General features: G+C 42.6%; 49 protein-coding genes (2 of these 49 only partly in view). 13 read left to right on the forward strand and 36 right to left on the reverse strand.

Features of this window, described 5'->3' with window-relative positions:
* Window positions 1–2,382 carry the end of an Ig-like domain-containing protein gene (locus tag TPSD3_RS03090; RefSeq protein ID WP_086487117.1) on the forward strand. Its footprint begins 3,090 nt before the window's first position, so only the last 2,382 of its 5,472 coding nucleotides appear in the window; the start codon falls outside the window, past its left edge; the stop codon is at window positions 2,380–2,382.
* A 75-nt stretch (window positions 2,383–2,457) separates the two neighbouring features.
* Here the strand turns inward: TPSD3_RS03090 and TPSD3_RS03095 are convergent, their stop codons facing one another.
* Complete coding sequence (locus TPSD3_RS03095; RefSeq protein ID WP_086487118.1) at window positions 2,458–3,354, reverse strand: LysR substrate-binding domain-containing protein; 897 nt, start codon at window positions 3,352–3,354, stop codon at window positions 2,458–2,460.
* 173 nt (window positions 3,355–3,527) lie between these two features.
* Here TPSD3_RS03095 and TPSD3_RS03100 point away from each other — a divergent pair, with 173 nt between their 5' ends.
* Together TPSD3_RS03100 and gorA are read left to right on the forward strand one after the other, a co-directional pair.
* Window positions 3,528–4,274, forward strand: coding sequence for a glutathione peroxidase (locus TPSD3_RS03100; protein WP_086487119.1), 747 nt, complete (start codon window positions 3,528–3,530; stop codon window positions 4,272–4,274).
* A gap of 213 nt (window positions 4,275–4,487) precedes the next feature.
* A complete protein-coding gene (gorA, locus tag TPSD3_RS03105) occupies window positions 4,488–5,867 on the forward strand; it encodes a glutathione-disulfide reductase (RefSeq protein ID WP_086487120.1) in 1,380 nt (459 codons plus the stop codon).
* Between the two features lie 103 nt (window positions 5,868–5,970).
* On the opposite strand, the gene TPSD3_RS03110 is transcribed toward gorA, so the two are convergent.
* The 5 genes from TPSD3_RS03110 to TPSD3_RS03130 all read right to left on the reverse strand — a co-directional run bounded on the left by TPSD3_RS03110 (window position 5,971) and on the right by TPSD3_RS03130 (window position 13,718).
* Window positions 5,971–6,315 carry an ArsR/SmtB family transcription factor gene (locus tag TPSD3_RS03110; protein WP_176329707.1) on the reverse strand — a complete coding sequence of 115 codons (345 nt, stop codon included), beginning with the start codon at window positions 6,313–6,315 and terminating at the stop codon, window positions 5,971–5,973.
* A 125-nt stretch (window positions 6,316–6,440) separates the two neighbouring features.
* On the reverse strand, window positions 6,441–8,270 hold the full coding sequence (locus TPSD3_RS03115; protein WP_086487122.1) for an AAA family ATPase: 1,830 nt from the start codon (window positions 8,268–8,270) through the stop codon (window positions 6,441–6,443).
* Window positions 8,271–8,307: 37 nt separating this feature from the next.
* The gene (locus TPSD3_RS03120) at window positions 8,308–10,086 is read right to left on the reverse strand and encodes an AAA family ATPase (protein WP_086487123.1); all 1,779 of its coding nucleotides are present in this window, start codon (window positions 10,084–10,086) and stop codon (window positions 8,308–8,310) included.
* Between the two features lie 37 nt (window positions 10,087–10,123).
* Window positions 10,124–11,902, reverse strand: coding sequence for an AAA family ATPase (locus TPSD3_RS03125; protein ID WP_086487124.1), 1,779 nt, complete (start codon window positions 11,900–11,902; stop codon window positions 10,124–10,126).
* Window positions 11,903–11,939: 37 nt separating this feature from the next.
* Window positions 11,940–13,718 carry an AAA family ATPase gene (locus tag TPSD3_RS03130; RefSeq protein WP_086487125.1) on the reverse strand — a complete coding sequence of 593 codons (1,779 nt, stop codon included), beginning with the start codon at window positions 13,716–13,718 and terminating at the stop codon, window positions 11,940–11,942.
* Between the two features lie 93 nt (window positions 13,719–13,811).
* Between TPSD3_RS03130 and TPSD3_RS03135 the strand changes: the two genes are divergently transcribed.
* Window positions 13,812–17,354 carry a CHAT domain-containing protein gene (locus tag TPSD3_RS03135; protein ID WP_086487126.1) on the forward strand — a complete coding sequence of 1,181 codons (3,543 nt, stop codon included), beginning with the start codon at window positions 13,812–13,814 and terminating at the stop codon, window positions 17,352–17,354.
* 394 nt (window positions 17,355–17,748) lie between these two features.
* Here the strand turns inward: TPSD3_RS03135 and cybH are convergent, their stop codons facing one another.
* The 19 genes from cybH to TPSD3_RS03230 all read right to left on the reverse strand — a co-directional run bounded on the left by cybH (window position 17,749) and on the right by TPSD3_RS03230 (window position 34,037).
* Window positions 17,749–18,456 (reverse strand): Ni/Fe-hydrogenase, b-type cytochrome subunit, encoded by a 708-nt coding sequence (gene cybH / locus TPSD3_RS03140; protein WP_086487127.1) that lies wholly within the window; start codon window positions 18,454–18,456, stop codon window positions 17,749–17,751.
* 9 nt (window positions 18,457–18,465) lie between these two features.
* Window positions 18,466–20,259: a nickel-dependent hydrogenase large subunit gene (locus tag TPSD3_RS03145; RefSeq protein WP_086487128.1), complete on the reverse strand. Its 1,794-nt coding sequence runs from the start codon at window positions 20,257–20,259 to the stop codon at window positions 18,466–18,468.
* On the reverse strand, window positions 20,256–21,419 hold the full coding sequence (locus TPSD3_RS03150) for a hydrogenase small subunit (RefSeq protein WP_086487129.1): 1,164 nt from the start codon (window positions 21,417–21,419) through the stop codon (window positions 20,256–20,258). Before TPSD3_RS03150 ends, TPSD3_RS03145 begins: the two co-directional genes overlap by 4 nt.
* A gap of 306 nt (window positions 21,420–21,725) precedes the next feature.
* Window positions 21,726–22,493: a 4Fe4S-binding leucine-rich repeat protein gene (locus TPSD3_RS03155; protein WP_086487130.1), complete on the reverse strand. Its 768-nt coding sequence runs from the start codon at window positions 22,491–22,493 to the stop codon at window positions 21,726–21,728.
* A gap of 120 nt (window positions 22,494–22,613) precedes the next feature.
* Window positions 22,614–23,132 (reverse strand): flavodoxin, encoded by a 519-nt coding sequence (locus TPSD3_RS03160; protein ID WP_086487131.1) that lies wholly within the window; start codon window positions 23,130–23,132, stop codon window positions 22,614–22,616.
* A 107-nt stretch (window positions 23,133–23,239) separates the two neighbouring features.
* On the reverse strand, window positions 23,240–23,509 hold the full coding sequence (locus tag TPSD3_RS03165) for a hypothetical protein (protein ID WP_086487132.1): 270 nt from the start codon (window positions 23,507–23,509) through the stop codon (window positions 23,240–23,242).
* Window positions 23,506–24,225, reverse strand: coding sequence for a nitrogen fixation protein NifX (gene nifX / locus TPSD3_RS03170; RefSeq protein ID WP_086487133.1), 720 nt, complete (start codon window positions 24,223–24,225; stop codon window positions 23,506–23,508). Before nifX ends, TPSD3_RS03165 begins: the two co-directional genes overlap by 4 nt.
* Window positions 24,222–24,422 (reverse strand): 4Fe-4S dicluster domain-containing protein, encoded by a 201-nt coding sequence (locus tag TPSD3_RS03175; protein WP_086487134.1) that lies wholly within the window; start codon window positions 24,420–24,422, stop codon window positions 24,222–24,224. Before TPSD3_RS03175 ends, nifX begins: the two co-directional genes overlap by 4 nt.
* 9 nt (window positions 24,423–24,431) lie before the next feature.
* Window positions 24,432–24,644: a putative nitrogen fixation protein NifT gene (gene nifT / locus TPSD3_RS03180; protein ID WP_086487135.1), complete on the reverse strand. Its 213-nt coding sequence runs from the start codon at window positions 24,642–24,644 to the stop codon at window positions 24,432–24,434.
* Window positions 24,645–24,749: 105 nt separating this feature from the next.
* On the reverse strand, window positions 24,750–26,321 hold the full coding sequence (gene nifK / locus TPSD3_RS03185) for a nitrogenase molybdenum-iron protein subunit beta (protein ID WP_086487136.1): 1,572 nt from the start codon (window positions 26,319–26,321) through the stop codon (window positions 24,750–24,752).
* Between the two features lie 152 nt (window positions 26,322–26,473).
* Window positions 26,474–27,955, reverse strand: coding sequence for a nitrogenase molybdenum-iron protein alpha chain (nifD, locus tag TPSD3_RS03190; RefSeq protein ID WP_086487137.1), 1,482 nt, complete (start codon window positions 27,953–27,955; stop codon window positions 26,474–26,476).
* Between the two features lie 106 nt (window positions 27,956–28,061).
* Window positions 28,062–28,928 carry a nitrogenase iron protein gene (gene nifH, locus TPSD3_RS03195; RefSeq protein ID WP_086487138.1) on the reverse strand — a complete coding sequence of 289 codons (867 nt, stop codon included), beginning with the start codon at window positions 28,926–28,928 and terminating at the stop codon, window positions 28,062–28,064.
* Between the two features lie 242 nt (window positions 28,929–29,170).
* A complete protein-coding gene (locus TPSD3_RS03200; RefSeq protein WP_086487139.1) occupies window positions 29,171–29,761 on the reverse strand; it encodes a DNA-3-methyladenine glycosylase I in 591 nt (196 codons plus the stop codon).
* The gene (minE, locus tag TPSD3_RS03205) at window positions 29,758–30,030 is read right to left on the reverse strand and encodes a cell division topological specificity factor MinE (RefSeq protein WP_086487140.1); all 273 of its coding nucleotides are present in this window, start codon (window positions 30,028–30,030) and stop codon (window positions 29,758–29,760) included. The genes TPSD3_RS03200 and minE overlap by 4 nt, the downstream gene beginning before the upstream one ends.
* 1 nt (window position 30,031) lies before the next feature.
* Window positions 30,032–30,838: a septum site-determining protein MinD gene (gene minD / locus TPSD3_RS03210; protein WP_086487141.1), complete on the reverse strand. Its 807-nt coding sequence runs from the start codon at window positions 30,836–30,838 to the stop codon at window positions 30,032–30,034.
* 18 nt (window positions 30,839–30,856) lie between these two features.
* Window positions 30,857–31,615 (reverse strand): septum site-determining protein MinC, encoded by a 759-nt coding sequence (gene minC / locus TPSD3_RS03215; protein WP_086487142.1) that lies wholly within the window; start codon window positions 31,613–31,615, stop codon window positions 30,857–30,859.
* Between the two features lie 47 nt (window positions 31,616–31,662).
* Complete coding sequence (locus TPSD3_RS03220) at window positions 31,663–32,745, reverse strand: AI-2E family transporter (RefSeq protein ID WP_086487143.1); 1,083 nt, start codon at window positions 32,743–32,745, stop codon at window positions 31,663–31,665.
* A 5-nt stretch (window positions 32,746–32,750) separates the two neighbouring features.
* Window positions 32,751–33,107, reverse strand: a complete 357-nt coding sequence (locus tag TPSD3_RS03225; protein ID WP_086487144.1) for a hypothetical protein — start codon at window positions 33,105–33,107, stop codon at window positions 32,751–32,753.
* A 27-nt stretch (window positions 33,108–33,134) separates the two neighbouring features.
* Window positions 33,135–34,037, reverse strand: coding sequence for a LysR family transcriptional regulator (locus TPSD3_RS03230; RefSeq protein ID WP_086487145.1), 903 nt, complete (start codon window positions 34,035–34,037; stop codon window positions 33,135–33,137).
* Window positions 34,038–34,398: 361 nt separating this feature from the next.
* Between TPSD3_RS03230 and TPSD3_RS03235 the strand changes: the two genes are divergently transcribed.
* From TPSD3_RS03235 to TPSD3_RS03265, 6 genes are all read left to right on the forward strand, one after another.
* Window positions 34,399–34,707 carry a hypothetical protein gene (locus TPSD3_RS03235; protein ID WP_176329708.1) on the forward strand — a complete coding sequence of 103 codons (309 nt, stop codon included), beginning with the start codon at window positions 34,399–34,401 and terminating at the stop codon, window positions 34,705–34,707.
* A gap of 532 nt (window positions 34,708–35,239) precedes the next feature.
* Window positions 35,240–35,740: a lytic transglycosylase domain-containing protein gene (locus TPSD3_RS03245; RefSeq protein WP_086487148.1), complete on the forward strand. Its 501-nt coding sequence runs from the start codon at window positions 35,240–35,242 to the stop codon at window positions 35,738–35,740.
* Window positions 35,741–35,998: 258 nt separating this feature from the next.
* Window positions 35,999–36,967: a substrate-binding domain-containing protein gene (locus TPSD3_RS03250; protein ID WP_086487149.1), complete on the forward strand. Its 969-nt coding sequence runs from the start codon at window positions 35,999–36,001 to the stop codon at window positions 36,965–36,967.
* Window positions 36,968–39,172: a bifunctional diguanylate cyclase/phosphodiesterase gene (locus TPSD3_RS03255; RefSeq protein ID WP_086487150.1), complete on the forward strand. Its 2,205-nt coding sequence runs from the start codon at window positions 36,968–36,970 to the stop codon at window positions 39,170–39,172. It begins immediately after the preceding gene.
* A 9-nt stretch (window positions 39,173–39,181) separates the two neighbouring features.
* Window positions 39,182–39,838 (forward strand): EAL domain-containing protein, encoded by a 657-nt coding sequence (locus tag TPSD3_RS03260; RefSeq protein WP_086487151.1) that lies wholly within the window; start codon window positions 39,182–39,184, stop codon window positions 39,836–39,838.
* A gap of 47 nt (window positions 39,839–39,885) precedes the next feature.
* On the forward strand, window positions 39,886–41,193 hold the full coding sequence (locus TPSD3_RS03265) for an amidase (RefSeq protein WP_086487152.1): 1,308 nt from the start codon (window positions 39,886–39,888) through the stop codon (window positions 41,191–41,193).
* A gap of 219 nt (window positions 41,194–41,412) precedes the next feature.
* On the opposite strand, the gene TPSD3_RS03270 is transcribed toward TPSD3_RS03265, so the two are convergent.
* Together TPSD3_RS03270 and TPSD3_RS03275 are read right to left on the reverse strand one after the other, a co-directional pair.
* Window positions 41,413–42,225: a dienelactone hydrolase family protein gene (locus TPSD3_RS03270; protein WP_086487153.1), complete on the reverse strand. Its 813-nt coding sequence runs from the start codon at window positions 42,223–42,225 to the stop codon at window positions 41,413–41,415.
* A gap of 39 nt (window positions 42,226–42,264) precedes the next feature.
* Complete coding sequence (locus TPSD3_RS03275; protein ID WP_245391512.1) at window positions 42,265–43,080, reverse strand: inositol monophosphatase family protein; 816 nt, start codon at window positions 43,078–43,080, stop codon at window positions 42,265–42,267.
* Between the two features lie 105 nt (window positions 43,081–43,185).
* Between TPSD3_RS03275 and TPSD3_RS03280 the strand changes: the two genes are divergently transcribed.
* Together TPSD3_RS03280 and TPSD3_RS03285 are read left to right on the forward strand one after the other, a co-directional pair.
* Window positions 43,186–44,277 (forward strand): WD40 repeat domain-containing protein, encoded by a 1,092-nt coding sequence (locus TPSD3_RS03280; protein WP_086487154.1) that lies wholly within the window; start codon window positions 43,186–43,188, stop codon window positions 44,275–44,277.
* 60 nt (window positions 44,278–44,337) lie between these two features.
* A complete protein-coding gene (locus TPSD3_RS03285) occupies window positions 44,338–45,174 on the forward strand; it encodes a hydrogenase expression/formation protein (RefSeq protein WP_086487155.1) in 837 nt (278 codons plus the stop codon).
* Here TPSD3_RS03285 and TPSD3_RS03290 read toward each other — a convergent pair.
* From TPSD3_RS03290 to TPSD3_RS18105, 9 genes are all read right to left on the reverse strand, one after another.
* On the reverse strand, window positions 45,171–45,950 hold the full coding sequence (locus TPSD3_RS03290) for a TatD family hydrolase (RefSeq protein ID WP_086487156.1): 780 nt from the start codon (window positions 45,948–45,950) through the stop codon (window positions 45,171–45,173). The two genes, TPSD3_RS03285 and TPSD3_RS03290, sit on opposite strands and share 4 nt — an antisense overlap.
* A gap of 61 nt (window positions 45,951–46,011) precedes the next feature.
* Window positions 46,012–49,185, reverse strand: a complete 3,174-nt coding sequence (locus TPSD3_RS03295; protein WP_086487157.1) for an efflux RND transporter permease subunit — start codon at window positions 49,183–49,185, stop codon at window positions 46,012–46,014.
* Window positions 49,186–49,291: 106 nt separating this feature from the next.
* Window positions 49,292–49,534, reverse strand: a complete 243-nt coding sequence (locus TPSD3_RS03300; protein WP_086487158.1) for a hypothetical protein — start codon at window positions 49,532–49,534, stop codon at window positions 49,292–49,294.
* A 26-nt stretch (window positions 49,535–49,560) separates the two neighbouring features.
* Window positions 49,561–51,183: a hypothetical protein gene (locus TPSD3_RS03305; RefSeq protein ID WP_086487159.1), complete on the reverse strand. Its 1,623-nt coding sequence runs from the start codon at window positions 51,181–51,183 to the stop codon at window positions 49,561–49,563.
* A 77-nt stretch (window positions 51,184–51,260) separates the two neighbouring features.
* Window positions 51,261–54,374 (reverse strand): CHAT domain-containing protein, encoded by a 3,114-nt coding sequence (locus tag TPSD3_RS03310; protein ID WP_086487160.1) that lies wholly within the window; start codon window positions 54,372–54,374, stop codon window positions 51,261–51,263.
* A gap of 136 nt (window positions 54,375–54,510) precedes the next feature.
* Window positions 54,511–55,542, reverse strand: a complete 1,032-nt coding sequence (locus TPSD3_RS03315) for an IS630 family transposase (protein ID WP_086487161.1) — start codon at window positions 55,540–55,542, stop codon at window positions 54,511–54,513.
* Window positions 55,526–55,858, reverse strand: a complete 333-nt coding sequence (locus tag TPSD3_RS03320) for a hypothetical protein (RefSeq protein WP_086487162.1) — start codon at window positions 55,856–55,858, stop codon at window positions 55,526–55,528. Before TPSD3_RS03320 ends, TPSD3_RS03315 begins: the two co-directional genes overlap by 17 nt.
* An 82-nt stretch (window positions 55,859–55,940) precedes the next feature.
* The gene (locus TPSD3_RS03325; RefSeq protein ID WP_217884358.1) at window positions 55,941–56,900 is read right to left on the reverse strand and encodes an Rpn family recombination-promoting nuclease/putative transposase; all 960 of its coding nucleotides are present in this window, start codon (window positions 56,898–56,900) and stop codon (window positions 55,941–55,943) included.
* Window positions 56,901–56,907: 7 nt separating this feature from the next.
* Entirely contained in the window at window positions 56,908–57,042 is a 135-nt protein-coding gene (locus tag TPSD3_RS18105) for a hypothetical protein (RefSeq protein WP_280938407.1), read from the reverse strand.
* 300 nt (window positions 57,043–57,342) lie between these two features.
* On the opposite strand from TPSD3_RS18105, the gene TPSD3_RS03330 reads away from it, so the two are divergent.
* A protein-coding gene (locus TPSD3_RS03330; RefSeq protein ID WP_140048468.1) for a hypothetical protein crosses the window boundary here: on the forward strand, window positions 57,343–57,671 show its 5' portion. 112 nt of this gene lie beyond the right edge of the window; only the first 329 of its 441 coding nucleotides appear in the window; the start codon lies at window positions 57,343–57,345; its stop codon lies off the right edge, out of view.

A 57,671-nucleotide genomic window follows, 5' to 3' on the forward strand; every position in this document is an offset into this window, starting at 1 on the left:
GTTCCGCTGCCCGAAGCAAAAAGCCGCCCAATTACCATTGAATTTACCGCAGTCACGGGGCGCGAATTGCAGCAATTGGTGTTAAATGTGGTGGATAATCAACAAAATGCAGGCATTGCTAATTTTGCTAAATTATTAACCTTGGCGCGGGCAAGTGATGGTTCTCCGTTGGGAGACATTTCAGTGATATTGCGTGTGACTCCTGCGCCGAATGTGCCGAATGTGGCGGATTCTGTGATTTTTCAAGAAAAAACGGGTTTCCAAGGTAAAACCAGTGTTACTACGGGCGTTTTTGAAACCGGCGTGAGCAATCCCCAAGCGGGAACTTTCCAAGTTCAAGCCTTTGAAGCCTTAGACGGTGGCCGCACAGGAATCACCAGTAATGCCGTACTTGTCACTTTCACCACTCCCGCGGGCGGCGTGCCTGATGTGGAGAGTTTGACCTTGTTGACGGATCGAACCCAAATTAATTCGGCCGATGGTTCAGATACGGGGGCTGTGATTACGGCTTTAGTGCGAGATGTGAACAACAATCCGGTGGCAGGGGCTAATGTGAGTTTTTCTAGCAATTCTGGAGAAATTCGCACAATTCAAATCGCAGGCAGTACCGCATTAGCAGGCATCACGGATGCGTCTGGCCGCGCTCAAGCTCGCTTGACCAGCACCACCAATAAGGACAACCGTACTATTACAGTCACGGCAAAAGTTTCGCGTCCTAATGGCAGTGTGTTAGAGCAAACCATTCCTATTGATGTGGTGGGAACGGTGTTGTCAATTTCAGGCAGCAGTTCTGTGACCATTGGAGATCGTCCTGTCTTTACCATTAGTTTACGGGATTCTGCGAATGTCGGCATTGCCAACCAAACTTTACAAGTCACTGTCACACGCGATGACAATTCACAACCCAGTTTTGTGGGAACGATAGGATCAGGATCGCAAAGCAGCACCGCAACCGTAACAACCAACGCATTGGGACGGGTTGATGTTGAAGTGATCGCTGGTGTGGCAGGGGTGGATAAGATTACGGTTACTCGTCCTAATGTCACCGCCATTACGCCCGCAAGCGCAATTTTGACGGTATCAGGCGACAATTTGACGGTAGTCCCCGCAACAGGAAGTGCAACGTGTCTCAGTATCGGTACGGATGCAGAAAGTGGATCGCCTTCATGTCAAATTCTTTTGAATACATCGCAGCGTTTCAATATTACATGGACATCCAGCGGACAAGCCGTCACTGGAGCGAACGGAGAAATTATCGAAATTTCTGCCACACGGGGTAATTTGAACCGAACCCGAATTGAGCCACCTTTCCTCATACCGGGTGAATCTACTATCAGCTTTAGTATTCAGGCAAACAATACTGGAGCGGCTCGGATTGTGGTGCGTGGGATTCGTCCTGTGGGCATTAGTCCAACGGTGGAGTTCAATGTGGAGTTTGTGGCGGTTAATGCCAATCACATTACAGCCCAAGCCAATCCTCCCGTAATCGGCACAAATCAAGGGGATAGCACAACTCAACAGTCTGAAATTACTGCGGTTGTCCGAGATACCAACGGCAATTTGGTGAAAGGACGTGTCGTCAATTTTAACTTAAATGATATTACTGGCGGACGTTTAACCCGCAGTGCAGTGGAAACCAATAGTTTTGGTGAAGCCACAACGATTTACATTGCAGGCTCTACCAGTAGTGCATCGGGTGGCGTGGTGATTACGGCTTCTGTGGCAGGAAATAATCCCGACAATTCTCCATTGCCGAATCCTGCTGAGGTGAAACTTACCGTCGCACAACGCAGCGTATTCGTCAGTGTGGCATCGGGTAACGTGATTCAAAAAACCGACGGTGGCACGCGCTACGTTTTACCGCATACGGTTTTAGTCACCGATTCCAACGGGACACCTGTAGAAAATTCTGAAGTCACCTTGAGCATTTGGGTAGAAAATTACATCCGTCCTGTTCACAATAGTGTGGGGGTTACTGTGGGCTACGCGCTTTGTAAGAATGAAGATCAAAATCGGAACGGGGTGTTAGACCCCGGCGAAGATGCTGACAGCAGTGGCCGTTTAGAGCCGGGTGGTGTGATTACGGTAGATAATTTGCGTTTGACTACAGATGCGGCTGGGTTTAAGGACTTCAATGTAATGTATGCCATTCAATATGCAACATGGTTGTACAATGTGGAACTGATGGCACGCACCTCCACTGCGGGCAGTGAAGCCACCGCGATTGTACCCGTCAGAACGCCTTGCTTGGCAAAAGAAGAAAAAACCTGTCCTGTCAATAATCCCTTTAGTGGGGTCGAACCGGACAAGTTTGGTGGAATTTGTGCGGCTTGTCGCCAAGAACCTGATGCAGATGGAAATATGGTGGTTGTCTGCGAATAATCCCTAATTTTCCTTAATTCCTAACCCAAAAAACCGCCCTGATTCCATCAAATCAGGGCGGTTTTTTTTCACCATTCAAACCAAATAACTTTTCCCAATCACCTCTCCCAACAAGCCAAACGCCTCAGCGCGTGCGCTGCCTTGTCGCCATGCCAACGCAATCTCACGTTGTCCTTCTTCTTGCAAGGCATAAGTGCGAATTTGCGTCCCCGCCAATAACGGCGAACCTTCAGCCATTTCTGGTAAAAAAGTAATTCCCAAATCCGCATCCACCATGTGAATTAAGGTTAATAAACTACTCACACCAAAACGATTAATTTTATCTAAATTACGAATTTGACACGCCAATAACGCATGATCCCGCAAACAATGCCCGTCTTCTAATAATAAAATACTTTCTGCATTCACCTGCTCTAAATGATAATATACAGGATTAATATGCGTGGTATTGTGATGACAGGCCAAACGAAAACCATCGTTAAATAACACCCGCGTCTCCACATAACGCAATTCATAAGGCAACGCCAATAAAATCACATCTAATTCCCCTTCCATTAATCGCTCATGAAGACGTTGCGTTAAATCCTCACGTAAATAAATATCTAATTTCGGAAAATGAGCGCGAATTTTCGGCAAAATGCGCGGCAATAAAAACGGCGCAATCGTAGGAATAATGCCCAATTCCAAACGCCCAGATAATGGCTCACTGTAACTGTTGGCATAATGTTGTAAATTATCCAAATCACGTAAAACCACTCTGGCTTGCGTGGCCACGGCTTTTCCCACATGCGTAATCGTCACATGTCGCTGGGTTCTGTCAACCAATTGAATCCCTAAAATACCTTCTAACTCCTTAATCGCCATACTAAATGCCGATTGCGACACATAACACGCTTCCGCGGCTTTACCAAAATGTTGATACTGTTCTAAAGCGACAAAATATCTTAACTGCTTCAAACTGGGCGTTGCCATCGCTCCTCCATCAGAAAAATTGAACACTGCGATAAGAATATACCATTTTATTTATCGAATAATCTTATCTATACTGTTTTTCAACATCCAACTTATCCCAATTTATTGATGGTGACAGTTGAAATGTTCAGATTTTCTGATAATCCCTAAAAATCCCAACTCGGAGAAAAACCATGTTGCAGTCCAAAGAAGGCCAAAAAGTTCCCTCAGTCGTGTTTCATGTTCGTCAAAACAGCCAATGGGTTGACATCAGTACGGACGACATTTTTAGCGGTAAAACCGTAATTGTATTTTCATTACCGGGCGCATTTACACCCACGTGTTCCTCTTCGCACGTGCCACGTTTTAACCAATTGGCGCGCACTTTTAAAGCGCATGGCGTGGATGAAATTGTCTGTATTTCTGTTAATGACACCTTTGTTATGAATGAGTGGAAAGTTGACCAAGCTGCGGAAAACATTCGTTTTATTCCCGATGGCAACGGCGAATTCACCGAAGGCATGGGCATGTTGGTGGATAAAAATCACTTGGGATTTGGCAAACGCTCTTGGCGTTACTCCATGTTGGTCAAAAATGGCGTAATCGAGAAAATGTTTATTGAACCCGAAGTAGAAGGCGACCCGTTTGAAGTCTCCGATGCCGATACGATGTTAGAATACATTGCACCGGGCGTAGAAAAACCCTTAGATGTCAGCATCATGACCCGTAAAGGCTGTCCTTTCTGTGCCAGAGCCAAAGCGATGTTAGAAGATGAAGGCATCGAATACGAAGAATTAGAACTGAACCGAGATTACACCGACCGCAGCCTCCGCGCCATTGCCCGCGCTGGCACTGTGCCACAAGTATTTATTAATGGCCAACGCATCGGTGGTTCTACAGATTTAGAAGCGTGGTTAAATGCCCGCGATGCCGCTAAGTAGTCGGTTATTGTAAGTACCTAAACGAAAGTAATCTGGAATATCGGCATTTCTACCGCCCCCTACCCCCTCCTGCTAGGAGGGGGCAAGAGATCAGGTTATCTTGTTATATTTTAACAATAAAAACAATCCGTTATTCCCCCCTCCTAGCAGGAGGGGGGTAGGGGGGCGGTAGAAGAGTGAAAATTCTGAACAGTTTTAGCGGAGGGTTAAAAAATGAATACAAAATTTGACGTGATCATTCTCGGTGGCGGCAGTGGCGGTTTAGCAGTGGCCGAGCGAGCAGTCAGTTACGGACAAAGTGTTGCGGTGATTGACGGATCGGCTTTAGGTGGAACGTGTGTCAATCGCGGATGTGTCCCCAAAAAAGTCATGTGGTACGCAGCGAATTTGGCACATGCCGCACATGATGCCTCAGAATACGGTATTAAAACGCACATTTCAGGCATGGATTGGTCGCGTTTGGTGGCAGGAAGACAACAATATGTCACTGATATTAATCACTATTGGGCGAATTATGTCAAAGAATTAGGCATTACCCACATTCAAGGTTACGCCACATTAAAAAGTCACACCGAAGTGGCTGTAGGCGACCAAATCTACCACGCCAAACATATTGTATTAGCCACAGGCAGCCGTCCGATTGTCCCTCCCGTACCGGGCGCAGAGTTGGGAATTACATCTGATGGATTTTTTGAATTAAACCATTGTCCTAAAAAAGTCGCCATGATCGGTGCGGGCTACATTGGCATTGAATTAACGGGCATTTTGCAAGCCTTCGGCGCACAAGTCACCGTGATCGGTTTGGAGGCGCGACCATTGGAATTATTCGATGAAGGGTTAAGCACAGTTTTAGCAGAAACCCTGACACAACAAGGGGTTGAATTGCGTTTAGGCTTTATGGTGACGGCATTATCTCAGCAAGATTCTGGGATTCGAGTGAGCAGTAAAGATGGGCAGCACTTAGACGGTTTTGATGCAGTGATTTGGGCAGTGGGTCGCCGTCCGAATACGGATAATTTAGGATTGGCTGAGATTGGTATCACGCCTTTGCGCTCAGGAGTCATTGAAACAGACCTGTATCAAAATACAGTTGTGCCGAATATTTACGCCGTAGGTGATATTGCAGGGCGCAGTCCATTAACACCGGTGGCGGTTGCTGCGGGTCGCCGTTTAGCGGATCGTTTATTCGGTGGACAAGCGAATGCTAAAATTGACTACGATTTAATTCCCACAGTGGTATTCGCGCATCCCCCGATTGGCTGTATTGGTTTAAACGAAACCCAAGCCAAAGCCTTAGATACGGTGGTGACTGTGTATGAAACGGCATTTACGCCCATGCGTTATGCCTTGAATAAAAAGGGCAATCGCACATGGATGAAGTTAATTTGTGCGGGAGAGACGGAAAAAGTCGTGGGTTTGCACGTGATGGGAGAAGGGGCTGATGAAATGTTGCAAGGCTTTGCGGTGGCTATCAAAATGGGTGCGACAAAAGCCGATTTTGACCGCACCATTCCTATTCACCCCAGCAGTGCCGAAGAATTTGTCACCTTAAAACGTCCTGATCGGGTTTATTATCCAAAAATTAATCGTTAAACCCACATCGATCCCATTTCTAGCCCCGTAAAACACCACAGATTAATCGACTACACTAAATGCCGTAACACTTTCGAGTGCTGCGGCATTTGACTGAATGGAATTATTCGCTGTCTGTTGAGGTTTGAGAATTTTCTGACGTATCCAGTAGCGTAAAAACCGCTTCGGTCAAATAATACTTCTTTACGGTAGAATAGAAAATATGTTTTCCTTGCCGTCTGCGTTTGACCAAGCCCGCTTCGTACAACAATTTTAATCGTTGCGAAATCGTCGGCAAATCATCCGAAGTAATGCTGGATAAATCAGTCACACATAATTCTTTCTCCGCTAACATGGCTAAAATAGATAAGCGTTGTGGATCAGCCACGGCGTGCAGTAAACTGGCAACACGTGCTAATTTTTCCTTATCATAAGGAATGGATACAGATACATTGGGCGCGTAAGTCATACAAATTCTCCTTGTAGCAGGATGGATAGAAGAGGTTGACTTTGTTTTCACACGCTTTGTACCAATTGTCATAAAGTGAATAAAATCAGGTTATTATCTTTTTCAGTAAAGCTGATTACTGTCATTTAGGCAACACTTATGTCATTTTTTAAGCATTTATTCTTAATACAAACCTCACTTTCTCTCCGCCACACCACCCGTTCAAACCCAATCGCCACCACCGCCGTGGTTTGCAAGCGCAATATGTCTTCTCCATAACGCTCAAATAAAATGGGTTGATAAGTGGCTAATTGCGCAAATGCCGCAGTCAATGCCGCTTGCACTTGCGGTAATTCTTGCAATTCATTGTCCGATAAACTTTGAACTTCTTTACCGTTTAAATTAACGTCACTTAATTTGACAAATTTAAACTCCATTAAATGATCCAGCATCTCATATTGACGCATATCTGGCCGCGCAATTAAAGTAAAATCGGCATATTGTCGTTTTAATTCAGGTTCTGAATCCACAATATATAAACGATCATCAAACAATAACATCATAAATGCGGTTTTAATCGCAAATTCATTGACCCAACGATAATCCCGATTACTAAAAACATTTAACCGCGCTTGAATAAATTCACATAAGGGTTGTAAATCGCCTGTAATAAAGAATTGTTCTTTGGCTTGACGAAAATCACTTAATTGTACATCGGGCAATAATAATTTGCGCAATTTCTCCACATATAAACTGCGAATCACCAAATTAGGCACGCGCAATTGCAACTTACCCAATGCCACGACTTTATCCTGCGTTAGCACACCGAGATAATAAAGCAGTGAGGCTAATTCTTCTTCTTCCTGCTCATGTTTAATTAAATCCTCAACCCCAAAACGATCATGCAATTGCGGCACAATCACCTGTTGACTGTCATCACAAATTCGCTGGATTAATGCAGAGCCATTCGGCAATTGTGCAATATAATTAATACGGTCTCGATCCATGCCTAAATTATGGTCTAATAAATTATCAGGATAACGGCAATATTGTGCCAAATTTTTCAGAAAATAAAGGGCTAAAGTAGGGTTATAAACGGAGGTGAAATCATGCTGATTAAAACAATAACCATTATAAAATTGCCGCATGGTTTTCATGGCCACATTCGTATCTAACACATCTCCTCGCTGCTGACATTCATTAGCCACTTGATATAAGGCGTGTTGAATTTCAGTTTCAGTAAAACCACACAAATCATTAAATTCTGGATTGCGATAAATATTAGTAGCGACATTATAACCGCTACTAATATCAGCCATAATCACAGGCGAAACCCCTGTAATAAAAACCCGATCTAATCCATTACCGGCCGCCGCGGCTTTTACATTTTTAAATAATGATTTTAAAAGACCTTCGCCATACACTAAATCCGCATAACGATCATTATTGCGGATTTTTGAACTCATGACTTCATTGGCAAAATTGTCATATTCGTCGATAAAGAGATAAAGCTTGTGATTTGATGCTTTGACGGCATTGATGAGTGACCAAAAACTTGCAGCGGCATCATCATAGATTTTGATGGGCTGTTTCAATTGGGCTTGATAGGTGGTCGCAAAATCTTCCATCGCCACGTTTAAATAGCGATATAAAACGTCTTTTAATTCGTTGGTTGACCCCATTGGCAATACCGATGAAAAATCCCACGTCATTACCAAATATTGATTATGTTTCTCAGTGGGATTTTTGCCGATGGCTAAATGCCCAAATAACGTATCAAATTCACTCGCCATTGCCAGATCGTAATAATTCGATAACATATTCAGCAATAAACTTTTACCAAATCGACGCGGACGCAAAAATAATAATTGCTTGCCCGCTTCTTCTAATAACGGAATTCGATCCGTGCGATCCACATAAAAATAGCCTTCTTTAATCAGTGCGTTAAAATCGCTTATGCCGTAGGGAAATTTCATTTTTTAATCTCCAAGTTAAAAAATAATTTACCAATATTTACTTTTTTCGCCACACCACCCGTTCAAATCCAATCGCCACCACTGCTGTGGTTTGCAAGCGCAATATGTCTTCTCCATAACGCTCAAATAAAATCGGTTGATAGGTGGCTAATTGCGTAAATGCTGCCGTAAATGCGGCTTGCACTTGCGGTAATTCTTGCAATTCATTGTCCGATAAACTTTGAACTTCTTTGCCGTTTAAATTAACGTCATTTAATTTGACAAATTTAAACTCCATGACATGATCCAACATCTCATATTGACGCATATCTGGCCGCGCAATTAAAGTAAAATCGGCATATTGTCGTTTTAATTCAGGTTCTGAATCCACAATATATAAACGATCATCAAACAATAACATCATAAATGCGGTTTTAATCGCAAATTCATTGACCCAACGATAATCCCGATTACTAAAAACATTTAACCGCGTTTGAATAAATTCACATAAGGGTTGTAAATCGCCTGTAATAAAGAATTGTTCTTTGGCTTGACGAAAATCACTTAATTGTACATCGGGCAATAATAATTTGCGCAATTTCTCCACATATAAACTGCGAATCACCAAATTAGGCACGCGCAATTGCAACTTACCCAATGCCACGACTTTATCCTGCGTTAGCACACCGAGATAATAAAGCAGTGAGGCTAATTCTTCTTCTTCCTGCTCATGTTTAATTAAATCCTCAACCCCAAAACGATCATGCAATTGCGGCACAATCACCTGTTGACTGTCATCACAAATTCGCTGGATTAATGCAGAGCCATTCGGCAATTGTGCAATATAATTAATACGGTCTCGATCCATGCCTAAATTATGGTCTAATAAATTATCAGGATAACGGCAATATTGTGCCAAATTTTTCAGAAAATAAAGGGCTAAAGTAGGGTTATAAACGGAGGTGAAATCATGCTGATTAAAACAATAACCATTATAAAATTGCCGCATGGTTTTCATGGCCACATTCGTATCTAACACATCTCCTCGCTGCTGACATTCATTAGCCACTTGATATAAGGCGTATTGAATTTCAGTTTCAGTAAAACCACACAAATCATTAAATTCTGGATTGCGATAAATATTAGTAGCGACATTATAACCGCTACTAATATCCGCCATGACCACAGGAGAAACACCTGTAATAAAAACGCGATCTAAGCCCTCTCCTGAAGCGGCCGCTTTGATATTCTTAAATAAAGATTTTAATAATCCTTCACCATAAACTAAATCCGCATAACGATCATTTTTATGCACTTTAGAAGCCATGACTTCATTGGCGAAATTATCGTATTCGTCAATGAAAAGATAAAGCTGATGATTAGACAGATTGACCATATTCACTAATGATCCAAATGTTGCCGCGGCATCATCATTAATATCAATAGGTGCTATTAATTGGGATTGATAGCGCAATGCAAAGGCTTTCATGGTGACATTTAAATAACCATAAAGGGCTTGATATAATTCACGAGTCGATCCCATAGGCAATACACGCGAAAAATCCCAGGTCATTACCAAATATTGATTATGTTTCTCAGTGGGATTTTTGCCGATGGCTAAATGCCCAAATAACGTATCAAATTCACTCGCCATTGCCAGATCGTAATAATTCGATAACATATTGAGCAATAAACTTTTACCAAATCGACGCGGACGCAAAAATAATAATTGTTCTCCCGCTTCTTCTAATAACGGAATTTGATCCGTGCGATCCACATAAAAATAGCCTTCTTTAATTAATTTATTAAAATTGCTTATGCCGTAGGGGAATTTCATTTTTTAATCTCCAAGTTAAAAAATAATTTACCAATATTTACTTTTTTCGCCACACCACCCGCTCAAACCCAATCGCCACCACCGCCGTGGTTTGCAAGCGCAATATGTCTTCTCCATAACGCTCAAATAAAATGGGTTGATAAGTGGCTAATTGCGCAAATGCCGCGGTAAATGCCGCTTGCACTTGCGGTAATTCTTGCAATTCATTGTCCGATAAACTTTGAACTTCTTTGCCGTTTAAATTAACGTCATTTAATTTGACAAATTTAAACTCCATGACATGATCCAACATCTCATATTGACGCATATCTGGCCGCGCAATTAAGGTAAAATCAGCATATTGTCGTTTTAATTCAGGTTCTGAATCCACAATATATAAACGATCATCAAACAATAACATCATAAATGCGGTTTTAATCGCAAATTCATTCACCCAACGATAATCCCGATTACTAAAAACATTTAACCGCGCTTGAATAAATTCACATAAGGGTTGTAAATCGCCTGTTTTAAAAAAATTATTTTTCGCTTGACGATAATCATCTGATTGCACATCAGGCAATAATAATTTACGCAATTTCTCCACATATAAACTGCGAATCACCAAATTAGGCACACGCAATTGCAATTCGCCTAAATCCACAACTTTATCTTGCGTCAATACGCCCAAATAATAAAGTAAAGAAGCCAATTCGCTTTGAGTTTGCTCTTGTTCAAGCATATCTTTGACCCCAAAACGATCATGCAATTGCGGCACAATCACCTGTTGACTGTCATCACAAATTCGCTGGATTAATGCAGCTCCATTCGGCAATTGCACAATATAATTAATACGGTCTCGATCCATGCCTAAATTATGGTCTAATAAATTATCAGGATAACGACATTCTTCCTGAAGACTTTTCAAAAAATAAAGGGCTAAAGTAGGATTATAAACGGAGGTAAAATCATGCTGATTAAAACAATAACCATTATAAAATTGCCGCATGGTTTTCATGGCCATATTTGTATCTAAGACATCTCCTCGCTGCTGACATTCATTAGCCACTTGATGTAATGCGTGTTTAATTTCAGTTTCAGTAAAACCACACAAATCATTAAAACGAGGAGAACGATAAATGTTAGTGGCCACATTATAACCACTGCTAATATCCGCCATCACCACAGGAGAAACACCTGTAATAAAAACGCGATCTAAGCCCTCTCCTGAAGCGGCCGCTTTGACATTTTTAAATAAAGATTTTAATAATCCTTCGCCATACACTAAATCCGCATAACGATCATTTTTATGCACTTTAGAAGCCATGACTTCATTGGCGAAATTATCGTATTCGTCAATGAAAAGATAAAGCTGATGATTAGACAGATTGACCATATTCACTAATGATCCAAATGTTGCCGCAGCATCATCATTAATATCAATAGGTGCTATTAATTGGGATTGATAGCGCAATGCAAAGGCTTTCATGGTGACATTTAAATAACCATAAAGGGCTTGATACAATTCACGAGTCGATCCCATAGGCAATACCCGCGAAAAATCCCAAGTCATTACCAAATATTGATTATGTTTCTCAGTTGGATTTTTGCCGATGGCTAAATGCCCAAATAACGTATCAAATTCACTGGCCATTGCCAGATCGTAATAATTCGATAACATATTCAGCAATAAACTTTTACCAAATCGACGCGGACGCAAAAATAATAATTGCTTTCCCGCTTCTTCTAATAACGGAATTCGATCCGTGCGATCCACATAAAAATAGCCTTCTTTAATTAATTTATTAAAATTGCTTATGCCGTAGGGGAATTTCATTTTTTAATCTCCAAGTTAAAAAATAATTTACCAATATTTACTTTTTTCGCCACACCACCCGTTCAAATCCAATCGCCACCACCGCCGTGGTTTGCAAGCGCAATATGTCTTCTCCATAACGCTCAAATAAAATGGGTTGATAAGTGGCTAATTGCGCAAATGCCGCGGTAAATGCCGCTTGCACTTGCGGTAATTCTTGCAATTCATTGTCCGATAAACTTTGAACTTCTTTGCCGTTTAAATTAACGTCATTTAATTTGACAAATTTAAACTCCATGACATGATCCAGCATCTCATATTGACGCATATCTGGCCGCGCAATTAAAGTAAAATCGGCATATTGTCGTTTTAATTCAGGTTCTGAATCCACAATATATAAGCGATCATCAAACAATAACATCATAAATGCGGTTTTAATCGCAAATTCATTCACCCAACGATAATCCCGATTACTAAAAACATTTAACCGCGCTTGAATAAACTCACATAAGGGTTGTAAATCGCCTGTTTTAAAAAAATTATTTTTCGCTTGACGATAATCATCTGATTGCACATCAGGCAATAATAATTTACGCAATTTCTCCACATATAAACTGCGAATCACCAAATTAGGCACGCGCAATTGCAATTCGCCTAAATCCACGACTTTATCTTGCGTCAATACGCCCAAATAATAAAGTAAAGAAGCCAATTCGCTTTGAGTTTGCTCTTGTTCAAGCATATCTTTGACCCCAAAACGATCATGCAATTGCGGCACAATCACCTGTTGACTGTCATCACAAATTCGCTGGATTAATGCAGCTCCATTCGGCAATTGCACAATATAATTAATACGGTCTCGATCCATGCCTAAATTATGGTCTAATAAATTATCAGGATAACGGCATTCTTCCTGAAGACTTTTCAAAAAATAAAGGGCTAAAGTAGGATTATAAACGGAGGTAAAATCATGCTGATTAAAACAATAACCATTATAAAATTGCCGCATGGTTTTCATGGCCATATTTGTATCTAAGACATCTCCTCGCTGCTGACATTCATTAGCCACTTGATATAATGCGTGTTTAATTTCAGTTTCAGTAAAACCACACAAATCATTAAAACGAGGAGAACGATAAATATTAGTGGCCACATTATAACCGCTACTAATATCAGCCATAATCACAGGCGAAACCCCTGTAATAAAAACCCGATCTAATCCATTACCGGCCGCCGCGGCTTTTACATTTTTAAATAATGATTTTAAAAGACCTTCGCCATACACTAAATCCGCATAACGATCATTATTGCGGATTTTTGAACTCATGACTTCATTGGCAAAATTGTCATATTCGTCGATAAAGAGATAAAGCTTGTGATTTGATGCTTTGACGGCATTGATGAGTGACCAAAAACTTGCAGCGGCATCATCATACATTTTGATGGGCTGTTTCAATTGGGCTTGATAGGTGGTCGCAAAATCTTCCATCGCCACGTTTAAATAGCGATATAAAACATCTTTTAATTCATTGGTTGACCCCATTGGCAATACCGAGGAAAAATCCCAAGTCATTACCAAATATTGATTATGTTTCTCAGTTGGATTTTTGCCGATGGCTAAATGCCCAAATAACGTATCAAATTCACTGGCCATTGCCAGATCGTAATAATTCGATAACATATTCAGCAATAAACTTTTACCAAATCGACGCGGACGCAAAAATAATAATTGCTTTCCCGCTTCTTCTAATAACGGAATTCGATCCGTGCGATCCACATAAAAATAGCCTTCTTTAATCAGTGCGTTAAAATCGCTTATGCCGTAGGGAAATTTCATTTTTTTGCACTCTCGTTTGGAAAGGTTTGGGTTTTATTCAGTATATAACAGAGTTATACTAAGACATCAATCTTAATACTGGAAAAAACCAGCATGTCCACCAGCACTTTTTTTCTGAAAAATAACCGACTCACGCTCACTCATGGCGAGATTCGGGAGTCGTTTGATGTTGATAATGTTCAAGTTTTACAAGAATGCAGTACGGAATATTTGGCTTTGGTCGAAGACCGTAAGCAGGATAATCGAGCGGGTTTGTTGGTGATTGGCGAAAAATTAGCCCAGTGGCTGAATAAAACCAGTTGGGTAGAACGATTACGCGATGAAGTTAGAGATCAAGTGTGGGATGCGGTCTTTCAAGTGCCTGCACGTCCAAATGACCATGAAATTGTTTTTTTAAACGCCCCTTGGGAATTGTTGGCTTGGAAAGGAAAGCATTTGGCATTAGATGATTTTACTTGGTTTAATGCCATGCGACGAATTGGAGAAATAAAAGAAAATTTAACCCCCTCACTTTATCGCTTAAATTTAATGTTTATGGCCGCCGCGCCTGAACAAAGTAACCCACTTTCTTATGAGGCTGAAGAATGGGCAATTTTAAATGCCACATCACAGCGCGATATGGATTTGATGGTGGAAGAAACAGGCATGTTGAGCGAATTGGCCAGCGAAGTGGCACGCTATCAGCCTGATGTGGTGCATGTTTCTTGTCATGGTGGATTTGATAAACAAGACAATCCCATTTTGTCCTTAGAAAATGAGGAAGGATATGAACACTCTATTAGTTTCCGCGATTGGCGCACGCAAGCCAGTTTATCTAATGTAGAAAAAGGCATTAAATTGGCTTTTATTTCGGCTTGCCATACGGCAAATCTTTCGCCTAAATTAACCCATAGTTTTGCGACGCAATTAATTCAAATTGGAATGCCTGCGGTTTTGGGTTGGGGAAATAGTGTTGGCGATATTGAAGCAGGTTTTTTTGCAAAGTATTTTTATAAAGATTTAGCCCAAAAACAATCGTTACCTCATGCGCTGGCAAATGCGCGTTATCAATTGTTTATTGAACCACCAGAACAAAAAACCGAAAAACGAGAAAAATATAGCCGCGATTGGCATTTGGCGCGCTTGTTTTTAGGGCAGTATGACATCGGGGCATTGACGGAGAGTGATAGGGCAAAACGTCCTTTACCCGCTGATTTTGGGGAAAAAGCATTTTTGGATACGAAAAAGCAAGTTCCCGTCGCAGGGCGTTCGCAATTTGTCGGACGGCGGCGGGCGTTGCAAGCGATTATTCGGGAGTTTCGTAATCCACAACAGGCAGGCGTATTGATTCACGGCATGGGACGGCAGGGAAAATCGAGCTTGGCCGCACGGATTGCACGGCGATTGTTAGGGCATAAAACCCTTGTGGTGTATGGACATTATGAGGCGGTGGATATTTTGCGGGCGTTTAGAGACGTGGGAAGTGATGGCGCGGATCGTATTATTGAAGAATATACGCCTATTGTCGCTAAAGAACCGCCTAAATTAGCGCAGGCTTTAAGAAAATTGTTGTGTGAACAGGAAAAGCCTTTTTTGTTGGTGATTGATGATTTTGAACAGATTTTAGTCGAACCACGGGAAAAAGATGGTTTTTATACGGTACGCGCTGAGGAACAGCAGGCAATACGCGCATTGTTGCAGGCTTTTCATCAGCATCGCGGCGAAACCGCATCACGATTGATGATCACCAGTCGTTATCGTTTTGAATTATTTGATGAATGTGGCAAAAATTTGGCTGAAACGTTATTGCATTGGCATTTAGCCCCGATGGATTGGATGGAACGGCGTAAACAATTGGATTTACAACAACGTACCTTGTCCGCGCCTCAAGTAAAAGCCTTTTACGACAATGATGAATTGTATGCGTTACAAGATCGGTGTTTGGAATCGGCTAATGGTAATCCAGGATTGCAATTTCAGTTATACACTTTATTGCTTCATGATAAAACTTTGGCCGCACAAACTTTAGATGAAGTGGATAAGTGGTTAGTCGGGGATCAAGCAACAGTTCCTGATGAAAAAACCCGTGATTTATTGGAAGGTTTGGTGTTGGATAAGTTGCATGGTTTGTTGTCTGCTTCTTCGCAGCAATTATTGCAATGGTCGCAAGATTTTGTCATGCCGTTGCCGCTTGAGGCGTTAAAAGGCGTGTCGGGGGAAAATGCGGTGCAAGGTTTATTGACGTTGGGCTTGTGGGACGGGTGGCGTGATGAGGAAACTAAGCAGCCCGCAGCCCTGTTAAATCAATTAGCCAAACGCTTGTGTCAAGATTTAAATGACGAGCAAAAACAAGAAATTGCGCAACAATTACTTAACCCATTATGGACAGTGTGGCAACCCGTTCAACGTTCATATCAAGCCGATTATCAATTAACCCGCTTGGCGGTGCGGGTGGGTGATGCTGCTGTGTTGCAACACGTTGCTGGTAACGGGGTGCGTTGGGTATCAGATTTAACGTGGAAACATGTTGATTTTAGAGAAGGAAAAGAATTAGGACTGAAAAGTATTGTCTGTCTGGAAAATAAAAATATTACACCAGATAATCGTTTATTACGTTACACGGCAGAGAGTTGCCACCGCACGGGCGAAGTCGATAAAGCCTTGCAATTGCATCAACGGCGTTTGGAGATTTTGCCCAAAGACAAAGAATGGGAACGGGCTGTTGCGGCTGGGGGTATCGCCGACATCTTAGAAGCGCGTGGACAACTCGATGAGGCTTTGCGCATTCGTCAAGAAGAACAATTGCCCGTCTATGAACGCCTTGGCGATGTGCGCGAAAAAGCGATGACCATGGGTAAAATCGCCGACATCTTAGAAGCGCGTGGACAACTTGATGAGGCTTTGCGTATTCGTCAAAAAGAAGAATTGCCCGTTTATGAACGTCTTGGTGACGTACATTCAGGAACTGTGATCATGAGTAAAATCGCAGACACCTTACAAAAGCATGGACAACTTGACGATGTTTTACGTATTCATCAAGAAGAGATTTTGCCTGTATTTAAACGCCTTGGTGACGTACATTCAGAAGCTGTGACCAAGGGTAAAATCGCCGACATCTTACAAGTGCGTGGAAAATCCGATGAGGCTTTGCGCATTTTTAAAGAAGAAGTTTTACCTGTATTTGAACAGCTTGGTGATGCGCGATCAAAAGCAATGATCATGGGTAAAATTGCCAATATCTTACGAACACGTGGACAACTCAATGAGGCTTTGTGTATCTATCGGGAAAATATACACATTCGTGAACAACTGGGAGATGTTTGCGGAAAAGCGGTGACTCAAAATAATATGGCAGTCTTATTGATGCAATTTAATCCCCCCCGCCGCGCCGAAGCCAATCAACTGCTCTGTGAAGCACTGCACGCCGCACAACAAATGCGTATCCCTGAAGCGGGGCAAATTCGTCAGATTTTGCAACATTTTGAAATGCAGTGCGAGAATGATGAAGGCATCTCTGTGGAGGAAATGCTGCAAGTGGTATTTAGCGAATTGTCTCGCCTGCCTGAAGAACAACGGGCTGATGCGTTTAATGCGTTTTTGTCTCAATTTCCTGATGAAATAAAAGAAGCGATTTTGCAGATGCTCAAGGGGAATTAAAGAAGTAATCTGGACTAAGTACCTAAAGGAAAATAATCTGGCATATCAATATTTCTACCGCCCCCCAGCCCCCTCCTGCTAGGAGGGGGAGTAAGAGGTTGTTTTTATGGTTAAAATTTAACAAGATAACCTCATCTCTTCTTTTCTTCTTTCCCCCCTCCTAGCAGGAGGGAGGTAGGGGGGCGGTAGAAATGTGAAAATTCTGAACGCTTTTAATACCTTAATATTTTTATTTAACGACTTATCTGCATTTCTACCGACCCCTAACTCCCTTCTGCTATACCAAAAAGATAGGATTCATAGAATCCTTATTTTGTCAGAATCAGAATTTACAGACACAAGAATTTTCAAAATTTATTTTGGTATAGGAGGGGGAATAGACGAAAGAAAAAATCTAATCCCGATCATCTTTAAACATACGATGTCCGCTCATCATGGTGCTAATTAAACTTTGTCGAGACATGACATCTTCACGAATCGCGGCGTAAATATGAATCATCATAAAAATCACCATCGCCCACACGCCCAAATGATGCCAGGTATGCACATCTTGACTTTGCCCGAATAAAGGAATAACCCAACCAAATAACTGGTCTTGCCAACTGCCTAAACCTGTCCCTTCACTGTATAAAGCAAAACCCGTTATCATCATAAATGGCGTGCCTAATGCAATAAAGAAAAACATGGCAAATTGCGCTAATGGATTATGACCAATATATTTTTTAGGTTCGGGTTCTAGGAAAAAATACCAGCGCAATTCAAAAAATAATTCACGCCACCATCGCCCATTCCAAAATGGCAAAATAAACAATTGCCGCGCATGACTATTTCCCACAATAGCCCAATAAATTCTCCCTAAAAAACCAATCGCAAAAATATAACCCGCCGCAAAATGCGCAAAGCGAATATAACCCATTAAAAACTGCTCACTCGCCTCGCCCGGCACCGACGGCAACGGATGCGCAATCAAATAGCCCGTGACCGCAAGTACAACAATCGCCAGCGCGTTTACCCAATGCCACAGCCGCAACGGGGCTTCATACACGTAAACCGCTTGAACTTTCTCAAATTTCTGTTTGGAATCAACACTTAAACTCGACATTATTCCTCCTTATAGCACTTTAACCCGTGCCATTTCTTGACCATCGGGCGCGATCACATGCGTAGAACACGCCAAACAGGGATCAAAACTGTGCAAAGTGCGCAAAATTTCCAACGGCTGATCGGCCACCGCCACTGGTGTATTCAATAAAGCCGCTTCATACGCCCCAATTTGTCCCGTCGGATCACGCGGTGACGCATTCCATGTGGTGGGAACAACCGCTTGATAATTATCGATTTTCCCCTCTTTAATCACCACCCAATGTCCCAACGCACCGCGAGGAGCTTCCCCAATGCCCACGCCTTTGACTTCGCCCCACATTTTCGGGTCCCAGCGGGTCATGTTTGCTGTCGCAGTATCACCTGCTTTAATATTCGCAATCAATTGATTATACGAGCGTTTCATCTGATGCGCTGACCAAGAAGCCTCTAAACCCCGCGCCGCAGTACGCCCTAAAGTCGAAAACAACGCAGAAATCGGTAAACCACCCAAATCAGACAACAATTTATCCACTGGCTCTTTAAATTCAGGCATATTTTTCGCGTAACCAATAATGTAACGCGCCAAGGGGCCAACTTCCATCGCATGACCGCGCCAACGCGGAGCTTTAATCCAAGAATACTTGGCCGATTCGTCTAAGGCTTCGATATGGGTTTTGTGGCCGACGGTTTTCGCGCCTAAAGTGAATTGTGGCTCAGTGACTCCCTGCCATGGGTGTAATCCCTGCATTTCATCACCGTATTTGTACCAAGAATGTGTGACAAACTCTTGAATTTGCTCAGGATCGCGCACATCCACATCGTGTACCGTTGACAAATCCCCGTTAATAATCGCGCCCGGCGGCATTAACATGCTATTGGCACTGTAATCATTGGCGCGGTCGGGAAATTCACCGTAAGACAATACATTCATGCCCGAAATCCCACCACCATACAACCAGTCTTTGTAAAACGACGCAATCGCTTGTAAATCAGGAACATACACTTGATCAATAAACGCAATCGTTTCATCAATAATACGACTGACCATATTCAAGCGTTCCATATTAATCGCGCCCACCGCGCCCGTATTGCTTACGTTAATGGAACACGGCATTCCCCCCACTAACCAATTCGGATGCGGATTTTTCCCGCCAAAAATCGTGTGAATTTTAACAATTTCTTTTTGAAAATCTAAGGCTTCCAAATAATGCGCCACGGCCATTAAATTGGCTTCTGGCGGCAATTTGTAAGCGGGATTGCCCCAGTAACCATTCATAAATGGCCCTAATTGTCCCGATTCAACAAAGGCTTTTAGACGATTTTGAATGTCTCGAAAATAGCCCGGAGAAGACAGCGGCCAACTTGAAATACTTTGCGCCAAGTCAGACGTGGCTTTGGGATCGGCTTTTAACGCACTGACCACATCCACCCAATCTAAGGCGTGCAAATGATAAAAATGCACTAAATGGTCATGCGCATACAAACACAATTGCATTAAGTTACGGATAATATTGGCATTACTGGGAATTTCTATCCCGGCGGCATCTTCCACAGCTCGCACAGAAACCAAAGCATGAGTTCCCGTACACACGCCACAAATCCGCTCACAAAACGCCCACGCATCACGCGGATCGCGTCCTTTCAAAATCACTTCCAACCCGCGCCACATCGTGCCAGAAGACACCGCGTTGCGAATGACATTGTTCTCATCCAGATTCACTTCACAACGCAAATGCCCTTCGATACGGGTCACCGGATCGACCACAACCCGCTGACCGCTGTTGTCTAAAGTAAAACCGTTGGGGGTCTGAATTACGCTCATTCTGCATCACTCCGCTGTGTTTCTTTGCTGGGGCTGGTGGATTCGGTCGTTTCTTTTGTATTCGATGATTTGCGGGCGCGCATGATCGCGCTGGCGGCGATGTGGGCCACGATACCCGCACCGACGACACCCGCGGCGGCTTTACCCACCGCATCGGCATTGGCTTCGACTCCGAATAAATTAACCCCCGTCGGCGCATCGCCCATGTAATGGCTAACATCGGTAATTCTGTCGTAAAACGATCCCTTGTCCCAAAAACCATCCTCAGAACAACCAATACACCCATGACCCGATCCAATCGGGAAAGATACGCCTTCATTCCAACGTACCGTAGAACATGCGTTGTACGTTGTTGGCCCTTTACAGCCCACTTTGTATAAGCAATAACCTTTGCGGGCGTTGTCATCGTCCCACGTTTCTACGAATTGTCCCGCGTCGAAATGCGGACGACGGTAGCATTTATCATGGATGCGTTGTCCGTAAAACATTTTCGGCCGCCCTTGACGATCCAATTCAGGAAAACGATCAAAGGTCAACATATACGTGATAACGCCCGTCATGACTTCTGCAATCGGCGGACAACCCGGAATTTTAATAATCGGTTTATCAAAAATCACTTTATGTACGGGGGTGGCGCGAGTGGGATTGGGACTGGCCGCTTGTACACATCCCCAAGACGCACACGATCCCCACGCAATAATTGCTTTTGCATGAGCCGCCGCGTGTTTCAATTGTTCCACAAAAGGCTTGCCCGCGACAATACAATACATGCCATCTTCGTCTAACGGTGGATTACCTTCGACGGCTAAAATGTAATTTCCTTTGTATTTTTCAATGGTTTCTTCTAAACAGGCTTCGGCTTGATGTCCTGCGGCCGCCATTAATACATCATCATAATCCAGCGATAACATCGACAAAACAACATCTTTGGCCAGTGGATGCGCCGAGCGAATAAACGATTCTGAACAGCAGGTGCATTCTAAACCGTGTAACCAAATAACAGGAGTACGTGGTTTGGTTTCCATTGCATGGGCAATTTTCCCTGCAAATTCAGGTGCTAATCCCAATGCGGCCGCAGTTAGACTACAAAACTTTAAAAAACTACGGCGCGTAATCCCCTGTCGCCGCATGATGCTGTAATAGGTTTCGGTGGTGGACATGATGACCTCTTAGGTGGCTTGTGTATTTCATCGAAAGGCTTAGGATAAGGTAAGCGTGCAGTGTAGGCGATTATTTTAAGGAAAAAATTAAAAAATGTTAATCGCTTCGTCTTTCAACAAAGAAAAAATATATTTAATACGAGCGTTAATAAATCGTGAGTATATTATAATATGATGATATAATTATTTTTAAGCTAACTATTTGATAATAAAGCATAATAGTTGCCTATCTCTCAGAATATCAGCAAAAGCATATCGCGTTATTTTTGACGAAAAAAGAAGGTTAATTGCACTCTTTTAGCGCACTTAGTTTTTTTTAATGACAACGTCCTCATTGGCTTCTAATCGCGCTTGTGCGACGGCGACAACATCAGGTTCTTCATCGCGTAACAGCGGGGGCAAAGCCGACAACGGCACACGACGCGCCGCATAAAAACGCACCACCCAATCCTCATCGTTCAACATCATCACGGCCGATTCGGGATCAATCCGTTCAGCCACAATACGACGCACTTCAGGTTCGGGATCATCGGCCATCAATCCTAAAGTCACTTCGGGTAGACGCTCGGCCACCGTTTGTCGCACTAAACGATCTTTATCGTAGATCATCCGAAATAACCGACCTTTGGGTAAACGGCGCGCCACATAATTTCTCACCATGTAATCGCTGTCGGTGGCCATTTTTTCCAACTGTTCTGGCGGTAAACGATCCGCAACAGTAATGCGAACTTCTCGATCTTCGTCATTCAACAATTGTAATAAACCTTCTAACGGCACTCGCGCTGCCACTGCACGTCGTACTGTTTCATCAGGATCGTCTAACAACTCAAATAACAAGTGTTGCGGCAGATAACGTGCGGTAATCGCCCGCATTTCCCAAAAAGGATCGTGGCGATAAAAAGGAGCTAAATCAGGGTTATAACGAAAAAAGCGGTCAATTTGCCGTCCACTTTGCACCCGCACACAGCGATCACCCGGTTGACAACGGGCTTGATCTAAACGGTCACGGTGTGGGCAGGGACGACAATCAGCCATCGGGGTTTGATCGGAGAGGGATAAAGCAGACTCTGTCATGGGTAGGCATCTTTTTTTAAGAAAAACCAGCGCGTGCCAGCACGGTAGGGGAATGGATCAGCGAAATGAGGCAGGTTTGGAGACAATAAAAAATTTTCCCCAAACCCACCGCGCCATCAATTATAAACCTAAATCACCACTGACTTGCGATAACCAGGTTTTAACCCGCTCATCTGTCATATCAGATTGGTTGTCGTTATCGATAGCCAAGCAAATAAATTCATCGCCATCAACCGCTTTGGACGCGCTAAAGTCATAACCCTCAGTCGGCCAACGACCGACCAATGTTGCGCCCATCTTGCTGAATTTCTTATGCACAATCGCCATACCGTCTAAGAACTCGTGACCATAACCCGCTTGATCGCCCAGACCGTACAACGCAATAGTTTTACCGCTTAAATCAGCCCCTTGATTTTCCAATGCGCTGAGAAAATCCCGCACACTGTTTTCTAACTCGCCATCGCCCAAAGTCGGCATTCCAAAAATAATCTTATCGAATTTCAAGAATTCTTCTAATGCGCTTTCTTTCGTCACATTAAACAACTCGATAGCATCGTCTGCGAATTGTTTTTTCATCAATTTAGCCACTTTACGGGTATTGCCTGTGTCCGTGCCGAAAAATAAACCGACTTGTGCCATGGATTATCTCCTTTATTTCGCTTGATTAAATGTGATGGTTAAAATAAAACAATGAACTCTAAATTGAGCGAGTTATTTTTGGGCTAATAAGAAAGTGTTATTTATAACTACTCCTCATCAACCACTTCCGCCAACACCACGCCAGATGCAATCTCATGATCCCGTGTCAAAGTGACACAATGATCGCGGGTATCCACTAAATAAACATTAAAACCCGACCGCGTCAACACCGGCGAAGCCGAATGAATATCATCATCCATACAATACGTAAACATCACGCCCGCATGTTGAGTGCGTAATTGCTGCAATGTCGCCTCAGACAAACCATGCTGCTCCACATAATCCGCCACCGCATCCAACATTGAATTGGCGATCATGCTTGATCCTCTTCTACGGCATCCACACTAAAACGACGACGTTCTTCTGGCGACGCGCCCATCACTTTAGCCAACCACGGTGGAGGCGATCCCGCTAAGACCGTTTTTAATTGACTTAACAAATCAGCAATTGCGCCACCTTGGGGTACTTTAATGGGATGAATACCCATTTTAACCACTTTCGCCGCCGCAGGCCCGCCAATCGACCCCACATATAACACATTGCAATCGTTGATTAATTCACTACGAAACGCATTTTTATCTTCAGCTTCGGCATCGCCTGCCGTAGAACGAATGGCGATCAAACGCGCTTCTTGACTCGACACCTGATACACCAAAAACCGCGCACAAGAACCAAAATGACCATCCAACTGCTCTTCTGTATTCGATGCACACGCCACCCGAATCGACGCAGGCATGTCCCCTTCGACATAAGACACCACAGAAGGTAAACCATCTGCCTCATCAGACAAACCGTCTTTTAACTGATGTAAAGCGGCTTTTAAGGCTTCGGCGGGTAATTGACTCAATGCGCCATCAGAAGCCGTTTTCAACGCTTTAACCGTCAATTTCACCAATTTTTGTTCTGTTAAAGGATGGCCGACACAATCAAGCAACACATCGATCAAACGGCGTGGCGGCGTATCAGGTAATTCCCGCGCAGCCAGACCAATACGCAAAGCCAATTCACGAGAAATAGGCGCAGTTTGAGTCATAAAATCGCTCCTACAATGCAGTCATCGACAGGACAAACCGACACACAAAGCGGTTCATCAGCATGACCGTTGCACTCATTACAACGATCCGTCGCAATGTCAACAACTAAACGATGGATAAAAATGGCCTTCTCCGGACACACCGGCACACAATCGCCACAGGCGGTACATAAATCCACTTCAATACGCAACGCCATTATGGACAATTATAACCGTTTCACACGGAGAGTAATGGGTAATTTAGGCGCAACATCCAATGGCTCTAAATAATATTTAGAACCATCTGACAATTCAATCTCTCCGCCCCATTTATCCTCGGCTTCAAATTCAATATGAGTAATGGTTTCTTCTAAATCTTTTTTAGCCACATAAAAACTGAGTTGGCCATTATCATTACGTCGGAGCATTACGCTGGGCATGGGAAATTCCTTAAAATTAAGCAGAAACTAAAAAAGGGAGCAGGGTGTTTTTAGACAACCCAGCCCCCTTTCATAACGACATACCGCGTACAGTATGATGACGATTTAGCGGACTAAGTCGTAGTTAAAGTCCGTCGTTCCCATGCCGCGAGTTTCTTCGTCTAAGCGCGCCAGAATCTCGTTGACAATCGTGGTCAATATATACATTGCACCTTCATAACCCATAGTAGTCATACGGTGTAAATGATGACGGTCGAAAATGGGGAAACCAATGCGAATCAAAGGCACTTCAAATTCTTTACCTTTGTGTAAGGTATCGCGTTGGATAAACTTACCATAAGAATTACCAATCATGAAATCGGGCTTATTGGTGAACACCAGCGAGCGCATGTGCCACAAATCTTTACCGATATACACTTCACAACTGCTGCCTACGGGAGTTTCGTCGAGAATCTTACGCATGGATTTGGCCCAACGTTTGTTGGCGTTGTTGCACAGAATATGAATCGGTTCTGCGCCCATTTCCAACAAGAACTTAGCCAAGCCCATCACGAAATCAGGATCACCCCACAACGCGAACTTCTTACCATGCAACCAGGTGTGCGAGTCAGTCATCATGTCAACCAAACGTCCGCGTTCTTTTTCCAAAGAAGCAGGAATTGGCTTACCGGTCAACTCAGAGACTTTCATCAAAAATTCATCCGTCCACTCCAATCCCATGGGGATATTGATGTCGCTAACGGGGTGTTTCCACGTATTTTTGATGTATTTTTCGCTTTTCTCCAAATGCCAAGGTTGCAATAACAGCGTATCAATGGCGTTAGGTGCGTCTTTTATCTCGGCTAAAGTCGTACCGCCTGCATACATACGGAACTCACCATCAGCCGGAGTATCCAATACTTCCGTCGGATCACACAACATGCTGTGCGCGACACCCATCTCGTCTAACATACGGTGAATCACGCGATAGTTACCCAAATAGGTTTCAAAGCCCGGCACCACGTTGATCTTGCCATTGCTGCCGACGACTTTGTCTTCCATGTAATTGAGCGTGAAATAACGCGCAATCCCTTCAAACATATTGTCCCAACCCGTCGTGTGGCTGCCCACAAAACTAGGAGTGTGCGCAAATGGGGTAGGGAACTCTTGCGCTAAACGACCGTCTTTCTTGGCGTTATTGATGAACGCATTCAAGTCATCACCAATCACCTCTGCCATACAAGTCGTAGAAACCGCGATCATGTCGGGTTTATACAATGCTTTGGCATTTTCCAAGCCGTCAAACATGTTCTTTTGACCACCAAACACCGCCGCGTCTTCCGTCATGGAGTCAGACACACAAGCCACTGGCTCTTTAAAATGACGGTTAAAGTAAGTGCGGAAATAAGCCACACAACCTTGTGAACCATGCACATAAGGCAATGTTTTCTCAAAACCTAACGCACACAACACCGCACCCAAAGGTTGACACGCTTTAGCAGGATTAACGGTTAAGGCTTCGCGTTTGAAATTCAGCTCTTTGTACTCTTCCGTGGTTGTCCATTGAAAGACTTCCTCGATCTTCTCGGCACTGTGGGCTTCTTCAAAGTTGGCTTTTTTGGCTGCCAAAGTTTCTTTATACTCTGGCTCGCGGAACAAAGGGTAACAGGGCTTGATGTTATCAGTCGTTTGAGGCATGATGATTGCTCCTAGCGCACTACTCATCTGTAGATGTCGCTATAAAGACGTTGAATCTGAATGGTTAGGCACGTTGGCGCGTTGACTAACCGTTTTTTGCACAGGCGACAGTGAGGATAATGACACTGTCGCCTGTTTTATTGATTTGACTCTTACGCTTGCGCGCTGAGTCGTTGCTCACTTTCTTCTTTCACTTTCCAAGGTGCTTTCAGTTTAGCCCAGCAAGGATTGTTCAACGTCATGTCCATATCGCGGGCGAAAATGGCAAAACCATCGTAACCGTGATAAGGGCCAGAATAATCCCATGAGTGCATTTGACGGAAAGGAATGCCCATTTTTTGGAAAATGTACTTCTCTTTAATGCCAGAGCCGATCAAATCAGGCTTAATCGCTTTCACGAACTCTTCAAATTCGTAGCCAGTGACATCATCATACAGCAACGTGGCATCGCCCATTTCCTTGATGGTACGGTCATAGTCGTCGTTATGCGCAAATTCATAACCCGCGCCCACCACTTCCATGCCTAAGTCTTCATACGCACCAATAGTATGACGTGGACGCAAACCACCCACATATAACATCACGCGCTTGCCTTCCAAACGAGGACGGTATTTAGCAATAACCCCATCCATCAATGGCTTGTATTTAGCAATAACGCGCTCTGCACCTTGTTTGATCTTGTCATCAAAGAAGCTGGCAATTCTACGCAAAGATTCTTCAATCTTGCTGGGGCCAAAGAAGTTATACTCCATCCAAGGAATCCCATACTTCTCTTCCATGTGACGAGAAATGTAGTTCATTGAACGATAGCAATGCAACAGATTCAATTTGACTTTAGGAGTCAATTCCATTTCAGAAATGGTACCATCACCAGACCATTGCGCGACTACACGCAAGCCCATTTCTTCCAACAACGTCCGAGAAGCCCATGCGTCCCCACCGATATTGTAGTCACCGATAATGGCGACATCATAGGGGGTGCTTTGGAAACTGTGATCATCATCCCGTGCGCCCAAAGTCCAATCACGAATCGCGTCGTTGGCAATGTGGTGTCCTAAAGACTGAGACACACCACGGAATCCCTCACAACGCACCGGCACAATAGGCTTGTTGATCACTTTGGCTTTCTTTTTAGAGACCGCTTCAATGTCATCACCAATCAAACCAATCGGACACTCAGACTGCACAGAAATCCCTTTGTTTAAGGGAAATAACATTTCAATTTCGTCTAAAAGCTTATCCAGCTTTTTGTCGCCGCCGAAAACGATGTCTTTTTCTTGGAAATCAGAGGTAAAGTTCATCGTACCGAAAGTATTAACGCCCGTCGTGCCTACGTAGTAGTTACGACGACCCGCACGAGAATATTGTCCACAACCCACGGGGCCATGAGAAATGTGGATCATGTCTTTGATCGGGCCCCAGACCACGCCTTTAGAACCCGCATAGGCACATCCGCGAATGGTCATGACACCGGGTAATGATTTTTTGTTGGACGTGATGCACTTATTGGATTTTTCCAATGAAGTATCATTGGCGGCCAAGTGCTTGTTGCGGTCTTTTTTGGCCTTCTCAGGGTAAACTTCTAACACCTCTTGAATGAGGGCTTCAGTTGCTTCGCGTGTCATTTCTGCCATGACTGTCTCCTGTACTTGTCGCCACTAATCTGTGGACTCACTCGCTAAAGGGGGAATTTTGACGGGCTTCCCCATCAGAAAATGATGGGGAGGGCGGGCGTGACGTTTACGCTTCTTCGGCTTTTTTACCGATGATGCTTTCGTCTTCTTGATCCATAATACCGAATTCCATTAACACTTCTTCCAATTCATCCATCGTTAATGGAGTAGGAATGACTAAGCGTTTGTTCTCAATCACTTTTTGCGCTAAAGCACGATATTCATCGGCTTGTTTCGCTTTGGGATTGTACTCAATAACAGTCATACGACGGATTTCAGCGTGCTGTACGGCGTTATCACGAGGAACGAAGTGAATCATGTGGGTATTCATGCGAGCGGCTAAGGCTTCGATCAGTTCGTCTTCGCGGTCGGTGTTACGGCTGTTACAAATCAAACCGGCTAAACGCACACCACCGGAATTGGCATATTTCACAATTCCTTTAGCGATGTTATTGGCAGCGTACATGGCCATCATTTCGCCAGAAACTACGATATAAATTTCTTGGGCTTTATTTTCACGAATGGGCATGGCGAAACCACCACAAACTACGTCGCCCAACACGTCATAAAACACAAAGTCTAATTCGTCGTCGTAAGCACCTTCTTCTTCTAAGAAGTTGATGGCAGTGATTACACCACGACCTGCACAGCCTACACCGGGTTCAGGGCCACCTGACTCAACGCAACGCACGTCGCCGTAGCCAACTTGCATGACATCTTCGAGTTCTAAATCTTCAACGGTACCCGCTTCGGCAGCCAAGTGCATAACCGTATTTTGCGCTTTGGAGTGCAGAATCAGACGGGTGGAGTCCGCTTTCGGGTCACAGCCGACGATCATGACTTTTTTACCCGCTTCTGCTAATGCAGCGACCAGATTTTGTGTTGTGGTCGATTTGCCGATACCACCTTTACCGTAAATTGCACATTGACGCATATCAGTTCTCCTTAGAAGTGTGAGAATAGGACTTAACTTGTCGCACGCTATTTATATCAAACAGCGTGCCAAGTTTATTTTTACGGATAACAATATGATTTTAAAGGAGAAAATAAGCGTGTAAGGGTTATTTTTCGTGGTAGGATATGCGACAAAGTCAGGGAGGCTTTGTTTGTTTTGTGCGATTGGTTACAACAAAACAAGAGGGTTTTTGTAAGGATTGGGGGGAATTGACGTTACGATTAGGCTTGGGAAGGGGGTCTTTTATCGCAGGATAACTCCCGAAAACGAAAACAATCCACCGTGTGATCATTCACCATGCCCACCGCCTGCATATAGGCATAACAAATGCGCGGGCCGACAAATTTAAATCCACGTCGGCTTAAATCTCGACTAAATGCCGTTGCCTCCGCACTGACTGCGGGAACATCAGCGACAGACTGGCGAGTGGGTTGTTGCGGTTTACCCCCCACAAACGGCCATAAATACGCATCAAAACTGCCGTATTCTTCTTGAATCCGCAAAAAAGCCGCCGCATTCGTGAAAATAGATTGCAACTTTAACCGATGCCGAATTAAACCGGCGTGATTTACCAAATTCAACTGCGCCGCCACCGGCCAAGTCACCAAACGCGCCGGTTCAAAATTATCCAATGCAGCGCGATAATTTTCGCGGCGCGCCAACACAGTACGCCAACTTAATCCCGCCTGCGCTCCTTCTAAAATGAGAAATTCAAACAAAGCACGATCCTCATGCAACGGCACTCCCCATTCCGTATCATGATAAACGCGCTCTAATTCGCTGGCTTCAGCCCACGCACAACGGCAAATCATTTGGGTTGTCGATCCTCCATTTCGGGCAGAGCAATATTCAGTTCTAATACTTCATAATGCCCATCTTTTTCTACACTAATTTTAATTTGATCATCCTCAATCTGCACATATTTGCGCACTACCGCCAATAATTCTTGTTGCAATTTGGGCAAAAATTCCAAATTAGAATGGCGCAATCCCCGCTCATGCGCCACGATAATTTGCAATCGTTCTTTGGCGACGGTTGCTGATTTTTTCTTGGATGCGCGGAAATAATCGAAAAAACTCATATTAGTTTCCAAATAGGCGAGAAAATAAACCTCTTTTCTCTGAGAATAAACGCATGGGGCGGTCTTCTCCTAAAAATCTCGCCACCACATCCAAATACGCTTGTCCGGCATCGCTGTCGCTTTCCAATGTCACGGGAACGCCCGCATTAGAAGCCTGCAAAACAACACTTGATTCAGGAATAATGCCAATGAGCGGAATGGCCAAAATTTCCTGTACATCTTGCGCGCTTAACATTTCTCCAGACTGGACTCGCCGCTGCACATAACGAGTTAATAATAAATGTTCTCGAATGGGTGTTGCGCCTTCAATGGCACGACGGGTTTTACTCGACAATAGACCAATAATTCGATCCGAATCCCGCACCGAAGACACCTCAGGATTCGTGACAATTAAGGCTTCATCCGCAAAATACATGGCCATCAATGCCCCATGTTCAATGCCCGCCGGCGAATCACAGATAATAAATTCAAAACGCTGTTTTAATTCGTTTAAAACCCGCTCCACGCCAGATAAGGTTAAGGCTTCTTTATCGCGGGTTTGCGAGGCGGGCAACACATATAATTGTTCGACTCGTTTATCTTTAATTAAGGCTTGATTTAAATTGCCTTCATTATTAATCACATTGACAAAATCATAAACCACCCGCCGTTCACAACCCATAATCAAGTCTAAATTGCGTAAACCTACATCAAAATCAATCACCACAGTGGGATGTCCGCGCAAGGCCAAGCCCGTGGCAAAAGCCGCGCTGGTGGTGGTTTTACCCACGCCTCCTTTACCCGAAGTGACAACAATAATTTTAGACAAATGAATATCTCCTAAAAATTAGCGCAAAGCGGTCTCTAGTGGTTGTATCACGAGACGTTGCTGATCCAATGCGATTTGTACTGCCTTACCGCGTAAAGGTTCGGGCAGTTCCTCGTTAATCTGATAATGACCGGCGATAGCCACCAGTTCTGCGTCCAGATGCTGACAGAAAATTCTCGCCTCTTTGTCGCCATTGACCCCGGCCAAAGCACGACCACGTAGCCGACCGTACACATGAATATGACGATGTGCCAAAATCTCTGCGCCGGGACTGACCGAAGCCAGAATAATCAAATCCCCTTGCAAGGCCACAATTTGCTGCCCAGAGCGCACCGGTTGGGTAATAATCTTGGTCGCGCCAATACTGGCGGGTGCGAGATCAGGGGCGATCAATTCTTCTTGGGGAATGGTGGGAGGAGCGGATGTCGTTTCTGCTACACGTCCTCGTTCTGGCCGCGACGGGTTGGGCAAAATTCCCAAATTGAGATCGATGGCCATTTGCTGTTGTGCGGGGCTGGCGTTGCGCACGGCGACGGGAATTAAACGCTGTTGCCGAATCACGTGCAGCAAAGCCACCAAATCCAACGACTGATCGGCAATCGCCAGCAAATCCAACACCAACGGAGCTTGTCCTAATAATTGGGGAGCTTGGGCAACTTTATGGGCTAATTGCGCCGTAATCTGTTCTAAATCTGTCGATAAAACGCGCAACACCATCAGTGTGAACAAACTGCCTTTCAACTCAATGGCAGGCGACGAAGAAAAATGATCAACCATGACAACACATTGACGATAAACCTAAAAAATAAAGTGCAAAAATGAAATTATAGAATAATGGGTGGCGGCAATTGATGATGCAACTCAGAACGCGGCCAAGCATTAATTAAAGCCTTCACCAAAGCGGCTAATGGAATGGCAAAAAATACGCCCCAAAATCCCCACAATCCACCGAAAACCAACACCGCCACAATAATGGCTACAGGATGTAAATTAATGGCTTCAGAGAATAATAATGGCACTAAAATATTACCATCAAGTGCTTGAATAATAAAATAAATACTCACGATCCAAAAAAATTCAGACCCCCATCCCCATTGAAAAAAAGCCACAATAATCACAGGAAAAGTGACCGCCACCGCACCCACATACGGCACAATCACCGATAAACCCACCAACACCGCCAGCAAAGACGCATAATTTAAATTTAACCAATAAAAAGCAATATAAGTGACAATGCCGACAATAAATGTTTCATAAAACTTTCCGCGGACATAATTACCAATCTGCAAATCCATTTCTTCCCAAACTCGCTGTGCAACTGCCCGTTCTTTGGGTAAGAAACCCACTAACCAGTCCAATATCTTTTCTTTATCAATCAAAAAGAAAAATACCATTAATGGCACTAAAATTAAATAGATAATTAAAGTCACAATCACAGGAATCGACGCTAAAGAATAAGATAACACCAATTGTCCCAAAGTGCGTGCGCTGGAGCGAATGGTGTTCATTAAACTTTGAATTTGTTCTCCTGAAATAAAATTGGGATAATCATCGGGTAATTCCATTAATTTATTCTGCCAGCCGCCGATCATATTGGGTAATTCTTGAAAAAATTGACTGATCTGATAAGACAATAACGGCAATAAAAATAACAGAAGAAATGTCAATAAAGCAATAAATGCCATAAAAACAATCAACACCGCCAATCGTCTGGGAAAATGCCAATGTACCAAGTTTTTCACCACACCTTCCAACAAATAAGCGATAATAATACTCGCCAACAAGGGGGCCAACATTCTCCCCATCGTCATAATAATCGCCACCGTAGCCAATAAAAAAACCAGTAAAAAAACCGCCTGGGGATCAGAAAAATAACGGTGAAACCATTGATTAACCACTCTGAGCATAATCTTTAATCCGCCTGAATAAATAGTTCATAACGACGCTGAAATAAAACCTCTAATTCATCAATTACATCAGAGGCAGAACGACCTTGCAACACATGTTGACTCAACAATTGAGAAGCCTCATTGAGCAAGGCAGATTTGTCTAGCATGGGGTAAGTTTGTGACAATCGTTTGATTGCTTTTACCACAGACTCTTGCGCGGGACGGGGGATAGCTAATGGCGTGGGCGATGGCGCGGGACAAGGAACAGCGGCCGCCGTTCGGGCGTGCAGAAATTCAGCAAACGCCAGCAGCATGGCTTGTTCTGCTGCTGGCAGCGCGCTGGCCAGGTGATGGAGGCGAGTTAAATCTGGCACATTCATGACGGGTTAATAATTCGCCTAATCCCATTATTCGGGGTGAGTTTGGCAGTAATGGCGGGCAAAATTCAGCAATTCTTCCATTGTGCGTAAACGAAACTTTTGTTTTTGATGTACGAAAGAAAAGGGACGTTCTAGTTTTGGTTCTAATTCTACCGATTTCAACGTGCCTAATTGCAATTCTTTTTGAATCGTGGCACGGGATAAAATAGAAACGCCCATGCCGGAAGTCACAGCCCCTTTGATGGCTTCGGAACTGCCCAGTTCCATGATAATATTTAAATCAAACAGAGACAATTGCGCCGCTGCAAAATATTCCGTGATCACCTCTCGTGTCCCCGATCCTTCTTCTCGGAAAATAAAAGGATAACGCGCCAATTCATCCACCGTCACCGATTCTTTAGCCGCCAAAGGATGGCGTACGGGAACAATGCCCACGAGTTGATCCATGCGGCACAATTCTACCGCTAAACTCTTGTTATGTACGGGAGCTTCTACCACCCCTAAATCAATTAAATTATTCTCCACCATAGAGACAATTTCATCGGTATTAGCCACGCGCAAACGAATAATCACTTCAGGGTAGCGGTTTTTAAAATCGCCCAGCAAAGCCGGCAACATATACTCCGCAATGGTGGTACTCGCGCCAATTAACAAAATACCACTCACATCCCCTGTCATTTCTTTCACCGCATTATCCATTTGTGAGTATAAATCAAAAATGCGCTCTGCATAATCATAAACCAATTGGCCGATTTCTGTTAGCGTGATGCGATTGTGGGTGCGGTCAAAAAGTCGAGTGTTAAAATGTTCTTCTAATTGTCGCACTTGAAATGTGACTGCGGGTTGCGTCATGTGCAAGGCTTCCGCGGCTTTGGTAAAACTCAGCAGGCGAGCCACGGTATGAAACACTTGTAAGCGTCGATCCGCCATAAAATCTCCTCTCTTGGTTAGATCACATCACGTCTGTGTGTTGAACGATGGGCAACAGATAACTTCTACGAGCTATCGGTATTCCGACGGGGTGATTATCCACCTTCTCCCTCTGCGCCGCTATAACACCATTTAATAAAATACTAATAAACGACTATTATAGAGCAAAATCAAGCCACACGGGCAACAGGCATCGTCTTGTAATTAAAAATTTTTTAGAAAGGATAGTTTTTTTTGGGAAGGAACAAGAATAGAATAAGAATGAAAGACAAAACACAACCGTTCTAATCGAACTCACCCCACCTATTACACAATGTATCGCACAAGGTTCAACATGAAGCCCATGCAAAAAATACGAATAATGCTCTTTTTTTCGTTATTAACGGGGATTTTTTCAACAATAAGCTGTAGCAAGGCGATTTATGGCGTTCCAGCAGCACAATGGCACACCATGACCGAAGCAGAACGACAAGCGGCAATCGCGGCTTTTAACCGCGATGAAGCCATTTATGCCCAAACCCGACAACGTGCCGAACAAGCCAAAGAAGAAGCCAAACGCGCCCGCAAAGAAGCCGAATTTTGGCAACGTCACTGCCGCAACACCAAAGAAAATACCCCCGAAGAGATAAAAATTCATTGTAAAAAAATCACACGACAAAAAATGATGTGAAACATGGGAAGTTGAGAGCCGAAATAATGGCTGCCATCGCGTGATATGGCTTGCTGTTTTGCCTAAAATGTTTTACTATCACCCCATCACGTTTAACGTATACCCATAATAATACCCCCGCGCTGATGTCCATCACACACTTTTCTGCGTTCTAGCTCGTCTCCCCCATCGAGACCAAACCAAATCCAATCACTGCCCTTACTGTCCTGCAACAAAGACAGCGCGTGAGCGTGTCTGAACACCTCTCCTGCTGTCGGCCGTTTATCTGCAAAAAAACAACACTCATTGGTAAAAACCACAACATTCGCACACCTTGTTTTTATCCGCTCTTGTCGGTAAATAGCGACAGAAGTCCTTTTTTTTTCATTTATCCCTGATAAAACCCACTTTTTTTCCCATTTGTTGTATTAACACAACAGCACTGACTGCTTGTTTAACAAGGAAATTAAAAAAATAACAACAAAAAACTTGAAATATGTTGCGAAAATGACAATAATAGTACTAACTACACTATATCTTGAGGTACTTTATCATGAAAAATCAATTAAAAACAATGCGTTATGTTGTTATTACCCTGTTAGCGACACTGTTGTTTTTTAGTCACGCCCTTGTGGCAAAAGAAGAACTGAAGCAACTCGCCGACCGCGCCGCAAAAACCCACGGCATTGATCCCCACCTGTTCCGCTCGTTAATTCACCAAGAGTCCCGCTGGAAACCCCAAGCCGTTTCACCCGATGGCGCAGTGGGATTGACGCAATTAAAACCCGAAACCGCTAAAGCCACTTGTGGCTTGAACTTTTCTGAGTTGAAAAACCCTGAGAAAAACCTTAACTGCGGCGCAAAATACCTGTCCCAGCAACTGGATCGCTTCAACAACGACGTAGAACGCGCCTTATGCGCCTTTAACGCAGGGCCAAACATTACCGCTCGCCTAGGCCGCTGTCCCAACTATCCCGTCACGCGGCATTATGTAAAAACCATCATGGGACTGTGGGAAGCCAAACGAGTCGCTTCAGCACGCTCATTTAATTGAGTGGAATATTTCAGATTCAGACTGAAATATTTTGAGGCGTTTTGAATACCACTTTTTCTGATTGCACTAAAAAAGGTATTCAAAACGAAAGAAAATAGGGTCAAGTTTACGCTGTAATAAAATACAGCGGAACTTGACCCTTTTTTATGCTTGAAATGAGACACTCTATCGTCGAAAATTAAGGCGATAGATTGCCCTTTTTCACTTTCCTTCACTTTTACCGCTCAAGTAAAATTCAGCTTTTTCAAGGATAACCTTATGTTTAATAACCAATTAATACAAATTTTAATTATTCTTACAATAGGATTTATTTCTCCTGTCAATAAAGCAGATACCGATTTATCTTTTTTAGCCCAACGGGTGGACGCACAACAACGGCCTTTTCTCATTGGTTTTGCGCAAGATGATTTAAGCAATGATTGGCGAGCGGCACAAGTTCGTGACTTACAAAAAGCCTTAGAACCTTACAAAGAATACATCACTTTACACGTCACCAATGCCCGCGGCCAAACCGCACAACAAATCAAAGATATTGAAGATTTAGCTCAGAAAAACATTGACTTACTCATCACCAGTCCGCGTGATGCCGCGGCCATGACTCCCGTGATCAGCCAAATTTATCAAGCAGGCGTTCCCGTGATTCTGCTCAGTCGCCGTACTCTTAATGACGACTACACCTTGTTCATTGGCGCGAGTAATCGAGATATTGGACGACGCGCCGCCGACTTTTTTGGCCAACAAGAAAAACCATTGAACTTATTGATTTTACAACATATTCCCAGCAGCACGCCCGGCATTCAACGCACTGAAGGATTTTTGGAAATGTTACCGCGTTATCCTCACTTAAATATTGTTGGCATTAAACGCGCAGACTCTCTGCGTGCTTTAGCGATTCAAGCGGTGGAGCAGGCGATAGCCGAAGGCCTGTCATTTAACGCCATCTATGCCCAAAGCGACAGCATGGCCAGTGGAGCGCGGTTGGCTTTGCAACACGCCGACATCGATCCCGCCACGATAATGATCGTCGGTATTGATTACATCAACGAAGCGCGTGCTGCGATTCGTGCAGGCACGCAAACAGCCAGTTTTACCTATCCGACTTTTGGTCAGGCTGGGGCTGAATATGCCCTGAAAATTTTACAACAACAGCCGATTCCCAAAGAGATTATGTTGGAATCGGTTCTGGTGACGAAAGACAACGTCGAACACATTGATCCCATTTTTTAAATGACTGCACTTAAATTAAAACATAAATTACTCTTATTGTGGCTGGGTTCTATTTTATTATCATTATTATTAGTGGGTGGATTATTCAGTTATTTAAGCACTCGTTTTCACACGCTAAATGCACGCCATTATATTGCGCAATCTTTTGCTGATCTGCGTGCGGAGTTTTCTGTAATTGAACAACGATTAGCCAAAAATGCTGAATTGCTGACAGCGCGAGAAGATGTGATTGCTTCTTTATCCCTAATCAATACCTATCAAGATATTGAGCAGTATCAACCCTTAATTTTTGATGTAGAAAAAAATAAACTCAGTCATATTTTAAAACAACAATTGTTAATTGCCAATTTAAACTTAGGTTTTTTCTACGACAGTCAATTGCGTATTAATAGTTTTTGTTGGATTTTTATTGAAGAAGATCATTACTGCGGTTATCTTTCTTATCAGGAAGAAGCGCAGCCGTTGTTATTGGATACGGAAAATAAAACTTTTCTATCTCCTTTTCCCACCGCATTGCAACACACGCAATTAAATCAAGCCACAGAACAAGCGCAATTTACATTAAAGCCTTATGCCCAAGGTTTATTATTTACCCTAACGCAGCCCGTATGGCGCACATTAGGACAACGACAGCGACAGGTGGGCTTTTTGCAATTGGCAGAAAAGTTAAATGTCACCTCAATAGAGCAGTTATTAGGACAAAAAGAAGCGCGATTTGCTTTTGCGTTGTCAGAAGATTTACTGTACGGAGATGTTACTTTAGAAAATTTAGAATTTTACTTTAAAATCGCACCTGATTTAGAACAGGTTGACTTTAAAAATGAACTCGATTGGTGGCAGCCGAATGAAGATTATTTTTTAGGCGTTACGGCGTTACATTTAGGAGAAGAACAACGGGTTATTTTTATTTTTACTTTAGACAAATCAACTTTATATACTCAAATTACGGTGATGCAACAAGCAGTATTGGTGATGCTATTCTTTGCGGGAATATTATTAATTCCCATGGGAACTTTATTATTAAAACATATTATTTCAGATCCTATAGAGCAATTGGTGAGCGGCGTAGAAGCCTTAACCGCAGGAGAATATTTAACTGTTAAACACCATAAAGAATGCGAATTAGGTATTTTAGCCAATTCCTTTAATCAAATGAGCAGCACTTTGCGCCAAAGAGAAGAGCATTTACGCAAATTATCTCAAGCCGTAGAGCAAAGCCCTGTCTCGATTTTAATTACGGATAAAGAAGGCATTATCGAATATGTGAATAGAAAATTTGTCAACATTACGGGCTATACCCAACAAGAAATTTTAGGAAAAAAACCCAGCATTTTAAAATCAGGTTTTGCTTCAGAAAAACAATATGATATTTTATGGCAGACAATTGCTCAAGGTCATGAATGGCAAGGCGAATTTTATAATCGTAAAAAGAATGGCGAATTTTTCTGGGAATCGGCTTTAATTTCCCCGATTAAAAATAATTCAGGACAAATTACCCATTATTTAGGTATTAAAGAAGACATTACCGTTCGCAAACAATATGAAGACCAATTATTACATCAAGCCAATTTCGATTATCTGACTAATTTGCCCAATCGGTTATTGGCATTTGAGCGATTAAAACAAGCATTAAGCAAATCGCAAGAAAAAGGTTATTTAGTTGGTGTATTATTTATTGATTTAGATCAATTTAAGCAAGTCAATGACAGTTTAGGTCACAGTGTCGGTGATGAGTTATTAATTGCTGTGAGTCATCGTTTATCCCAATGCTTAAAAGAACAGGATACTTTGGCACGATTGGGCGGCGATGAATTCTTGGTCATTCTGCCGCAATTAAACCATCGTAATCAAGCCGAAGTGGTGGCACAACAATTGATGATGGTGCTGAATGAACCTTTTAATTTATCTAATCGGGATATTTTTATTGCAGCCAGTATAGGCATCACCTTATCGCCTAATGATGGCACAGAACCCAATACTTTATTACGCAATGCCGATGCGGCAATGTATTGGTCTAAAGAAGATGGAAGAAACACTTATCATTTCTTTACGCCAGAAATTAATCAACAGGCTTTAAAACGCTTAGAAATAGAATCACAATTGCGTTATGCGTTGGAGCGGGGCGAATTATCGCTGCATTATCAAGCGCAAATGAATGTGAAAAATCAACATGTGATTGGTGCAGAAGCTTTATTGCGCTGGTAAAATCCCGTATTGGGACAAGTTTCTCCCATACAATTCATTTCTATTGCTGAAACCACAGGCTTAATTAATACCATTGGGGCTTGGGCATTGCGCACCGCTTGCCAACAAGCCAAATTATGGCAAACACAAACCCGAATTCCTTTAAGAGTCGCGGTTAATGTGTCTCCTTATCAATTTCGTGACGGCCATTTATTAGAAACGGTGGCGCAAGCCTTAGAAGACACTCATTTAGCTCCTGATTTTTTAGAATTAGAATTAACCGAAAGTTTGTTAATGAGCAACGCCAAAGAAGTGAAAGAAACTTTACAAGGTTTAAAACAATTAGGCGTTCATTTGGCGTTAGATGATTTTGGCACGGGTTATTCTTCATTAAGCTATCTTAAACATTTCCCATTTGATATTTTAAAAATCGACCGATCTTTTATTAAAGATTTAACCTTAAAAAATGAAGACGCATCTTTAACCACTGCAATTATTATGATGGCGCATAGTTTGGGTTTAACGGTGATTGCTGAGGGGGTAGAAACGCAAGAACAATTGGCTTTTTTACATTTTCAAGGATGCGATTGTGTACAAGGTTATTATTTAAGCAAACCATTACCCGCTGAACAATTTATGCAGTTTATTCAATCGCGTCGTTTTACTAAAAATGGGATTCGATTGTAGCAAAATCAAACCCTCTCAATTTCTGAAAAAATAGGACTGTTTTTCTTATGCCATTATTTGCCAATTTAACGCATCTTATTTCCAGAATTCATCAAGGCCAATTAAGCGTAGAAACCTTATTAACCCAATATTTAACCACCATTTCAGAACGTGAAAATGATATTCATGCTTTTGTCGATTTACAACCTGACTTTGCTTTACAAATCGCCCGCCAATTAGACCAAAAACCATTAATTCAACGCCAAAAACCTCTTTACGGCATTCCTGTAGCCATTAAAGAAATCATTGATGTTGCGGGATTATGTTGTGCTTGGGGCAGCCCGATTCATCAAGGGCGCGTCCCCATGAGCGATGCCCCATTAGTCACACGATTACGCGATGCGGGCGCGATCATCATCGGCACAACCGTATCAACCGAATACGCCATTGCCAATGCTGGCCCCACCCGTCATCCATACGACTTACAACGCACGCCCGGCGGCTCATCCAGCGGCTCGGCGGCTGCGGTGGCCGCGCAAATGGTACCCATCGCCATTGGATCACAAACCATCGGATCGGTGATACGTCCTGCCACCTATTGCGGCGTTTACGGCTTAAAACCGACTCGCGGCGCGATCAGTCGCGTAGGCGTAATGCCCTTGTCGCCTGCGCTGGATCATATCGGTATTCTCGCCAGCCAACCCGAAGCGATTACCTTGGCGTGTCAGGCGTTATTTGGTTTTGATCCGCGTGACAGTGGCAGTTGTGACATTGCGCCGCCGCGGTTGGAAAATACTCAATTACCCAAAAAAGCAATTTATTTCAATAATTTACTCGCGGATCGTATTGAATCTCCCAGTCAATTAGCCCTACAACGCGCCACTCGTATTTTTCAAGAACACGACATTCCTGTCATTGAAAAGGAATTACCCGCGGCTTTTGCGTCGCATATCGATTGTATTCATACGCTGTTATGTCGAGACATGGCGATGATTCACGGCGAAGATCGACGGCGTGCCGGGCAGCAAATGAGTGAACGTTTACGCGGTTTGATTGATCGTGGATTACAAATATCAGACGAAGCCTACCGCGCCGCGCAGCAGCAAGCGGATGATTATCAAGACTATTTATGTCATTTATTACAAGATGATCAGATTTTTTTAGCGGCAGCGGCTGACAGTATTGCGCCCATGTGGGCATCGGATCATACGGGAGTGCCTTTTTTACAAGGTTTGTGGACATTGACGGGATTACCCACGTTAGCCGTGCCTTGTGGACGAGTCACTGGATTACCTGTTGGCGTACAATTAATTGCCAAACCCTGTGCAGAACATGTGATATTAAATGCAGCTCGATTAATTGCTAATCATTTGTAATGTTAATTTGTCTGAATCAGAATTTACAGACACAAAAATTTTCAAAATTGATTCTTGCCCGTCATTTATTTTTCGTAGATTTTTTATTCTTTAATTCTGAAAATCCTGAAATTCTGTAAATTCTGATTCAGACAAAAAAAACGCAATTCTCAGCTTATAAAATAAACTAAAAATTGCGTCTTTCAACTGCTTAAAAAATCTTTAAAAAATTTCTATTATTTATTCGTTAGGTGCGGTAAATAAACCCGTTAAAAACTCTTGTAATTTTTCCCAAGAATCTTCATCCGCAGCTTTATCATAAGCCAATGGCAAATCGAATTTTTTCGCCAATTCATCTGCATCTGGATTAGTAAAGCTGTGCTGCACATCGGGGTAATTAACAAAAGTAAAATCGACTTCAGCCGCAGTCATTTCTTGCTTAAACGCTTCCACCACATCCGCAGGAATTAAACGGTCTGCTTCGCCATGAAACACAATGACTTTGGCTTGTACTTCTCCCGCTTTCGCAGGATTATCCGTACCTAAACTGCCATGAAAACTGGCGACCCCCGCTAATGTCGCGCCGCGCCGTGCCATTTCCAACACCACCGCGCCACCAAAACAGTAACCAATGGCGGCAATTGCATCTTTGTCCACCGCACTGTGTTGTTGTAAAACATCAACAGCCGCATGAAAACGCGCCGCTAATGCCGCTTTATCGGCCATGGCGGCTTTCATAAATTCGCCCGCTTCTTTGGGATGATCAGCCGTCTTACCATCGCCATACATATCAACGGCTAAGGCGACGTAACCCGCTTTCGCCAACAGCGTCGCCCGCTCGCGGGCATAGGCGTTGTGTCCCCACCATTCATGTACGACTAAAATGGCTGGCCGCGGTGTCGTCACTGCATCATCATAAGCCATAAAACCTTTTAAGGTTAAATCGCCTGCTGAATAACTGACTTCTTCTCCCTTAATCTCCGCTTGAATGGATACACTAAATAACAGTAATGTCGATGCCAATAAACTACCTAATTGACGCGCTAATTTCATCAACTCTTCCTCCTTAATAAAAGTAAATGTAACAAACAACTATAATTTTAAATCAGCCGTTAAATGTGGCTTAATGGTCTGTAAAATGCCATTTAATATTTTGGGATTGCCAGCCACCAAATTACCCGTTTCAAAATAATGATGACTGCCCCCAAAATCAGTGACCAAACCGCCGGCCTCTTCGATTAATAAGACCCCCGCAGCAATATCCCAAGGCTTTAAACCAATTTCCCAAAAACCATCGACTCGTCCCGCGGCCAAATAAGCCAAATCTAAAGCCGCCGATCCCGCTCGTCGAATATCAGCCACTTGGGCAAATAAGGCTTTAAACATGTTTAAATAAGCCTCTAAATGCTGTTGATATTTAAACGGAAATCCTGTGGCTAATAAGGTATCATTCAGTGAAATCGGCGTACTAACGCGCAGGCGTTGATTATTTAAATAACAGCCCTTGCCCCGCTCGGCATAAAATAATTCATCCCGCAATGGATCATGCACCAAACCCAGTAATAAACGATTGTCTTTTTTTAACGCAATTGACACTGAAAATTGCGGATGTCCATGCAGAAAATTAGTCGTGCCATCTAAAGGATCAATAACCCATTCATATTCACTGTCGCCGTATTTAGCGGCTTGACTGCCACTTTCTTCAGCTAAAAAAGAATGGCTGGGATAAGCGCGACTTAACATATCAATAATGATTCGTTCGGCATGGCGATCCACTTCACTGACAAAATCTTTATCCCCTTTATTTTCAATGTGTAATTCTAAGCGTCTTTTTTGCGCTTTAAGCAATTCTTTACCTGCTTCATGGGCGGCTTTAATTGCGGTATTCAACATGGGATGAAGAGACATAAGTTGATTAACTCCTTTGTATTAAATTAGTTTACATTTTACCTTTAGCGATTAACAGTTTACACTAACCACCTAATAATTGCTGTACTTTTAGGAGTTTTTCTCATGCCAATGCGCTTATTTATTTTTATTTTATTGTACCTGTTTTTTTTAAATACACAAGCATTAGAATTAACCCCTTTGGCACGATTAACGGGTCATGAGGATGGAATCACTAAAGTGACCTTTAATCATCAAGGCACTCAATTGATCACCACAGGCGTAAAAACAGCGCGATTGTGGCAAATTCCAGAAGCCAAATTAATCGCCGTTTTAGCGGGGCATCAAGGCACATTATGGGATGCAGATTTTAGCCCTAATGATGAGCGATTAGTGACGGCTTCTGATGATAAAAACGTGTTTATTTGGCGTGTGAATGAAACGAAATTATTAGGGCGTTTTGATCAGCATAGAGATTGGGTGATTCGGGCGCAATTTAGCCCCTCTGGCGAACAGCTTTTAACCGCTTCGCGTGACAACACGGCGCGCCTTTGGGATTTGCGCACGGGGTCTGCGCTTGCGTTGTTGGTTGGGCATCAACAGGGCGTGGCGGATGCGCGTTTTAGCCCAGATGGTCGCTATGTGGTCACGGTCGGGCGTTTAACGGCGCGGCTTTGGGAGGCGGAGACGGGCAAACCTCATGCGATTTTGCGCGGGCATCGCCAAGCCGTTTATCATGCGAGTTTTAGCCCAGATAATCAATGGCTTGCCACCGTTTCCGAAGATCGAGAGATTCGCTTGTGGGACGTGCGCACAGGCGAATTAAAAGCCACATTAAGCGGGCATGAAAATAGAGTTTATTACGCCGATTTCAGTCCAGACAGCCAATTTTTAGCCACAGCCAGTTATGACAATACCGCTAAATTATGGCGAATTGCAGATAAAACATTAGTCTATTCTTTAAACGGTCATAACGCGCCTTTACGTAAAATTATCTTTAGTCCCGATGGCCGTTTCTTACTCACTGCGAGTATAGACAATACCGCTAAATTATGGTCTGCGGAACAAGGTCAATTAATCGCCACATTGGCTGCCCATCAAGACTGGATCACTGATATTGCCTTTAATCCCGAAGGAACAATGGTGGCTATTGCTTCCGCCGATAATTCAGCCACATTATGGGATATTCGTCCGCTATTTTCTCCTTCAGAAGAATAAAAAGCAATTTTTATTCTCTCATTTTCTCATCTTTTTTCACTATTGTTAGAGCTAAATATTATGCTACCTTTTAACGATTTTACGCCACCGATTGAAGAAACACCATTAGAATATATTGCCATGCCACAAGAAATGGCCACATTTCGTGCGCCATTATTGCCAGAACCAGAGACCATTCACCATTTAAAAGCGGCTCGTGCTTTAATGAATGAATTGGCAATTCAATTAAAAGATTATCGCATTGAGCAATCTACGGTGCAATTATCACTGGATCATTTGGATGCCGAAAATTTAAAATTGGTGGTGCAAACTTTAGCCGAAGGCGAAGTGAAAATTATCGCCAATGGACAGCAATCGGTGCGCTTTCAAGAATCGGTATTGGCGGGTATTTGGTTGGTGCAATGTCTGAATGAACAAGGGCAGATTAAAAGCCATTGGGTGGAAATTGGGGCGATTCCCGAATGGGTGCGGCACATTGCTGATACAGAAATTCCTGCGCAATTAGAGCCGTTTAATTTTCCTGATAATCTCATGAATGCGCCTGCTATTTTAACCGAAATTATCGACAAACAAAGCCATTGCCAACATGGTGATCCTGCGCATATTATTAACTTAACTTTATTGCCGATCAGTGAAACGGATCAAACGTTTTTATTAAATCGTTTAGGCACGGGTTGTTTAACGATTTTATCCAAAGGTTATGGCAATTGTCGCATTAGCAGTGCCAATTTGCGGCGGGTGTGGTGGGTACGTTATTATAATTCTATGGATCAATTAATTCTCAATACACTAGAAATCACATCTATTCCTTCCGTCGCCTGTGCGGCTCAGGAAGATATTGAAGACAGTTATTCCCGCTTAATGACACTGCTGAATGATTATTTAAAATGGGGCTAATAAGGATGTGATGCGGTGGAAAATAAACGGAAGAAATTGTCAGTGGTCGCACTGGCAATGTCTTCAACACTTTCATTGCGCAATTCTGCAATATAATCCGCAACATAGCACACGTAAGCAGGTTGATTGACTTTACCGCGATGGGGAACAGGGGCTAAATAAGGTGCGTCTGTTTCCACTAATAAATGGCTTAATGGCATTTTTTTCGCTACGTCATGTAAAACTTTTGCCGTCTTAAAAGTAACAATACCCGAAAGGGAAATATAAAAGCCTAAATCCATCGCTTTTTGTGCCGTTTCCCAATCTTCCACAAAACAGTGCATCACACCACCAATATGGTCTGCTTTTTCCTGTTTTAAAATAGCCAAGGTATCTTCGTGCGATTCTCGCGTGTGAATAATGAGCGGTTTACCGATTTCTTTAGCCGCGGCAATATGGTTGCGAAACCGTTGTTTTTGCCATGCTAAATCCCCTTTGTGGTGATAATAATCTAATCCCGTTTCACCAATCGCAATCACGCGATCATTATCCGCTAATTGCAATAATTCATCGACGGTCATTTCGGGTGTAGATTCAGTTAAATGCGCCGGATGAACGCCCACAGAAGCAAATACACTATCAAATTGCGTCGCTAATGCCAATACTGTAGAGATATTAGATTCATCAATGGCAACACAAAGAAAATGACTGACTCCTTTTAAATGTGCTGTTTCAATTAAGTTTTCTGGGGTATCTACAGTAATTTGGTCTAAATGACAATGTGAATCAACAAGCATTATCCTAATTCCAGAGTGAATGAATAAGTAAAAACGCCATTTATCTTTTCTTTAAAGAAAATTATTTGGCGTGTGCGTGAGCATGCCCCCAACGTTCTTTGGCTTCCTGCAATAAATCCCATTGTACAGGGACTAAAAACAGCGTCAATACCGTTGCCACAGATAATCCTGTCACGAATGTTGAAGCCATTGCGCCCCAAACCAGCGAATAACTGGGGATGCCTAAAGCCATTGGCAATAAACCTAATGTAGTGGTTAATGTGGTCAATAAAATAGGACGCAAACGAACGTGAATAGCATGAGTAATTGCCTCATTTCTGGAGCTTCCTTCTTGATAATTGCGATTCATAAAATCAATCATAATAATCGAGTTATTGACCACCACGCCCGTTAACCCCACAATCGCAATAAAACTATTGACCGTAAATAAAGATTGGGTTATTACACTGCCAAAAATAACACCAATTAAAGCAAAAACCACTGAAGATAAAATAATCAGCGGCTGTACATAAGATTGGAATTGTGTCGCCAGAATCATATACATGATTAAAATGGCTAAAGCAAAAGCATAAGTCAGCGATAAATAAGAGCGTTGTGTGGCCTCATGTGCGCCGCCAAAAGTCAGTGCAGTACCGGGGTATTGATCTTGATATTGCGCATAAAATTGTTTCACTCGATTGACGACGACTGGGGTGGAAATCGGCGCGCCAGGACGAATATTGGCTAAAACTGTGACCGCTCGCTCGCCTTTATAGCGATTAATAAATGCCGATTCTTGACGAGTTTCTAAATCGACTAATTCCATTAAGCGAATTGCGCCTGAAGAATGCTCTAATACAGGAATATTTAACGCATCTACAGGGCTATTTAAATAATGGCTAGCAATGCCTAATTTAAAATCAATTTCTTCATCTGTGGCGCGATATTTTCCCACATAATAACCATCTAAAACACTGGCAGCAACACTGGCTACGGTACTGTTATCTAGCCCATATTCTTGGGCGCGGTCGGCTTTTACTTTAAATTGCAACACCCGCTGCGCCTGACCGCGATCATTGGCTAAATCGACCAAATAAGGGGATATTTCAGGATCAGTCCGTAAAAACTCTTCTAATCGCTGCGCAAAAGCGTAAATAGCCTCGTGATGCGAACCAACCACGCGAATATTGACATCTTTTCCTGTTGGAGGACCATCTTTTTGCGGTCTGACGCGAATTTGATAATTATCCATTTCAAATTGAGCTTTTAACCGATTGCGAATATCATCTAAATGTTTTAAAGGATCATTAACAGGAAAATCAGCAAATATTTGATCCGCTTTTGCAGGTAATGTGACAATTAATGTCCCCAAATGACTACTAAAACTTTCTCGATAATCTTCATCAATTTTAAATCCCGCTAATCCTTCCACAGAATCAACCATTCCAGAGCCATCTTTTAAAATAAATTGGGCGATTTCTCGCACTTTTTGATCAGTGATATGAATGGGAGTATTGCTTGGGGCTTCCACATCAACAAAATAAACGGAATAATCATCAGGAAAAAATTGAATTTTCACAAACGGATAAACCCCAATGACTGAGCTAATCATCATCGCTAATGCAGCCACAAAAGCAATTAAAATAACCACTAAACTAGAAAAACGAAAACGCAACACAATACGTAATAAATGGGTGCTTAAATGACGAAGAATTCTTATAGGCAAATGATCTTTTTCAACAATGACGATTTCCTTATGATGATCATTTGTCATTCTAGGGCCAAAATCAAGATAGTGAATGGGTAAAATGAATAAACATTCAATTAATGAAGCCACAATCGCATAACTAATGGTCATGGGAATTTGCGCAAAAAATTCCCCCGTTGATCCTGTCATAATGAGCATGGGTAAAAAAGCGGCAACGGTGGTGCTGGTGGCGGCAATCACCGGCAAAGCCACTTCGCTCGTGCCGTTAATAATGGCTTGCGCAATAGATTCGCCGCCTTGCTCAACGTGGCGATAAATATTTTCTACCACCACAATGGCATCGTCCACCACAATTCCTGTCACTAATACGAAGGCAAACAGAGAAATTTCATTTAAAGAATTCCCTGTCATATACATAATTCCAATCGTAACTGTAAAAGCAAATGGAATTCCAATGGTAATTAAACCTGCATTGCGAAATCCCATAAAATACCAAATAATGATGGATACTAATATAATCCCTGATAGCATATTAGAACCAAGGGTAAATAAATGGTCTTTTATTTTTACCGTAGAATCTTGTGTATAAATCACATTAACTTGTTCTGCTTCTAAAACAGGACGAAATTCTTCTAATTGTTTTTTTACTGCCTTTACGATATTTAAAGCATTACCTTGTTCTGATTTAATGACTTGTAATGTGAGGGAATTTTCGCCATTAACTGAGGTAGTAACCAACGGGTCACGGTAATCTAATTGCGCCTGCTCCATGACATCATTAACCCGCACAAAACTACCATCCGCATCTTGACGTAAAATTGTGGCTAACACTTGTTCGCGGTTATTAAATTTTTCATCCACAACGACCGTAAATTGTCCCGAATTGTCGGAGAATTGTCCCGCAGGAATAGCGATATTATTGGCACGTAAAGCATGAGCCACTTGTTGAAAAGTAACGCCTAATGCACGCATTTTTTCTGGGTTTAATAACAGATGAAATTCGCGCACTTGTTCGCCTTTATATTCAACGCGCTGCACACCTTGAATTTGTTCTAATTGTATCTTTAATTGATCAGCCATTAAGGCTAATGCCCGATTAGATCGTTGTCCCATTAAATTGACGGCAATCACAGGGACAAAATCATCAATAGTAATGGAAACAATATTGGGTGGATCAATAGAATCAGGCAATTCATTTAACATGCCCAATATTTTAAAGCGCACTTCGTTGTATAAATGATCATAATCATGATCATCTAAAAACTTTAAATGAATAGAAGAAAAACCACGAGAACTCACAGATTGAATAAACTCAATATCTTGTACCTTTTTCAGGGCATCTTCTAATTTTTGCGTCACCAATATTTCTACATCGCTGGGCGATGCGCCAGGGTAAAATGTTTGAATAATGACTTCCCCAAATTTTACGCTAGGATAACGCTCAACAGGAATGGCCAATAACGCAAATGCGCCCGCAACAATTAATAAAACAAAAATAAGATTGTAAAAAACAACTTGTTTTAAAGAAAATTTGATTAGGCTTTTCATGACAGAAAACAAATATTTTGAATGGGTTATTTTTTAACATAAATTTGCCGTTGCCGAAAGACTCGGGACAACGGCGAATAAAGGAAATAGAGAAAATTCGTCAGGTTTAGCTTTCGCGAGGAGTTTTATGTACGGTTTGATTCTCGCCACTTCCTTTTTTATCTTTATAGGTGCCGAAACCGCCTTTTTTGGTTTGGGATAATAAGCTGCACAATACCAGATAGCGGGGATCATTTTCTCCATAGGCGGTTTTTGCCGCGGTTAATAAACTGCCATCGTCAAGATGATCAGCCAATAATGCCGTTAAATCAGCGATATAGTCAGATAAATTGTCTCGTAAATTACTCATGGTGGGCGACTCCTTTTTGAATGGGTTTATTCGGGACGATGGCGCAATGCCTTGTATTTTTTTCGCGCTAAACGGCGACGATAACTAAAACGCCACCATGCTTTGCCTACAGGGAACAGAATGATCAGCACCAACAGTAAAAATAGGGTCGGACTTTGTAAAATACTGGCCAGAATGTGAACCAAGGTACTGCTATCAAACCAGTGTAGTAAATCTAAGGCGGGTTGATACCAATGGTGGCCGCCGTCCGTCACTTCCGCGCCATGAGACCCCTTAGCCGCACCATGCAGCACGTGACCCATTTCCGCTAAAGCCACTAAGAAAATAATACCATGCCCCAGATGCCCTAATTTTTCGTATAACTCTAATTTTTGCTGCTCTAAAGCCAATTCCCACCGCTCAATAGAGCCGCGTAAATGGGTTAATTTGCCCTCAATGTATTGCTGCTGATTGCGTAAGTTTTCAATTCCATAATCAAACTGATTCAACAACAACGGCCGTGCTGAAGCCGTCGGTTTTCCATCGGAGAATTGCTGTTGTTGCAAGGCAGTTAGGGCTTCATCTTCCCATTGCCAATCAAATCGCCACACATCTGCTCCGTGTTTATTCACAATATGCAAGCGTTCCAATAAAATACGTCGATTAATGTGTAAAGTTTCAATGGCTTGCGGAATCCGTCCCAACTCATAACTGGCGCGGGAAATGAGGCTTTTCATTTCGTGTAGTTCATGTTCGAGTTGTTCACGTGTTTTACAATACAACTCCGCATCGCTGACATTACCGTAATGGGCGTTGACGCGGCGCAGGTGATGATCCAGTTTATGGGCGGCGGTATCGATTTTATTGTACTGCCTATGTTGCGTCATGATGGGATTCAATAGAAACATTAAAGCAGAATAACCTAAATTGTCCTTGCCAAACAGTAAAAATTCTTCTAATTGCGCATTTAATTCTTGATTTTTTTCGGTTGTTATATCATGACGCGCCAAACCATAAATAGAAAACGCAATATAATTGCTGTCTTCTTCCGCTTTTAAGGCAATTAAACAAGGTTCATCATGAACCTTAAAAGACAATTGCCATTTGTCTTTTTCTGCAAAAGAAGCGGTGAACGCTTTTGGTTTAAATTCGGGGTTAAATTCAATAAATGTTACAGGATTTTTCAGTGAAAAATCAGCAGGCGTTAATTCAAATAAAGCTTTATTATCAGGTTCATAATGGCAATCGCCTGTTTTTTCTTTTTTCTCAACATCATAAAGCGGCAACGTCACTGTGTGATCGGCGGCTTTCAATTCGTCATCTATGATCAATACAGCAACAGACAATAATAAAGTTTCACTTTCATTGCCTAATGAAGTGTGTAAAGTCACCGTATCAGCAATTCGACATTTTTCATATTCAGCCGATACTTTGCGCCAACTGTCTAACAGCAATTGCTGCATATCTTGATGGCATTTGGCCGCAGGAATATGTAGGCGAAATAATCGCTTATTGCCGTCAGGATAACCCACCGCTTCTGTGGGTGGCGTGTTTTTATTCACTTGGTCTTCGTTAATGGGTAAATGTTCAGGTTCTTTGATGTGGCGAGAACCCACCGTGCGTTGACGGTCAAACAAAAATAAAAATTGGTAGTTGAGAGATTGGGGCATTGTGTCGTTATCCTGATGCAAACTTTTTAGCTAATTGTAGGGTTTTTTTGAGAGAAAACAAGCGATCATTATCCTTGTCAACCCATCACAATAAATCCTGCCCAATCTCGATAATGGCTTAAAGGATTAGGATGGGATTGGAAGGCGGTAAATTTAGCGGTGCAAGTGATACGGGTGTCGGGATAGGTTTGCTTGAATTGCTCAACAATCGCGGTAAATTCGGCTTGTTTCATGGTGCGCATTTTTTGTTTTGCTTTTTCAACTTGTTGATATAATTCAAGTTCTTTATGATTTGCCTGAATTTCGCATAGACAGTGGGCAAACATAAATGTACTGACTTCGTTGACTGACCACAATGTGCCAATGACTCGATTCGCGCCCGCCGCAGCTAAAGCAGGGCCAATTCCCAAAGGGGCAAGCCAACCCTCTGCGGCATTCCCTGTAACATTTGAAACACAAGCCGACAACACCACTAGCTCACTGTTAAAACGCATGGCTTGAATTAACCAAATCGGTAAGTCAATATTTTCTTTTTTATCCGCACCATTGAGCTGTAAACCGCTTAATCGGGGTTCGCCGTGCACATATTGACCATGGGTAATTAGCCACACTTGACGACTGTTTTTTAATTCGGCTATGGCTTGAAAAATAGGGTAATTCTGTTCTGGGCTGTCTCGTTTAATGAGGTCTTTAGCGATTTGCGTGTGCCAGTGTTGCTCAACCCATAAGGCCTCTGGAACGGCGCAGGGTAAATTGGAATGAGGCGATAAACTGAATAACCAACGCTGTTGGGTGTCGTAATAACGCTCGATTTGATGAAACCAGTGGCTAATGCTAACGGCACGATTCAACCAAGCAGCGCATTGGTCTAAGGCTTCCCACGGTAATTGTCCCAAAGGTGCGGGAAAAATAACGAATAATTGCGTGCATTTTGCCTCTTTTGCGTATTTTTCTAAGGCATTAGCCACCGTTTGTACGGTGTTGCTGTTCATGGTGGCTTGCCAATGCGGGTCTGTGGGATTTTCAGCGGCGTGCCAGTCGTAAAAAGTCTTTCTTTCTTTAGAAACCACCCAATTATTGTCTTGATGATCCATCCAACGATCAGCCACTCCTGTTTCCTCGTCATTGTACCAGTGAATTTGGGCGCAATCTTCAGGCAAATCGTTTAACTTTAAGCCTTCTCGCGTCAAGGTTAAGTATTTTAATGTGCCAGTATTCGGGTCAAAAAATAATTGGACAATGGCTTGATGTGCTTGTAATTTTTGTTGGCATTGGCTTATGGAGACGCGCTGTAACCAGTTTTGAAATTGGGTTATCCACGCTTGCGCTACTGACCAAGGGTCTGCGGGTTTAACGGGGAGATCACTGATTAATCGATTGAAACTGTCTCTTAAAGCATCCCATGCCAATTTGCCTATGGTTTGTTTCCAATCTTGAGGCAAATTATTTTGCGCCACCATTAATCCCATGCGACTGCGTTCTAAAGTGTCCCAAATGGATGCAAGGGAAATCGTGTCTTGTTGACACTGCTCTTTGAGCCGCACAGCCGCCCAGTTGTGTACATATTCGCCCAAACGACTGTGGAGTGGTTCGTAATGCGCCACAAGGTAATGAAGGCGTTGATTTAAAGCGGCAAAAGTGACTGTAATATTTTGTTGTTCTAAAGCCAGCGGGAACAGGTGCGCTAATTCTTGTTCTAGCGTTCTTTTAAGGTAATCGCCTATATCGCCCAATAAACAAGCGGTAAGTATTTCGCGGCGCAAGGTATCTTCATCAGTTTGCGCGTGTAGGGTAAATGTTTGAAAAAAAGGCAGCAATTGCTTGGTTTTTTCTTTGTTTTGTTGCCAAAGCGGGTCTAAAGCAGGGTCGGTTTGTTGAGTGAGTTGTTGTAGGGTTTGGTGTAGCGTGGAGTCAAAGTTTTCGCTGTAGCTGAATTCAGGCGATAAATGCCGTTGAATGAATTGGGCTTTTTTGGGATTAGGATTTAACGGCGAAAGCAACCAATTTTTCAAAATGAATTTGCTGGTTGGAACTAACCAAGATTGCCATGCAGGTGCAGCAAAAAAAGAACGTAAGCGTTCAGGTTGTTGCCAAATTGGCGTGTCCTGCCACTCCTCATCGGGTTTATCCGTGGTTAGGCTAAGTAAGGCTAAAGTTAAAGCAGAGAAATTGTGTAGCGTCCACAATTCATCATCTAAGGAATACTGCTGACAATAATTGTGGTGCAATATTTTAAGTATTTCTTTTTGTAGATTATCCGCTTCTTTCAGCCAGTTGGGATTATTTGCCAAGGCGTATTGTTTTTGTTGGGCATGGTCGCGGAGCGTGTGTTGCTCTTGTTGCTGTTTACGTAAAAAATAGCGACGCGGCCAGTGCCAGAGTTTATCCCTCAGGCGGGTGGAGTGGACTGGAGATAATGCCAGAGTAAGCTGTTCAATTTTTTGTTCATGCGCTTGGATTTTATTGCGTAGCTGCTGGTTTTGCCCATCAAAATCACTCAAATTTTCCCAGCGTTCCAACAACCCAGATAATTCCTTATGGTATTCGCTTTGTTCAATCAGATACAAGGTTTCCGCCAAAGCCAACAAATCTTCCGTATCAAGACAGGGAAAAACCCGTTGCGGCTGTTCAGGCTGATGCCAACGAGTGACATTGTCCTCCCAAAGTTGCCTACAACCTTGGGCGATGACTTCGGGATCGTGATCGGTAGATAAATGATTTCTCCAGTTATGGGCTATTTCCCCAGCAACCTCAGAACGACGCAGTCCCACCCAAGACCATACCCCCAAATAGGGCAGTTGGTCTATGACTAGGGCGGCTAACCTTTGGTTGCCAAATGAAGAGATATGATTATCGTATAACCCCAGAATCTGATCCGCCAGCCCCGCGTGTTGCTGCGCCATAGCGAGCCACGATTGCGCATGAGTGAGACCTGTCTCGTAATATTCTATTTGCTTATCCACACGCGTGAGTTGCCCGTAGCTACCACCTGTATTTTTGTATAACAATAGAATCTTCCCCGCCAGCCCCGCGTATTGTTGCGCCATAGCGAGCCACGATTGCGCGTGAGTAAGACCTGTCTCCTCATATTCTATTTTCTTATCCACACGAGTGAGTTTCCCATAGCTAAGACCTGTGTCGATGTATAAATTCAGAATCTGCTCCGCCAGCCCCGCGTGTTGCTGCGCCATAGCGAGCCACGATTGCGCGTGAGTGAGACCTGTCTCGTAATATTCTATTTCCTTATCCACCCGCGGCGGGGTGAGTTTCGCGTAACTATACCAAAATTATGTGAGATATAAAAACAAATTAAGTTTTAATATCTAGCTAGATATTAGGTATAAGATACTGTTTAATTTTATTAAACTTAAACACTTTACCTGACAAAAAGGTCTCAAACATACTAGTGACTTCTTTAAAGCTTGATAGACGATGAAAATTCTTTCTGACCCAATTCTTACCTTGAAGCCAAATATCCTCGACTGGATTTTGCTCTGGGGCATTGGGCGCAAATCTTAATAAACGAACTTTCCATTCTGATTCTGGAAGTCCCCCATTTAATTTCTCTAAATAAGTTCTTAAACCTTCAGAACGATGATAACTTGCACCATCCCAAATAATCACATGACGGGCTTCTTTATATCTGTAAATGAGCCAGTTAATAAAGTCTATCGTATATTTTGTATCAGCTTTCTTTGCCCTATCTAAAATAAATTCTCCCGTATAAATATTCACCGCTCCATACCACGTTTGAGACGTGCGATAATTACTCATCTTTATTGACGTTCTTTCTCCTTTTTTCGACCAAACATAACCACAAATATCTCCCCACAACTGATGGCTTTCGTCTTGCATCCAGTACATTACCTCTCCACTTTCTATCTGTTCACGCTCCTTATCTATTAAATCCTTAATCTCTTTTTTTTTAGCTTCTACTTTTACCTCATCTTTTGCCGAATTCTCTTTGTGTGTCTTCTTATAACTTAAATTCGCTTCTTCTAATAATTTAGTATAAGAAGTATTTGAAGAATAGAAAACATCATACTCCTCTTTTAAGTATCTCTTTAGTTCCTCTATTGTTATTGTCTTCTTTTCTTGTATCCAATTAATCACATCTTCTCGTTCACGCGGCTTTAAATACCCTGGTGAGCCTTTATACGCTAACTTTAATCCTTCAACCCCTGACGCTAAATAAATGGCTTTCCATTTATCCACAAATTGCACACTGACACAATACGCTAAAGCCGCTTCCGCACGCACAAAACCAAGCAAAGACATTCTTACTGCCATCGCTCGCTTCACTTCTCTCGCCTCACCTGTTGACATTAACTCTTCTAAATCTTCATATCTTTTGTTCATTATTCTCTCCTATTTGAAAAGTATTATTATATGACTCTGAAAAAATTGGTATAGCACCTGTGTTGGAGTATAACTTCAGAATCTTCTCCGCCAGCCCCGCGTGTTGCTGCGCCATAGCGAGCCACGATTGCGCGTGAGTGAGACCTGTCTCGAAATGTTCTATGGCTTCATTCCATTGCGTGAGTTCGGCACACTCCACACCCATGTCAAAATATTGCTCAAGAACCAGCACCCCCCATTCAGGATCATCCAGCGATTTTCCTTGGGCTTGCCAGTCTTCTTTTAATTGCGCTAGGGCGGTGGATAAGGTGTCCATTTTTATTTCCTGCAAGTTTGTTGTTGTTTGAATTAGGATGAATAAGTGATTATTTTGTTAAATTTTGATCATAACATATTCCCTAGATAAAAAGCGTTTCTATCTCTTCCAATGTCAAATCCATTATTTTTGCAATATCATGATGGCTCATTCCCATTTTTTTCATTTTTATTGCAGTTTGCAACAAGGCTTTTTTCATGCCTATTTCTTCACCAATGACAATGCCTCTTTCCTCACCAATGACAATGCCTCTTTCCTCACCAATGGCGATGCCTATTTCTATCCCTTCTTCTTTGCCCTCCAATTTCCCCAATACATAAGTCGATTCATACATACTGGCTTGATAATGCAAGGCTTCTTGATGACGTTCATAAGCCAAGCGTTCTTGTGGATTCATTTTTAACACGTCTAAAGTTTCTTTAGCCTCTTTTAAACCTTTAGCGGTAAAATTATCTTCAATCTGCTCATTTTTAAGAAAATAAATCCATTCATCTAAAGTATCTTTTGCCACATTATTAAAATTACGCAGTTCAATTAAATAATATTCAGGATATAAATCCGCAATTCTTTGTGCAGAATATAACTGCTGTTGTTCTGCGCTCAATTCTAACTCAGTTTGATTATGCAAACCAATAAAGCGCGTCGTACCATGATAAATATAATCATCGCCTTTACCTAAATCAAAATGCAAAATATTCACCGAAATGACTTTACTCACTTCAGAATAAGGCGCACCTTTAGGCAAATGCTCAGTGATTACTTTAGAACTGGCATAAAGAATTCGCTGCAAATAATCTAATTCACGCGAAAATTGCACTTCTACAATATAAATTTTCTCATCGCGGTCTTTGACTTTAATATCGACGCGATTAAATTTATTATCTTCCGTGTCTTGATTGGCTTCACTTTCTAATATTTCAAGAATCTGAATATCAGTAAATAATAATTCAGATAAAAACCCTTCCAAAATCCCAAAATTAGCCTTACTGCGCAGAATTTTTTTAATTGCCCAGTCAAAGCTGATGAGTTTGCGTGTCATCATCGCCTCATTAAATTAAAAAATATAAAGCCACCATTGCCATTTCTCCCACTGAATAAGCCACCGATCCTAACCACGCCAATACCAAAATGGTTAGAAATAATGCAATGACATAACTGGTCATCATTAATAAGAGCTTTTCCATTATTTTTTTCCTGCGGATATGTAAATTCTCAGAATTTCAACGACAATAATAAACACAAATTTCTGCTCTATTAAGCATAAGAAATGCCACTCATCTGATGTATTCAACCGACAATCTTATCCATTCTTATGCTACACTTAGGCTAAATCGACCACAGATATGATTGTCGGACACGTCTATGCACTTGGGTTCACTGACCTCAATAAACTATTGCTACAGACGGATCAGATTGTCAATAGTCCTTCACATATTTTGCTTTCTCGTGGTTCTCACTGCATATTGGGTTGAAATAGAAACATAATGATGAATCGCACACCATTACCCCTACACTTATTGAAAATACTTAGTCTTTCATTACTGCTCAGTGGTTGCAGCAAAATGAGCGCGTTGCTGACCTCAGATTCCCCCTCCTCTCCCAAGCCAGAGAAAACGCCCGCGACGATGGCTGTCTCTGCGCCCGTTCACTCTCATGCTTCTGTGATTGGCGAAACACTAAATTATTTTAGTCAAATCAGTCAATTATCCGACGAACAATTGAAGAAAGAACAGCAAAAAGCCAAACGACAATGGACAAAAAATCCAAGTGTATTAAATCGTCTCCGTGTGGTATTAGTGACGGGCTTATCTCC

The organism is Thioflexithrix psekupsensis, from assembly GCF_002149925.1.
In the GTDB taxonomy this organism is placed as follows: Bacteria; Pseudomonadota; Gammaproteobacteria; order Beggiatoales; family Beggiatoaceae; genus Thioflexithrix; species Thioflexithrix psekupsensis.

Bases quoted from the DNA above. Each gene is read 5' to 3' on its own strand.
- TPSD3_RS03095 (WP_086487118.1), bottom strand. From the start codon at position 3,354: ATGGCAACGCCCAGTTTGAAGCAGTTAAGATATTTTGTCGCTTTAGAA.
- TPSD3_RS03100 (WP_086487119.1), top strand. From the start codon at position 3,528: ATGTTGCAGTCCAAAGAAGGCCAAAAAGTTCCCTCAGTCGTGTTTCAT.
- gorA (WP_086487120.1), top strand. From the start codon at position 4,488: ATGAATACAAAATTTGACGTGATCATTCTCGGTGGCGGCAGTGGCGGT.
- TPSD3_RS03110 (WP_176329707.1), bottom strand. From the start codon at position 6,315: ATGACTTACGCGCCCAATGTATCTGTATCCATTCCTTATGATAAGGAA.
- TPSD3_RS03115 (WP_086487122.1), bottom strand. From the start codon at position 8,270: ATGAAATTTCCCTACGGCATAAGCGATTTTAACGCACTGATTAAAGAA.
- TPSD3_RS03120 (WP_086487123.1), bottom strand. From the start codon at position 10,086: ATGAAATTCCCCTACGGCATAAGCAATTTTAATAAATTAATTAAAGAA.
- TPSD3_RS03125 (WP_086487124.1), bottom strand. From the start codon at position 11,902: ATGAAATTCCCCTACGGCATAAGCAATTTTAATAAATTAATTAAAGAA.
- TPSD3_RS03130 (WP_086487125.1), bottom strand. From the start codon at position 13,718: ATGAAATTTCCCTACGGCATAAGCGATTTTAACGCACTGATTAAAGAA.
- TPSD3_RS03135 (WP_086487126.1), top strand. From the start codon at position 13,812: ATGTCCACCAGCACTTTTTTTCTGAAAAATAACCGACTCACGCTCACT.
- cybH (WP_086487127.1), bottom strand. From the start codon at position 18,456: ATGTCGAGTTTAAGTGTTGATTCCAAACAGAAATTTGAGAAAGTTCAA.
- TPSD3_RS03145 (WP_086487128.1), bottom strand. From the start codon at position 20,259: ATGAGCGTAATTCAGACCCCCAACGGTTTTACTTTAGACAACAGCGGT.
- TPSD3_RS03150 (WP_086487129.1), bottom strand. From the start codon at position 21,419: ATGTCCACCACCGAAACCTATTACAGCATCATGCGGCGACAGGGGATT.
- TPSD3_RS03155 (WP_086487130.1), bottom strand. From the start codon at position 22,493: ATGACAGAGTCTGCTTTATCCCTCTCCGATCAAACCCCGATGGCTGAT.
- TPSD3_RS03160 (WP_086487131.1), bottom strand. From the start codon at position 23,132: ATGGCACAAGTCGGTTTATTTTTCGGCACGGACACAGGCAATACCCGT.
- TPSD3_RS03165 (WP_086487132.1), bottom strand. From the start codon at position 23,509: ATGATCGCCAATTCAATGTTGGATGCGGTGGCGGATTATGTGGAGCAG.
- nifX (WP_086487133.1), bottom strand. From the start codon at position 24,225: ATGACTCAAACTGCGCCTATTTCTCGTGAATTGGCTTTGCGTATTGGT.
- TPSD3_RS03175 (WP_086487134.1), bottom strand. From the start codon at position 24,422: ATGGCGTTGCGTATTGAAGTGGATTTATGTACCGCCTGTGGCGATTGT.
- nifT (WP_086487135.1), bottom strand. From the start codon at position 24,644: ATGCCCAGCGTAATGCTCCGACGTAATGATAATGGCCAACTCAGTTTT.
- nifK (WP_086487136.1), bottom strand. From the start codon at position 26,321: ATGCCTCAAACGACTGATAACATCAAGCCCTGTTACCCTTTGTTCCGC.
- nifD (WP_086487137.1), bottom strand. From the start codon at position 27,955: ATGGCAGAAATGACACGCGAAGCAACTGAAGCCCTCATTCAAGAGGTG.
- nifH (WP_086487138.1), bottom strand. From the start codon at position 28,928: ATGCGTCAATGTGCAATTTACGGTAAAGGTGGTATCGGCAAATCGACC.
- TPSD3_RS03200 (WP_086487139.1), bottom strand. From the start codon at position 29,761: ATGATTTGCCGTTGTGCGTGGGCTGAAGCCAGCGAATTAGAGCGCGTT.
- minE (WP_086487140.1), bottom strand. From the start codon at position 30,030: ATGAGTTTTTTCGATTATTTCCGCGCATCCAAGAAAAAATCAGCAACC.
- minC (WP_086487142.1), bottom strand. From the start codon at position 31,615: ATGGTTGATCATTTTTCTTCGTCGCCTGCCATTGAGTTGAAAGGCAGT.
- TPSD3_RS03220 (WP_086487143.1), bottom strand. From the start codon at position 32,745: ATGCTCAGAGTGGTTAATCAATGGTTTCACCGTTATTTTTCTGATCCC.
- TPSD3_RS03225 (WP_086487144.1), bottom strand. From the start codon at position 33,107: ATGAATGTGCCAGATTTAACTCGCCTCCATCACCTGGCCAGCGCGCTG.
- TPSD3_RS03230 (WP_086487145.1), bottom strand. From the start codon at position 34,037: ATGGCGGATCGACGCTTACAAGTGTTTCATACCGTGGCTCGCCTGCTG.
- TPSD3_RS03235 (WP_176329708.1), top strand. From the start codon at position 34,399: ATGCTCTTTTTTTCGTTATTAACGGGGATTTTTTCAACAATAAGCTGT.
- TPSD3_RS03245 (WP_086487148.1), top strand. From the start codon at position 35,240: ATGAAAAATCAATTAAAAACAATGCGTTATGTTGTTATTACCCTGTTA.
- TPSD3_RS03250 (WP_086487149.1), top strand. From the start codon at position 35,999: ATGTTTAATAACCAATTAATACAAATTTTAATTATTCTTACAATAGGA.
- TPSD3_RS03255 (WP_086487150.1), top strand. From the start codon at position 36,968: ATGACTGCACTTAAATTAAAACATAAATTACTCTTATTGTGGCTGGGT.
- TPSD3_RS03265 (WP_086487152.1), top strand. From the start codon at position 39,886: ATGCCATTATTTGCCAATTTAACGCATCTTATTTCCAGAATTCATCAA.
- TPSD3_RS03270 (WP_086487153.1), bottom strand. From the start codon at position 42,225: ATGAAATTAGCGCGTCAATTAGGTAGTTTATTGGCATCGACATTACTG.
- TPSD3_RS03275 (WP_245391512.1), bottom strand. From the start codon at position 43,080: ATGTCTCTTCATCCCATGTTGAATACCGCAATTAAAGCCGCCCATGAA.
- TPSD3_RS03280 (WP_086487154.1), top strand. From the start codon at position 43,186: ATGCCAATGCGCTTATTTATTTTTATTTTATTGTACCTGTTTTTTTTA.
- TPSD3_RS03285 (WP_086487155.1), top strand. From the start codon at position 44,338: ATGCTACCTTTTAACGATTTTACGCCACCGATTGAAGAAACACCATTA.
- TPSD3_RS03290 (WP_086487156.1), bottom strand. From the start codon at position 45,950: ATGCTTGTTGATTCACATTGTCATTTAGACCAAATTACTGTAGATACC.
- TPSD3_RS03295 (WP_086487157.1), bottom strand. From the start codon at position 49,185: ATGAAAAGCCTAATCAAATTTTCTTTAAAACAAGTTGTTTTTTACAAT.
- TPSD3_RS03300 (WP_086487158.1), bottom strand. From the start codon at position 49,534: ATGAGTAATTTACGAGACAATTTATCTGACTATATCGCTGATTTAACG.
- TPSD3_RS03305 (WP_086487159.1), bottom strand. From the start codon at position 51,183: ATGCCCCAATCTCTCAACTACCAATTTTTATTTTTGTTTGACCGTCAA.
- TPSD3_RS03310 (WP_086487160.1), bottom strand. From the start codon at position 54,374: ATGGCGCAGCAACACGCGGGGCTGGCGGAGCAGATTCTGAATTTATAC.
- TPSD3_RS03315 (WP_086487161.1), bottom strand. From the start codon at position 55,542: ATGAACAAAAGATATGAAGATTTAGAAGAGTTAATGTCAACAGGTGAG.
- TPSD3_RS03320 (WP_086487162.1), bottom strand. From the start codon at position 55,858: ATGGACACCTTATCCACCGCCCTAGCGCAATTAAAAGAAGACTGGCAA.
- TPSD3_RS03325 (WP_217884358.1), bottom strand. From the start codon at position 56,900: ATGATGACACGCAAACTCATCAGCTTTGACTGGGCAATTAAAAAAATT.
- TPSD3_RS18105 (WP_280938407.1), bottom strand. From the start codon at position 57,042: ATGGAAAAGCTCTTATTAATGATGACCAGTTATGTCATTGCATTATTT.